At 63.0% G+C, this 44,030-nt stretch carries 50 protein-coding genes and 1 pseudogene; 21 read left to right on the top strand and 30 right to left on the bottom strand.

Translation table 11 applies throughout. The annotated features are described in order from the left end of the window. Positions 1–66: 66 nt before the first annotated feature. Together D6T64_RS04285 and D6T64_RS04280 are read right to left on the bottom strand one after the other, a co-directional pair. Positions 67–780, bottom strand: a complete 714-nt coding sequence (locus tag D6T64_RS04285; RefSeq protein ID WP_158594801.1) for an alpha/beta fold hydrolase — start codon at positions 778–780, stop codon at positions 67–69. A gap of 124 nt (positions 781–904) precedes the next feature. Beyond that, positions 905–1,396 (bottom strand): GNAT family N-acetyltransferase, encoded by a 492-nt coding sequence (locus D6T64_RS04280; RefSeq protein ID WP_158594800.1) that lies wholly within the window; start codon positions 1,394–1,396, stop codon positions 905–907. A 42-nt stretch (positions 1,397–1,438) separates the two neighbouring features. Between D6T64_RS04280 and D6T64_RS04275 the strand changes: the two genes are divergently transcribed. Beyond that, complete coding sequence (locus D6T64_RS04275; protein ID WP_233550826.1) at positions 1,439–1,918, top strand: AAA family ATPase; 480 nt, start codon at positions 1,439–1,441, stop codon at positions 1,916–1,918. 59 nt (positions 1,919–1,977) lie between these two features. Here D6T64_RS04275 and D6T64_RS04270 read toward each other — a convergent pair whose 3' ends face one another. Continuing rightward, positions 1,978–2,754 carry a nucleotidyltransferase family protein gene (locus tag D6T64_RS04270; RefSeq protein ID WP_233550825.1) on the bottom strand — a complete coding sequence of 259 codons (777 nt, stop codon included), beginning with the start codon at positions 2,752–2,754 and terminating at the stop codon, positions 1,978–1,980. A gap of 980 nt (positions 2,755–3,734) precedes the next feature. Between D6T64_RS04270 and D6T64_RS04265 the strand changes: the two genes are divergently transcribed. Both D6T64_RS04265 and D6T64_RS04260 read left to right on the top strand, forming a co-directional pair. Continuing rightward, complete coding sequence (locus D6T64_RS04265; protein WP_233550824.1) at positions 3,735–4,283, top strand: RNA polymerase sigma factor; 549 nt, start codon at positions 3,735–3,737, stop codon at positions 4,281–4,283. Next, positions 4,280–5,050 carry a hypothetical protein gene (locus D6T64_RS04260; protein ID WP_119972109.1) on the top strand — a complete coding sequence of 257 codons (771 nt, stop codon included), beginning with the start codon at positions 4,280–4,282 and terminating at the stop codon, positions 5,048–5,050. Before D6T64_RS04265 ends, D6T64_RS04260 begins: the two co-directional genes overlap by 4 nt. A 167-nt stretch (positions 5,051–5,217) precedes the next feature. On the opposite strand, the gene D6T64_RS04255 is transcribed toward D6T64_RS04260, so the two are convergent. Then, positions 5,218–6,162, bottom strand: coding sequence for a zinc-dependent alcohol dehydrogenase family protein (locus D6T64_RS04255; RefSeq protein WP_158594798.1), 945 nt, complete (start codon positions 6,160–6,162; stop codon positions 5,218–5,220). A gap of 418 nt (positions 6,163–6,580) precedes the next feature. Here D6T64_RS04255 and D6T64_RS04250 point away from each other — a divergent pair, with 418 nt between their 5' ends. Together D6T64_RS04250 and D6T64_RS04245 are read left to right on the top strand one after the other, a co-directional pair. After that, positions 6,581–7,528 (top strand): hypothetical protein, encoded by a 948-nt coding sequence (locus D6T64_RS04250; RefSeq protein WP_119972103.1) that lies wholly within the window; start codon positions 6,581–6,583, stop codon positions 7,526–7,528. Then, entirely contained in the window at positions 7,528–7,935 is a 408-nt protein-coding gene (locus tag D6T64_RS04245; RefSeq protein ID WP_199719051.1) for a GntR family transcriptional regulator, read from the top strand. Before D6T64_RS04250 ends, D6T64_RS04245 begins: the two co-directional genes overlap by 1 nt. A 181-nt stretch (positions 7,936–8,116) precedes the next feature. Here D6T64_RS04245 and D6T64_RS22835 read toward each other — a convergent pair. Then, positions 8,117–8,227: pseudogene (locus D6T64_RS22835) on the bottom strand (IS21-like element helper ATPase IstB); the annotation flags it as partial. A gap of 380 nt (positions 8,228–8,607) precedes the next feature. After that, complete coding sequence (locus D6T64_RS04235; RefSeq protein ID WP_119972100.1) at positions 8,608–9,306, bottom strand: hypothetical protein; 699 nt, start codon at positions 9,304–9,306, stop codon at positions 8,608–8,610. Positions 9,307–9,530: 224 nt separating this feature from the next. Between D6T64_RS04235 and D6T64_RS04230 the strand changes: the two genes are divergently transcribed. Beyond that, entirely contained in the window at positions 9,531–9,878 is a 348-nt protein-coding gene (locus D6T64_RS04230; protein ID WP_147364456.1) for a Pycsar system effector family protein, read from the top strand. Between the two features lie 115 nt (positions 9,879–9,993). Continuing rightward, positions 9,994–11,385, top strand: a complete 1,392-nt coding sequence (locus D6T64_RS04225) for an IS1380 family transposase (RefSeq protein WP_119972094.1) — start codon at positions 9,994–9,996, stop codon at positions 11,383–11,385. A gap of 141 nt (positions 11,386–11,526) precedes the next feature. Here the strand turns inward: D6T64_RS04225 and D6T64_RS04220 are convergent, their stop codons facing one another. Then, complete coding sequence (locus tag D6T64_RS04220) at positions 11,527–12,243, bottom strand: helix-turn-helix domain-containing protein (RefSeq protein WP_325049766.1); 717 nt, start codon at positions 12,241–12,243, stop codon at positions 11,527–11,529. 7 nt (positions 12,244–12,250) lie between these two features. Further along, on the bottom strand, positions 12,251–12,847 hold the full coding sequence (locus D6T64_RS04215) for a recombinase family protein (RefSeq protein ID WP_119972091.1): 597 nt from the start codon (positions 12,845–12,847) through the stop codon (positions 12,251–12,253). 500 nt (positions 12,848–13,347) lie between these two features. Here D6T64_RS04215 and D6T64_RS04210 point away from each other — a divergent pair, with 500 nt between their 5' ends. Next, a complete protein-coding gene (locus tag D6T64_RS04210) occupies positions 13,348–13,932 on the top strand; it encodes a type IV toxin-antitoxin system AbiEi family antitoxin domain-containing protein (protein WP_119972148.1) in 585 nt (194 codons plus the stop codon). After that, entirely contained in the window at positions 13,929–14,831 is a 903-nt protein-coding gene (locus tag D6T64_RS04205) for a nucleotidyl transferase AbiEii/AbiGii toxin family protein (protein ID WP_158594797.1), read from the top strand. The genes D6T64_RS04210 and D6T64_RS04205 overlap by 4 nt, the downstream gene beginning before the upstream one ends. Before the next feature lie 564 nt (positions 14,832–15,395). On the opposite strand, the gene D6T64_RS04195 is transcribed toward D6T64_RS04205, so the two are convergent. The 3 genes from D6T64_RS04195 to D6T64_RS04185 form a co-directional block, all read right to left on the bottom strand. Further along, on the bottom strand, positions 15,396–15,677 hold the full coding sequence (locus D6T64_RS04195) for a hypothetical protein (protein ID WP_119972085.1): 282 nt from the start codon (positions 15,675–15,677) through the stop codon (positions 15,396–15,398). 125 nt (positions 15,678–15,802) lie between these two features. After that, entirely contained in the window at positions 15,803–16,822 is a 1,020-nt protein-coding gene (locus tag D6T64_RS04190; RefSeq protein WP_119972081.1) for a hypothetical protein, read from the bottom strand. Then, positions 16,815–18,479, bottom strand: coding sequence for an HsdM family class I SAM-dependent methyltransferase (locus D6T64_RS04185; protein WP_119972078.1), 1,665 nt, complete (start codon positions 18,477–18,479; stop codon positions 16,815–16,817). Before D6T64_RS04185 ends, D6T64_RS04190 begins: the two co-directional genes overlap by 8 nt. 277 nt (positions 18,480–18,756) lie before the next feature. Between D6T64_RS04185 and D6T64_RS04180 the strand changes: the two genes are divergently transcribed. After that, positions 18,757–19,536, top strand: coding sequence for a GIY-YIG nuclease family protein (locus tag D6T64_RS04180; protein ID WP_199719050.1), 780 nt, complete (start codon positions 18,757–18,759; stop codon positions 19,534–19,536). 46 nt (positions 19,537–19,582) lie between these two features. Here the strand turns inward: D6T64_RS04180 and D6T64_RS04175 are convergent, their stop codons facing one another. Continuing rightward, complete coding sequence (locus D6T64_RS04175; RefSeq protein WP_119972072.1) at positions 19,583–20,440, bottom strand: RCC1 domain-containing protein; 858 nt, start codon at positions 20,438–20,440, stop codon at positions 19,583–19,585. A gap of 85 nt (positions 20,441–20,525) precedes the next feature. On the opposite strand from D6T64_RS04175, the gene D6T64_RS04170 reads away from it, so the two are divergent. Beyond that, positions 20,526–20,894 carry a hypothetical protein gene (locus D6T64_RS04170; protein WP_119972068.1) on the top strand — a complete coding sequence of 123 codons (369 nt, stop codon included), beginning with the start codon at positions 20,526–20,528 and terminating at the stop codon, positions 20,892–20,894. Here the strand turns inward: D6T64_RS04170 and D6T64_RS04165 are convergent. The 18 genes from D6T64_RS04165 to D6T64_RS23390 form a co-directional block, all read right to left on the bottom strand. Continuing rightward, positions 20,891–21,100, bottom strand: coding sequence for a hypothetical protein (locus D6T64_RS04165; RefSeq protein WP_119972065.1), 210 nt, complete (start codon positions 21,098–21,100; stop codon positions 20,891–20,893). The two genes, D6T64_RS04170 and D6T64_RS04165, sit on opposite strands and share 4 nt — an antisense overlap. Positions 21,101–21,201: 101 nt before the next feature. Next, the gene (locus D6T64_RS04160; RefSeq protein ID WP_119972061.1) at positions 21,202–21,564 is read right to left on the bottom strand and encodes a hypothetical protein; all 363 of its coding nucleotides are present in this window, start codon (positions 21,562–21,564) and stop codon (positions 21,202–21,204) included. After that, positions 21,561–22,007: a DUF192 domain-containing protein gene (locus D6T64_RS04155; RefSeq protein ID WP_119972058.1), complete on the bottom strand. Its 447-nt coding sequence runs from the start codon at positions 22,005–22,007 to the stop codon at positions 21,561–21,563. Before D6T64_RS04155 ends, D6T64_RS04160 begins: the two co-directional genes overlap by 4 nt. Positions 22,008–22,011: 4 nt before the next feature. Continuing rightward, entirely contained in the window at positions 22,012–22,419 is a 408-nt protein-coding gene (locus D6T64_RS04150) for a ParB family protein (protein ID WP_119972055.1), read from the bottom strand. After that, positions 22,416–23,213, bottom strand: a complete 798-nt coding sequence (locus D6T64_RS04145) for a ParA family protein (protein WP_119972051.1) — start codon at positions 23,211–23,213, stop codon at positions 22,416–22,418. Before D6T64_RS04145 ends, D6T64_RS04150 begins: the two co-directional genes overlap by 4 nt. Before the next feature lie 80 nt (positions 23,214–23,293). Then, on the bottom strand, positions 23,294–23,674 hold the full coding sequence (locus D6T64_RS04140) for a single-stranded DNA-binding protein (RefSeq protein WP_119972048.1): 381 nt from the start codon (positions 23,672–23,674) through the stop codon (positions 23,294–23,296). A gap of 343 nt (positions 23,675–24,017) precedes the next feature. Beyond that, entirely contained in the window at positions 24,018–24,290 is a 273-nt protein-coding gene (locus D6T64_RS04135; protein ID WP_119972045.1) for a hypothetical protein, read from the bottom strand. 60 nt (positions 24,291–24,350) lie between these two features. After that, on the bottom strand, positions 24,351–24,665 hold the full coding sequence (locus D6T64_RS04130; RefSeq protein WP_233550823.1) for a glutaredoxin family protein: 315 nt from the start codon (positions 24,663–24,665) through the stop codon (positions 24,351–24,353). 372 nt (positions 24,666–25,037) lie between these two features. Next, positions 25,038–25,175, bottom strand: coding sequence for a hypothetical protein (locus D6T64_RS22505; protein ID WP_158594796.1), 138 nt, complete (start codon positions 25,173–25,175; stop codon positions 25,038–25,040). A gap of 53 nt (positions 25,176–25,228) precedes the next feature. Then, a complete protein-coding gene (locus D6T64_RS04125) occupies positions 25,229–25,456 on the bottom strand; it encodes a hypothetical protein (RefSeq protein WP_119972041.1) in 228 nt (75 codons plus the stop codon). A 62-nt stretch (positions 25,457–25,518) separates the two neighbouring features. After that, positions 25,519–25,707, bottom strand: coding sequence for a hypothetical protein (locus D6T64_RS04120; RefSeq protein WP_147364455.1), 189 nt, complete (start codon positions 25,705–25,707; stop codon positions 25,519–25,521). Between the two features lie 98 nt (positions 25,708–25,805). Beyond that, complete coding sequence (locus D6T64_RS04115) at positions 25,806–26,684, bottom strand: ArdC-like ssDNA-binding domain-containing protein (protein ID WP_119972032.1); 879 nt, start codon at positions 26,682–26,684, stop codon at positions 25,806–25,808. A gap of 531 nt (positions 26,685–27,215) precedes the next feature. Continuing rightward, positions 27,216–29,144, bottom strand: a complete 1,929-nt coding sequence (locus D6T64_RS04110; protein ID WP_233550822.1) for a hypothetical protein — start codon at positions 29,142–29,144, stop codon at positions 27,216–27,218. 512 nt (positions 29,145–29,656) lie between these two features. Beyond that, positions 29,657–30,529, bottom strand: coding sequence for an FHA domain-containing protein (locus D6T64_RS04105; RefSeq protein ID WP_147364454.1), 873 nt, complete (start codon positions 30,527–30,529; stop codon positions 29,657–29,659). After that, positions 30,526–31,920, bottom strand: a complete 1,395-nt coding sequence (locus tag D6T64_RS04100) for an AAA family ATPase (RefSeq protein ID WP_119972026.1) — start codon at positions 31,918–31,920, stop codon at positions 30,526–30,528. Before D6T64_RS04100 ends, D6T64_RS04105 begins: the two co-directional genes overlap by 4 nt. Before the next feature lie 15 nt (positions 31,921–31,935). After that, a complete protein-coding gene (locus D6T64_RS04095) occupies positions 31,936–33,018 on the bottom strand; it encodes a M23 family metallopeptidase (protein WP_233550821.1) in 1,083 nt (360 codons plus the stop codon). 2 nt (positions 33,019–33,020) lie between these two features. Then, positions 33,021–33,566, bottom strand: a complete 546-nt coding sequence (locus D6T64_RS04090; RefSeq protein ID WP_119972021.1) for a hypothetical protein — start codon at positions 33,564–33,566, stop codon at positions 33,021–33,023. Between the two features lie 2 nt (positions 33,567–33,568). Further along, positions 33,569–33,865 carry a helix-turn-helix domain-containing protein gene (locus tag D6T64_RS23390; RefSeq protein WP_119972018.1) on the bottom strand — a complete coding sequence of 99 codons (297 nt, stop codon included), beginning with the start codon at positions 33,863–33,865 and terminating at the stop codon, positions 33,569–33,571. Between the two features lie 147 nt (positions 33,866–34,012). Here D6T64_RS23390 and D6T64_RS23500 point away from each other — a divergent pair, with 147 nt between their 5' ends. The 10 genes from D6T64_RS23500 (at position 34,013) to D6T64_RS04040 (ending at position 43,888) form a co-directional block, all read left to right on the top strand. Next, entirely contained in the window at positions 34,013–34,645 is a 633-nt protein-coding gene (locus D6T64_RS23500) for a DUF6668 family protein (protein ID WP_325049765.1), read from the top strand. Continuing rightward, positions 34,642–34,944, top strand: a complete 303-nt coding sequence (locus tag D6T64_RS04075; RefSeq protein WP_119972015.1) for a hypothetical protein — start codon at positions 34,642–34,644, stop codon at positions 34,942–34,944. The genes D6T64_RS23500 and D6T64_RS04075 overlap by 4 nt, the downstream gene beginning before the upstream one ends. An 11-nt stretch (positions 34,945–34,955) precedes the next feature. After that, a complete protein-coding gene (locus D6T64_RS04070) occupies positions 34,956–35,693 on the top strand; it encodes a hypothetical protein (protein WP_119972012.1) in 738 nt (245 codons plus the stop codon). A 2-nt stretch (positions 35,694–35,695) separates the two neighbouring features. Further along, entirely contained in the window at positions 35,696–37,345 is a 1,650-nt protein-coding gene (locus D6T64_RS04065) for a hypothetical protein (RefSeq protein ID WP_199719048.1), read from the top strand. Continuing rightward, entirely contained in the window at positions 37,345–38,859 is a 1,515-nt protein-coding gene (locus tag D6T64_RS04060) for an SCO6880 family protein (RefSeq protein ID WP_199719047.1), read from the top strand. Before D6T64_RS04065 ends, D6T64_RS04060 begins: the two co-directional genes overlap by 1 nt. Further along, positions 38,859–40,541, top strand: coding sequence for an ATP/GTP-binding protein (locus D6T64_RS04055; protein ID WP_119972009.1), 1,683 nt, complete (start codon positions 38,859–38,861; stop codon positions 40,539–40,541). Before D6T64_RS04060 ends, D6T64_RS04055 begins: the two co-directional genes overlap by 1 nt. Continuing rightward, positions 40,538–42,331 carry a TraM recognition domain-containing protein gene (locus D6T64_RS04050; protein ID WP_119972006.1) on the top strand — a complete coding sequence of 598 codons (1,794 nt, stop codon included), beginning with the start codon at positions 40,538–40,540 and terminating at the stop codon, positions 42,329–42,331. Before D6T64_RS04055 ends, D6T64_RS04050 begins: the two co-directional genes overlap by 4 nt. Then, positions 42,331–43,038 carry a DUF4913 domain-containing protein gene (locus D6T64_RS04045; RefSeq protein WP_119972003.1) on the top strand — a complete coding sequence of 236 codons (708 nt, stop codon included), beginning with the start codon at positions 42,331–42,333 and terminating at the stop codon, positions 43,036–43,038. Before D6T64_RS04050 ends, D6T64_RS04045 begins: the two co-directional genes overlap by 1 nt. A 239-nt stretch (positions 43,039–43,277) precedes the next feature. Beyond that, positions 43,278–43,415 (top strand): hypothetical protein, encoded by a 138-nt coding sequence (locus D6T64_RS22500; RefSeq protein ID WP_158594795.1) that lies wholly within the window; start codon positions 43,278–43,280, stop codon positions 43,413–43,415. A 59-nt stretch (positions 43,416–43,474) separates the two neighbouring features. Continuing rightward, entirely contained in the window at positions 43,475–43,888 is a 414-nt protein-coding gene (locus tag D6T64_RS04040) for a hypothetical protein (RefSeq protein ID WP_119971999.1), read from the top strand. The last annotated feature ends 142 nt before the right edge of the window (positions 43,889–44,030 follow it).

Below are 44,030 nucleotides of genomic sequence, written 5' to 3'. Positions count from 1 at the left end.
GGCAGCAAGGCCGACAGCTTCGCCGCGCCCACCACCACAACACCGCTCAGAAATCAGCGAGCACGCTCACTCAAGCCGGACCGGTGGATCGAGGCTAAGCGTGCGATGAGACCCAGCCGGTAATCGTGGAGTTCGCATCAGGGTGGTCCTGAACGCGGTGACCGAAGCCGGCGAGCTGAGCATGGCGCCCCCTGCATAGGCCATCGTCTGGCCGATTTCTTCGTACTCTTCGTTCCAAGCACCGGTGAGAACCAGAGTCGGCACCGCCGACAGTACGTCGGTCGGCAGGTCGAACGACCAAGGAGCGGCGAGCAATCGGTTTCTCTCAGCCGCGATGAGCTCGGAGTCATGTTGCGGCTGCGGCGGTCCAGAACCCGTAAGAGCCGAGATGAAGCTGAGGTGGTACTCGATGGTGCTCATGATGGGGGCCTTATCGACGATCGGCGTCATCCGGTCGATCATCGCCTCCGCGTTCAGCCGCCCACGGGCATAGGAATAGGCGGCGGGCTCAAACAGAGTCAGCGACCGCACACGCTCAGGCGCTCGCGCAGCCGAGAAGATCGCCGGCAATCCTCCATAAGAATGAGCCACTACGTCCATCTCACCGTCCAGGTCTAGGACTCGGCTCACCCATTCGTCCATGTTCGTGGCAGCGGGGCTCTCGTCTCCATAACCGGGCATCGTCAGGAAAACCGCATCAGCGAAGAGCTCAACCTGGTTCGGCCAATTAGCGGCACCTACTCGCCCAGAACCGTGGACGAAGACCAGCTTGCGACTCACGGCTCTCCTAACGTCGCTGCGGTTGCACTCGTTCACCAACGCTAAACGGGACGCTCAGCCTGTGCTCTTGGCGTGGGGCGTCCGGAGAGTCAATTCAGCGGTATTCGATTGCTTAGGTCGAGAGCTACATTAGAAGTTTCTCGAAGACGATGTTGACTGGCGTAAAGCCTTCGGTCTCGAAGAATCCATGAGCTTGGGTGTTGAAGTGCCATGAGTCGAGACGGAGCGTCGACACTCCCAGTTCGCTGGCGAGTGTCACTGCGCCCTTCATGAGCTCACGACCGACACCTCCGGATTGAGCACTCGATTCAACCGCAATATGGTGAATGTACAGGACCGAGGAAGCCGTCTTGAACGGGTTGGCGTCGCGCGTCGCGTGTTCAGCTAGCAAATATCCGATTGGGCTGTTCGAGTTCGATTCGGCTATCAGCATGTGGCTGCCGTCAGAGAATCGTGCGCGGAAAAAATCTTGAAGCGCTTCACTGGAAGGTTCAACGAACAGATCCGGGCGACCATCGGCATGCAGACGTTGAATGCCGAGTCCCAGCCGAACCAGTGCGTCCAAATCACTAAAATACGCGGGACGAACTCTAATTGGTGCTCCGGAAAGGTCCATCATTACAACGTAGGGCCTGACCGTGCCCATTACTGTCGAATGATGCTAATCGTTCTTCGCGGGAACTCCGGCTCCGGGAAGAGCACCATCGCGGCCCGACTTCAGTCGGAGCTCCCGGGATCAGCCGCCGTCCTCAGCCAGGACTATTTTCGTCGAACGATTTATGACGACCAAGAGCAGGACAGTCACGCTCACGCGGATCTCCTCGAAGCTGCGGCAAAACACTGCCTCGCCAAGGGGCAGCACGTGATCCTTGACGGAATTTTCAACGCTGGCCGCTACTCGCCGATGCTCAACCGCATCAGATCGTCCGTGAACGACTCCCGCTTTTATGCTTTCGACCTCAGTCTTGAAGAAACAGTACTTCGCCACCAAACTCGCTCAAAGTCAGTGGACTTCACCGCACAGGACATGGTCAGCTGGTATCACGGCTGGCAGCCACTCAGCTTTGTCCAGGAACGCCGCATCGGACCTCACGAAACCGTCGCCGAAATTGTCAGTCGCGTCCTCGAAAGCCGATGAGTGCAGATCAGATGTCCGTATGCCGAACGGCTATCGGGCGCTTTGGTCGAAGGCTTGCATTAGCGACCGTCGACGCCGGTGATTTCCACGCATTGGTCTAGCAGGTCCAATGCTTGCCGCGCATCCGCGACAGTAAAGGGGATGTCCTCCCCTGTTCGGGACGCGACTGCTCGTAAAAGAAACTCGGCGTGCGCTGGCCAGCGCTCTGCCGCGAATGCGCCGCTTGCAGACTTCGATATGACATCACCGGTTTCGATCGTCGCCACCAGGCGAGCTGGACCGAGCGCGATCCATCGCACAGTCACAGGATCAACGGGATCACTGTCACAACGTGAAAAGAGTTGAGCCCGAGCTCGAATTCCGAGGGGTTGCCAGTAGTCGCGGAGGTTGTGTCGTGAGAACGCACGCGCGCCTTCCTCCGCCCCGGGGAAACGCCTCGCGGAAGGCATCCAGGTTATTGCGCCGACCGCGTCGACGACACCCTCAACACCAGACTCAACCTCACGCCATGTCACCCAGGTCAACTGTGTGCCGCGCGCCTGTGTATCAAGCGCGCCCTCGACGACTTGGGGCGCCGCCCCGACAGTATCTGGCCCCTCAGCAAGCTGCTGCTCGGTCAGGTAGACGCCGTCGACTGGACCTTCCGAAATCGTGGATCGATGCAGCTCTCCGAGCGCGACCAATTCATCCTGACTCGGTGCACGTCGGATGACCAGTACGAGATCGATGTCGCTAGTGCCCTCCCACCAGTCGCCGGCGGTCGCGGACCCCGTGACGACGACACGGTCGAGAAATCCCGGGGCTAACCGCCGATGTTCACTGATGAACGCGGTCAACCGAGTTCGCAGCACAGTCGGGAGAAGAGCACTAGTCGTCATGTCTGCCACAATGCCAGACCAGACTCGGCTTGTGCGACCCGGTCCAGCTTCCGTCACCGTCAGGCGCGCCCGCACGCCGAACCCCTTACGGGAATTGAAAGTTTGAGTTCGCTTGAATGGCCGTGGGCCGCGTGGATGTGCGATTTTCGGATTGCAGCCATGCCGCTCCGATGCAAAGAGCTGTCGGCCGGGGCTAACTGGCGGATAGTCGTACTGGGTACTGGTAGTCCACGTTGTTGGTACTGCCATTCCGGGGAGGTGGAACTGGCCGCGGCTGGCGACCTGGCGATCCCAGTCAGACCCTCACGACGAAGCCTCGGCAGTTCCTGGAGTTCTCCTTCATGGTCTTCGCTTCGTGGCTGCGTCGGTGCTGACGGCACGATCGCGTTTGCGCGCTTCCGCGCCGACGAATTCGAACCACTAAAGCCCTAGCCAGCGCGTCGGGACATCTCGCTCGTGAAGAAGACCGCCGCGATGACGACCGCCTGTCGACCTCGCCGTGGTCGAGCGTTCGTGCTTGGCTCGCGAGCCGGTTGACGTTAGAGCTCGCGGCTATCTGGTCGGATAGGGGCTCGAACCCATCAGACGTGCCCAGATTGGCTAACGATGATGGCCAGCCATCGGTGGTCACGGTTGGCCAGGATTGAGAAGAGGTCGCTGGCTGGAGGGGCATCCTGCGAAATCGTCGTAGCTGCTTCCCTCGAATACCAAAGCTGCACTGACTTTGCATCTCGCTATCAACGCCCCCTCCGTTGGGAATCGGCAACACCGCATCGCGCTGCCGTCCTCCCCAAGGGATCAGTCTTGATAGCGGCAGTTTCAACTCTGTGGAACATCGGTACCAACAACGTGGACTACCCGTACCAACTCGAACTACTCGCCACTAACTGTAACGTTTTGAAGATGGGCGGACATTACAGGGTATGGATACTGGTGTGGTGAACGAAGTCGAGGTCTGGACGCGTGCGTGCGCCAATGATGGCCGTGCGTTCACGTCGCTGTTCGACACTCATCGTGACCGGGTCTTTCGCCACGTTCTCCGTCTGGTCGACAACGCCCATGATGCTGAAGAAGTCACGTCGGCGTCATTCTTTGAATTGTGGCGCCGTCGCGCCAGCGTCATCCTCGTCAGCGATTCGGTCCTTCCCTGGCTGTTGGTAACGGCCGGCAACATCGCGCGCAATGTCAGCCGCGGAACTCGACGGTACCGCGCACTTTTTGATTCGCTGCAGCGCGCGGATGCCACTGCTGACGCCGAGCAGATTGCTGTCGATCACTTCGAGGACGACGAATCGCTCGGCTATCTGAAAGCCGCGATGAAGATGCTCAAGCCCGTGGATGCTTCCCTCGTCATCTTGGTTGTCCTGGAGGACTATGCGGTCACCGAGGCTGCAACTCTTCTGGGACTCTCCGCCGGGGCAGCCCGCACCCGCCTGCATCGGGCCAAAGGAAAAATGCGACAACAACTGACGGAGGCGCGGACATGAAACAGATCGATTTCGACCCGGTATTTTCGGCTGCAATTCGAAGCGAACTGGACGCACGCGTCACCGCGCCGACGGCGCGCATCTCGTTACGGCGCCGACACCTTCGTCTCGGAGCGGGCATCTTTGCCGGAGCGAGCATCCTGATTGGAGGCGCAGCTGCTGCCGCTGGCCTCTTGACCATGCCCGGTGCACAAGAGGTCACTGAACTCGGTGTATCCGTGGTGGAAACCGCTACCGGAACGGCCGCTGTCCAGCTGGGTGCTGTCCCCGACGGGGCAACAGGCATCCTTGTCTCACTGACCTGTTTGACTCCCGGAACGTTTTCCTTTGACGACGGCGCGAGCATCGGCTGCGACATGGACGACGTCGGTCAACCCACTGGCGGTGGCAGCTACACGCTGAATTTCTCGCCGGAACAGCAGTTCATCACCATCACAACCGCACCCGAATCCAGCTGGACCATCGCAGCGACGTACGTGAGCGAGCGGACCACGGAGTGGGCCATCAACGCCAACGGCGAAACGTATGGAGCGCTCAACGAAAGCGGTGAGCCTAACCTGATTGCGGTTACCGCTACCAATGGAAACGGAGGCTTTGTCCACGCTGGGGAACTTGCCCACGCCAACGGCAGCGAACAAGCAGCGACCTTCACGTCCCCGGAGCAAGCGCTCGCGTGGCAAGACTCAATGGCGGGGAAAACCGTTTCGGTCCCCGTCTATCAAAACGATGGCGAAACTCGCGTTGGAGAGTTCACAATCCAATACTGAAATGAGGAAAGGGTCCACTAGCCATCGATGGCTACTCCAGTCACAGAACTGGGCCCGCAAGGGAACGGCGGATTCAACCGAACGTCGTACGAAATGTACCTGGCCCCCGAAAACAGGTCGGGCGATGGGGCTGATCAGATTTCGGTGGAACGTCAGCTGCACTCTATTCAGCCCATTTCGAGCATCACTTTACCGGGGTGATTTGCATTCCACTCGAGAGCCTTTCTAATGTCGCGAAAGGGGAACCTTTTGGCGACGTGCGTCGTGAGCACGCCAGCTTGTACCAGGTCGAACACGCGTTCAAATCGGCCTTCTAAGGTACTTTTTGAATTGGAGTGTACGTCGGCCCTCAAATGAAAATAGTTGAGGAGTGTGGCGGATGGGAGGAGCTTGCTCTGTATAGGCCATCCGGAGAGCAACCCGTAACTCACCAAATTGGGAGCCACGACTACGTTGGCAATTGCCACTGCAGCCGGACCGCCGATGGCATCGAAAATGATGTCACAGTCCTTTGTTGCTAACTGCAATTCGTTCCGCCACGCCGTTTGGCCTGTGTCGATGACAGCGTTCCATAAGTGAGGTCGTCTTACGGGTCGTGGACCGCGCACGACTCCGATAACAGGAACTCCTCGACTGTGAAGCACAGCCGCTATGTGGTCGGCAATCGCCGACGCTGCCGCTGTGACTACCACGGGGCGCGAGTTTCGGATGTGCCTCTCGATGAGTCCGAGTGCAGTCATCGGATTGATAAAGGCGAAACACGCTTGTTCTGGTGAGAGCGAATCCGGCACTATTACACAATCATTTTCGGCAATGTCCCGGAGTTCTGCCCAGCAGCCGGCTGAGCGGAGCGGAATGACTTGGCTTCCTAACTTGACCGCCGCACCGTGGTCTGCGTCAATCACTTCCCCGACGCCCTCAAAGCCGGCGATAAAGGGAAATGTCGTTCGCGACGGGTAAGCACCTGCAACGGTCACAACATCGGAGGGATTGATCGTAGAGGCAAGCATGCGCAGCCGAACGGTTCCAGGAGCCCGCGCCACCAGAATGGATTCTCGGAGTTCAACAACATCCTGGATTTTGCCAGCACGAACCGCAACTGCCTCACGCATGCGACCTCCAAGTCTTTTACGTAGCATTGCCGACGCTAAGAACACGCCAGATACGAGACTCTGAGCATTGACGATACGTCCAATTCGATCAGTGACGCTGGCGCCAGACAAGGGTGTCTAGTATCGCTGACCTTTGGCGTTGGTTCCGCGGTGTTCCGTAGCCTGCGGTGAGACTGAGCGACAATGTTACCCAATCAGGGTATTGCTGTCGTCTTCCGTACTCGTTTACACATCTCATCCATGCCGACGTGGACCGTCGCTGTCGTTCCGCTTGGGGAACCCTCTACGGGGCTCTCCGCTGGTTGTGTCAACTAGACGTGGCTCACGATGACGGCTTGATTGACTCCACCCGATTGCGGGCCGCAAGCACCTTCGTGCTAACGTACCTATGTCTTGATACATAGGTACGGAGGGTTTTATGCAGATACTCGTCTTTGTCGCCGCGCTAGCGGTGCTCCTCGCAGCGGTTCCCCTGATCGCCACACCGCCCACAACGCGCGTTGCCTCGTGGCTTCGAGCTCGAGATCCGGCCGTACCCGAGTCGGCCGTCATCGCGTCGCGAGCCGCCCTGCAACACATCAACGTCACCAGCGGTGCCGTGATCGTCGTGCTGGCGATCGCATGGGTGATCAGTGATGTCGACTTCTACCTGTCCATAGTGGGTTATGCGGTCGCAGTCATCGTCGGGACGGCCACACGCCTGGGGGGAAGCGAGCAACGCCGCGCCAGTCTCACCCCCGCCAACACCAGCCCAGGACTGTGGACAAGACGGGTCTTCCGGCTGTCCCTCGGCCTGGCGTCTACCACCCTGGTCCTATCGCTGGCGATGCTCGCCGTGTTCACGGATCGTGCCGGGAACACGGCAACGTATCTGACTCTCATGAACCCCTTCGAGCTCCCCGACATCAGTACGCGCTCTCTCATCATCACGGCAAGCGTGTCCGCCCTTCTCACCCTCCTCGCGGTGGCCGGCTGGGCAGTGGTCGGGCGGAGGCAGTCCGCAGCGGGTACCTCACCGGAGATCGACGGCATGATCCGCGCCCTCTGCTTCCGCCGCATAGCCTTGGCATCTGTCGGTGCCCAAGCAGTGCTTCTCGGCACTCTCCTGCCCGCTGTTCAGATCACAACTCTCGAGGTAGCGCGGCTCTCCTCCTACTCAGTCAACGAAGACCTCGCCGCCGTCACGTCCATCTCGGGGCTCGCACTCATCGTCATCGGGATCGCAGCGTGCGCGCACGCCGTGCTGCAGCCCGTCTGGATACAGCCAAAGCGAACAACCAGATATTGGCGGACTGAGAACTCAGACGCCGAAACCACTCACCCAGAGGTCCCGCTTCCCGCGGCGACCGGGAACAGCTCCCACTGATGATCGAGATCACTGTAGACACGCGAAGCCCCACCCCGCACTACGAACAGATCAGAAGCCAGATCACCGGCTTCGTCCTCACCGGTTCGCTGCCCCCCGGAACGCAACTGCCACCCATCCGGCAACTCGCCGGCCACCTCGGACTCTCCAACGGGTCCGTCGCCCGGGCCTACAAAGAACTCGAACGCGAAGGCACCGTCACCACCAACGGCAAACAGGGCACCACCATCGCCCCACAAGACAAACGAACCACTCCAGGCGGGACCAGTCCCGATCGCCTCGCCGTCCTGAGCGATGCTGCAAGAGAGTACGCGGCCCTCGCCCACTCACTGGGCTACGACCTCACCGCCGCAGCCGCAGCGCTGCACAGCGCCATGACCTCCCCCTTCACCAAGGCCCCCTCGTGACGCAGCAGCGTGAGAGCAGAACCGCGCGTGGACGATCCGACCTGACGCGCACGAGCAGCCCTTAACCGCTGATTCAGGCTCGCTGCCCGTCGTGCGCAGTCGCACGGCTCGAACTTCACTTGATCCGTCCGATCTCCGGCTGCTTTCTGGCGCGGGCGAGTCGGTACGAATCGGTGCCGGTCTAGTCGATCGTGCCACTGAAGGTGAGCCGGCCCACGATCGCCGCACACAGTCTGGGATCGATGTACGACTTCGTCCACCCGGAGAATGACTCATTCGACGCGATCGCGACGCCTCTCACGGCGACGGCGCACCCTGCATTAGAGGAACCTCTCACGGGACGGGCGATGGAAAGCCCATGAAGTGGCGGTCGTGAACGCCAGCAGCTACTTCGTTTGGTTGGGGTGTCTCGTGAAGACGTTGAGGATCTTTACTGTTTTGCCGTTGAAGACACTCTGATCAGCGACCGCGACGAGGACTTCGGCCTTTCTGTAGTGGGTGACATGGACAAGCGGCACAAAGCCAAGTCCATGTGCAATGGGCACGCCGACCTTCACTGGTCCCCACGAACTCCACTTGCGAGTTACGCAGGCGCATGGACGACCGTTTAGCCTGCCAGTCCACCCGACTTGGCGCAGAAAGTTTCAGTGAACCAGACCCCTGCCGTAACAACTAGAGGCCAGCGAGTTGCTTGATTATCACCGCTGTCGCCGCCGCTGACCAGTCCTTGACGGCCTCGACGGCCCCTGCTCCGGCAGAGGTTGCGATCTCGTCGACGACTCCGCGGAGCCCGAAGAGCGATCGCTTGATAGCATTCGGCTTCTTGCCAGAGGTAGCAGTCTCCTTTGTTGCCAAGAGCGCATCCTCGAGTGCCTCAACTTGGTCGGCGTCCAAATCTCCGAGAGGCACGGTCTGTCGAATCGCATCGAGGGCAGAGATCAATTCGGAGGCTTCAGCCGTTAGGTTCGTCTGCTGCATGTGATTAGAGCTGCCAACTGAGATTTGATTCGTGCCTCCGTGAACGATGATCCTCGGCTGCGCGAAAGTGCGCCTGGCATGTCCTTTCTCCGCCAGGGTGGCGTGCCAATGATCCATGTCGTCTCCAAAGGGATCCTTGTTAAACTCGTATCGAGAGATTACATATTCAATGACGCCGCCTCTCGGATCTGCGCGTTCAACAATGTCACCCTCGTGAACCACCACTTTGGGCGGAAAGATGGCCGTATTGCTGTCAAGCATGACTTCGATCCTGAATGGGTTGAGGTCGGAACTTGACGGTCGCACTACGACATCTTCACCGCCGAACTCGCTGTAGAAACTGCTCACGTCTCGTATGCCGGGCACGCGAAGGACTTCATTATTCTCGGTCATAGCTCGAATCATATGCGGAGCCCATATATCGGCTTTCCACATGGTTCTAATGTCACACAGCGTTACCTTTGGCTGTTTAGATCGGCTGACGCTGACACTCTCGCCGATGTCGACGAGCCTATGGTCGTGTCCGGCAGTGGTGATGCGACCGCTCCCGGCGTGCGAAACCACTCGCCGAGCAGCTTGGCCTAAGTCCATTCCGCTACGTTGGTCCGGGGGCGCAAATGACTAAGAAGACTCAGGACTCAGTACGGCAGATGCTAGCTGAGGCTCGCGACGACGCTTCGCGCGCCGACCAGAAAGCGTCTGTCATTCTTGCGGCGCTTGGCATTGGCTTCGGTGCGGTACTCGGCGGCCAGCTTGCAGGAAACTTTGACTCTGGCCAATTCTCGGACGCAGGTGAAGTGGTGTGGTGGGCCGGCGCTCTTCTGGCGACCGTCTCGGTTTCGCTTGCAGTCTTGGCTGTCTGGCCCCGCTATCGAGTGGATGACAGCCCGCAATATGGGATGACCTATTGGGGACACGTCGCCGCTTTCAAAGAGCTGAGCGACTTCGAAGATGCCTTAGCCTGAATCCACCGATCGACGCGAGATTCTCACGGCGCGTTAAACCGAGAATGCCCATCTGATCAGGTAAAATAGGACTTGTCTAGAGTTCACAATTACCGAGCAGAGGAGCATCTCGTAGATGCAAGTTTCCCACACCAACCGCGCCGTTTCTGCATCATTCTCCGATCCGAATCTTGTGTCGTCGGCGGGGTTGGTCCCGATCATGAAATTGGCCGCCCGTGCGGGGTTGGCGACCCTGACCGATCAGTGGCTGAGCGTCCCCACTGACACAGGCGCCAACGCCGGCCTGAAAGTCACCGCACTGGTCGGCGGCATGGTCGCGGGCGCGGACTCCATCGACGACCTCACGGTTCTTCGTCACGGCGGCATGCGGAAAATCTTCAGCAACTGCTACGCGCCGTCAACACTGGGGCCGTTTTTGCGCGCGTTCACGTTCGGTCACGTCCGGCAACTCGACGCCGTCGCTTCCCGCTTCGTGCGTGGCTTGGCAGCGGAAACCCCGTTGCTCGTGCACGACACCGACGGTTATGTGTTCCTCGACGTCGACGACACCATCATCGAAGTTCACGGCCACCAGAAGGAAGGCTCCGGCTACGGGTACTCCGGGGTTCGCGGCCTCAACGCGATCCTCGCCACCGTCAAGACAGACCTTTCAGCGCCGATCATCATCAGCCAGCGCCTCCGCCGCGGCGCTTGCGGATCGCCGCGCGGCGCCGCCCGTCTGATCCGTGACGCCCTCGCCACGATCAAACGGCTCCGCGGAGCCGACACAGCGCGCGTGCTCTTTCGTGCCGACTCCGCCTTCTACGGGCACGCCTCCATCAGCGCAGCCCTCACCGCCGGTGCCGATGTTTCGGTCACTGCCCGGATGGACCCGGCCATCAAACGAGCAATCGGAACGATCCCCGACGACGCCTGGACCGCAATTGAATACACCAACGCGATCTATGACGAAGGCAGCAAAACATGGATCAGTAACGCTGAAGTCGCCGAGATCCCGTTCACCGCGTTCACGTCTCGCAAGAAGGCCGAGCACATCACCGGGCGCTTGGCCGTGCGACGCATTCCGGAACTGAACAAGAAAAACATCGACCAGCCAACCCTGTTCGACACCCACCGATTCCATGCCTTCTTCACCACCAGCACCCTCAACACCGTCACCGCCGACAAAACCCACCGCGCCCACGCAGCGATAGAACTCGTGAATTCCGACCTCAAAAGCAGCGCCCTGGCGCACCTGCCCTCCGGGGTGTTCACCGCCAACGCGGCCTGGCTGGTCCTGGCCGTCATGGCGTTTAACCTCACCCGCGCCGCTGCGACAATCGCGGGCAACGATCTCGCCCGAGCGACCACCGCAACGATCCGCCGGAAACTCGTCAGCGTCCCCGCACGAATCTCATCCTCCGCACGGCGCGTCACCCTGCACCTGCCCGAAAACTGGCCCTGGGAGAAACCCTGGACGGCCCTGTTCAATCAGAACTTCCGGCCGAGACAACCCGCCCCCACCTGACCAACCAGCCAATGACGGCATCAACAGGAGCACCAGTGGAACACCCGGGCCGCGAGACCCGGACCACACCCACGCCCGAAATTCCGAAAGCTCGCCGAAGCGAAATCAGGATCCGCTCAGAGGTCGACCGATGGATTCAGGCTAAAGCGGTCCGCTCGAGGTGGTGGCTGATGAAGTCGGAGCCGTGGTCCACGTGCAGGATGTCGGGGATGCCGCACATTGCCCACGCCGGGTCCGTCTTCCGCCAGATCGCCTGCCGCAGAGCCAGGGCAGTGTTGATAGCTGAGGGGGCGCCGCTGAAGACCATATATCCGCAGATCGCACGGGAAAGTCGTCCATCACGGTCGTCAGCCACGGCCGGTCAGGCTTCCCGTCAGCGCCGACGATAAGGATGTCGAGTTCAGTGTGGTCGGACTGCCACATCTGGTTCGGGTACTCCGCGCGGCGCCGGAAAACGAGCTCGTGCTTGTCCCGGTACGAGACCGGCCCCTCCAGCGCCAGGGTGACAAGAGCCGGATCGAGGGCCTGGACGATCTGCCGCACGGTCGCATAGCTTGGAGCGGGCAGCTCACGAGCCTGAGCATCAGTGACGGCGAGACGATGCAGCGTGGCGAGACTCGGGCGCGGCCGAGTGAGCGCCAGTCGTTCGATGAACGCGACCGTCTGGACCGAAGTTCGGCGGATACCTTTGTCTATACGCGCATGGGGGTCAAGGGAGGCGACGCCGCCTGCCCGGTAGAGATGGTGCCAGCGCTGCAGAGTCCGAGCGGAGATCCCGGTCTCCCGGGCGAGGACGGCGAGCGGGATCTGGTCTTCGACATGCAGCCGAAGAACACGCCATCGCTCGGCCGCGTCCACGAGTCACCTACACGGTGGTGCTCTCGCGGGCCGCGAGGGCCTGCTGATGCCGGTACAGAGTGGCTCGGCTCCACCCGACGAGCTTTGCCGCATCCTCCGCAGTGCGGCCCTTCGCCCGGGCCTCGGAGACGAGTTTGAGTTTGTCGGCTACGACCACGGGATCGGACAGGGGCCGACCAAACTTGGTGCCGCCATTTCGGGCGGCTGTGATCCCTGCGTTCACTCTTTCTGTGATCAGCTCGCGTTCGTACTCGGCCAAGGTTGCGAGCATGTTCAGCATCAGCCGGCCCGAGGTCGTCGACGGGTCGATCCCATCCGAGATGCTCTTCACCTGTATGTCACGCTCTCGGAGCAGCTTTACCGTGTTCAACACATCGATGAGGGATCGTCCGAGGCGATCGACCCGCCACACCACGACGGTGTCGCCAGGCTCGGCGTACTCGAGGAGCTTCTTCATCCCAGGGCGTGAGATCGCGGTCCGACTGCCGGAGGTGACGTCGGTGAAAATGTCCCGCTCTTGCACGCCCGATTTAACCAGAGCGTCAACCTGCAATTTCGCGTCTTGGCTTCTAGTGCTGACCCGCGTATATCCAAGATGTCTCACGAATCCATTCTGCCTTGAAAATTGCTAAAAGCGTCGGAACAAAGACACTTTGCGGTGAGACACGTTTCCAAGACAAATCACGTCCCGGAATTCCGCCACTTCTTCCTGCGGCTCGAGGGAGGCTTCGCGCGTCTCGAAAAGCTTTAGCTTTCTAAGACACCAGGTTGTCTCCGGTTGCGGGCCCCGCACAGAACCGGCGACGCTAGCAGAACTCGCGAACTCCAACCCTCCAACTGCCGGCTACGTCTCCCCGACGACGTCATCGAAGCCGCAGCAAGCATCCTCGTGATCGGAAACTAGCGACACAGAGCGATCACAAAACACCGCCACCGACCGGCGAAGTCGACCGGCATGGCTCGCCATGGCCAACTTCGGCTCGGCTCAGTAACGATCGTTTACGGCGGAAGTCGCGCTTGGTAATTAGTCAGCGCATTTTTTCGCCTAGTACCGACTACAGATAAAGTTATCTGTATAGAATACTAGGCAAGGATGGTATGCCGATGCGACCGCTCGAAAAACTGCCCTTAAGGGCGTTCAGCCAAAGTGAAGCGGCCCAGGTCGGGGTCGACTCCCGCACGCTCTACCGCCTTCGCGACACTGGCCTTATAGAACAGGTAAGCCGAGGGCTCTACCAGCTCGCGACAGCGCCCGTTGCCGATCTCGACCTGCTTGAAATCGTGAAACGCAGACCTGAAGCCACCCTGTGTCTGGCCAGCGCACTCGCACACCACGGTCTCATCGACGCGATTCCGCCGCGCACCGACATCGCAGTTCCACGAGGGCAATCCGTGCCAACGACAACGGCAGCAGTTCAATGGCACAGCTTCGACCGCGACACATTCCCGATCGGACGCGAGGAGATGTCGATCACAGGTAGTGAAGAAATCATCGGTGTGTACTCAGCGGAGCGCTCCTTAGTCGATGTCTTCCGGCTGCGAGGCACCGAAGGGTACGAGACGGGGATTGAGGCGTTGAAGGAATGGCTGAAACGAAAAGGCGTGCGACCGGCCGCACTCCTCGAGATGGCGCGCACCATCCCCCGCGCGCTTGGACCGGTGAAAAACGCATTGGAGTATCTGACATGACCGACGCTGTTCACATCTATCACTCGTTGCAGACACTCGCTCGCCGCCAAGGCCGGGCAACGAGCGAACTGCACACACTGTACGTGCTCGAACGGTTCCTCGAACGGCTCACCCGCACACCCTACCGAGATGACCTCGTCCTCAAAGGCGGTGTGCTGCTCGCGGCATTCGCCTTGCGCCGGCCCACGAGAGACATCGACATGCAAGCCCTCGACGTCACGCTCGACGAGGCCTATCTACGCAGAGTCGTTGAGGCCGTCGCTGCCATCGACGCAGACGACGGCGTTGACTTCGACGCCGAGACTGCTCGCGTGACCCCGATTAGAGATGAGGATGAGTACTCTGGTCTGCGCATTCGTCTCACCGCACATTTGCATACGGCAAGACTGTTCGTGCACATGGATGTGAGCACGGGCGACCCAATCTGGCCGGAACCGCAACTCGTCGAGCTGCCGGGACTGCTCGGCGACGACTTCATGATCGTTGGCTACCCGGTCGCAACGGTGATTGCAGAGAAAACAATCACGATGCTGCAGCGCGGTGCCAGCAATACCCGGTGGCGGGACTACGTCGACCTTCGCAACCTCGCCAGACGCTACCCGTACCGAGCAGGCGATGTCGCATCTGCGATCGCCGCAGTCGCAACCCACCGCGAAGTGCCACTCACTTCCATCAGTGACGCAGTGCGCGGTTACGACGCAGACGCTGAACGAAAATGGGCTGCCTGGCGAAGCAAGACGGACATCGAAGAACAGTCGCTTCCGCAACTTAACGACCAGCTCCGCGAAATCATCGCGTTCCTCGAACCAATCATGCTCGGACAGCTCGCGTCCGAGATGCACTGGAACCCCGAAGGCCAGAAATGGGAACCTGGGGCTGAAGATCCCCTGTGCGAGTAAATTTCCGCCCGTTCCAGCTCGCGCCGGTTCAGGTCTTGCCCGATGCCTTACCTCGAATACCCGATCGACGTCGACGCCGTCAAGTTGACGGACCGTGTTCTGATCGAGGATGCTCACGCTCACGTAGCCGCATCACTGACTCGTCATGTGGTCCGACCGCCTGCTCTGTCAGGTTGAACTCCATGAGTCCGCGACAAGCGATGTCAACAAAACTAAAGTTGATCCTAGCTAGGCGGATTCAGCGCCCGGATCTGATGTCAGGCTGGGATACACCCCACATGGGCATGACAATCGAACGACCTCATGAAATACGGACAAATTGCGCTGCGGAACCACCATCTTTTACTGTTGCGATTCACAGCCTGAATTTGTCACATATTTAGTCATTCATTCTTCATATTGCAAACGATAGGCACTCGGCTAATGTGACGATGGTCTGGGATATCTTTGGCGGCCTCACGATGCGGGCCGCAAGCTTGCGCCGACAATGCACGATGTCGCTAAGCAGAGGTCACACGTATCTACCCGCGCTACGGGCAAGTCGCGTTAGCACTGGGAATTTTGTCACGAGGACGGTCCGACGAACTTCCGAAGCCACTCCCAGGCTTCTTCGGTCAGCCACCCCGAATATTCCCTACCGCTGATGTCAATGACAATTGCTCGGTCTGTCCCGTCAATGTGAGCATTGAGGGCGGAGAACACTTCCCGCGGCGTCCGACTCGTAACCACGATCCAGGTGGATTCCATGTGGTGCCACCAGCTGCCTTGGGATTTGATCGCCTCGTGGAGCGCTTCGTATTTTTGGCCTGGGCTGTTCAGATCGTAGGTGATCAACAGTGTGGACATGGGGATGCACTCCTAGCAGTTCAGTAATCTATTCGAATCGAATCTCGCTGGCGCCCTGGCGTACGTCCGCTGATGGCTTGGGTTCTCATTCTGCGATTGCCGGCCCGATCGTGATTGCGTAGTCGTTACCCTGCTGCGTTCTTTCGCAGCAGGCGGGCCTTTCTGTGCAGGGTAATCGGGGTTGCGTCGAGGGCTCGGTTGACGATGTTCGCAATGAACGCGGCTGATCGTAGATGTGGCTCTACGAGTTCTTCCTGAATCGTCACGCGGGGAAGCTCCTGCAGCGCTCTGTCGATTTCGTCGGATGGAACGTCCTCGATGTCTTCGTTTTCGTCGGGCTCTGGCTCCGGTCCTGCAGGCGTCAGCGGGTTCTCTGGTTCTTCGTCGTCGTCCTCATCGTCGATCGCCAGGTCGTCCCCGTAGTCCATGAGCAGCAGCGAAGTGGCGTGATAAGCGTCGTCTTCTTGGCCGAGCTTGCCGACGAGGTCGGTGAGCCAGTCGAAGATCAGCGGTTCTTTGACCAGGATGTCCGAGCGCAGTGCGATGAGGAATCCAAGAGCAGCCATGGGGTGGCGAAGCCTCAGGTTCTTGGCATCTCCGTACGACTCTTCAATGCGATTCGCCGCGTTCTTCCCGTAGGAAGAGTCCATACGCTTCGTAGAGACCAGGATCTCCGGGCCGGTTGCCCAGTCCGTCATGATCACGTCCACTTGCTTGAGGTAGTTTTTTCCCAAGATCGACGCGCTGGATGAGGTCACTCCGCTGATCGACGTCTTCTTGGTCAATCGCTGGATGAGGATCGCTTTTTCCGCTTTCGGCAGGGCTTCCAGCAGTTTTGTGATCGGCACGGGAAGGATGCGTGGGTGACTCGGCCGGGGCCAGACGGCATCGGGTTCGAATCCGGCTCGGCGTAGTTCGTATGCGAGCCAAACGTCTAGTGCGAGGGCGCGCACACCCGAACGCACGGTTGCCTTCAGATACAGCGGGACGCCAAGGAGCCGTTCAAGCGTGGTGATATCCGGCACATATTGCCGCTTGTCATCCACCAGGCGCCACGGGTTGGTGTGGATGCCCAGCGGTGAGGCGTCAGCAATGATGCGATCGAAGATGACCCAGGCTTTGTCCTTGGCGGTGGGCTCAGCCACGTTTACCTCTCGTTGTGCGTCGACGAGTCAGTTCGGCGTGGGCGGCACGAACGTGCTCGATCTCCTCAACTGCCAAGTGTCCGGCCTCGAGTAAAAGGGCTTGGTCGACAAGGCGCACTGCCGCGAGAAGTTGGCCGGCTTGAAGCTTCCTGGCGACCCTGTCCCGAATAGCGCGGAGCGCGGCGGCGCGGGTCCTGACCAGCTCGGGTGCCGGCATCATCCACTGGTCAGCTTCCTTGGGTTCGAGTTTAAGAATCCCGCCCCCGTAGGCGCGCCCGACCATCTCTGCGTTGAGCAGAGTGATCGAGTTCAGCGAGGCCAGCGGCAGGAGTTCCCGGCCAAGGTCCCGAAGATCCTTTTTGAGATAGACCCCGTGGATGGAGTTCAGGTGGCGAACGCCGGCCAGGTTCGTCGTCAGACGCGGGGTGTCTGCATTCATGCAGGTCAACAACAGGTCAGCCGGCGCGACGAGCGGCACACGGTACCAGGTCTTACGCACCTGACATTTATACGCCTGGTCAACCCCGGCAGCGTGCCCGGCGTCGATGTAGGACTGCGCCGCTGCTGACGGCATCGCAGCGGGATAGAACAGACGGGTCGCTTTTCCGTCCCGTCCAAGCCTGGTGAGCATGTCATCGGAGAGAACGAGGCCGCGCAGATGTGAGCTACCTGGCGGGGAAAGTCGCAGCAGCTCGTTGCGGTGGATGCCCAGCTCTTTGATCCGTGCGGGAGATAACGCGAAATACCGGTTGTTGCCGGTAACCATCCCGAGAGTCGTATCTCCCCAGGACTCCAAATCGACAAACGACTCCCCGTCAACCAACCGTGCCAAGGGCATCGTCGCCGCGGGCGGCACAAGTCCTGCACCAGTCCACTTTCCGGCAGGGTCAATGGGGGCCCATTGCATTCCGTTTTCGAGGACGGTGAGGCCAGCTGCGTTCTTGGCTTGGCGGATGGTTGCATGATCCGTGGGGCCTTGGTTGTATCCGTCCGCAAGCAGTAAGACCACGTCAGCTTCGGCCTCTGGAAAAACCTGCTCCTCGAAGAGGACGATCTCAAGGCTGCGGAAGTGATCGAAAAGGAACTGCCGGACCGGAGCGGCATAGTTCACCGACAGGAGTTCGGCGGGCAAGACCAGGCCAAGCCGGCCACCGTCGCGGAGGATCGACGAGCCTTGAATGACGAATGCGGCCCAGCTGGAAGCGAGCCCGGTGAGGGAAACCCCGGCCCGGAGCGCCGCCTCGCGGGAGCGTAGACGGGATACGCCTGACCAGTCCTGGTAGCGAACAAAGGGCGGGTTACCGATCACGGCTGCATACTTCTTCTCGGAATTGACCATGAAGAAGTCGTTCACTTGGATCCGCGGGCGGCCACCGGCTTCGCGGACTCGGCTGCGGCCAACCTGTGCACTGTGTTTATGGATCTCGACGCCGTGAACGGTCGGTTTAAACGTCGGATTGTCGCTGAGTTCGCGAAGCCGGCGGACGGCTTCAACCAGGAATTCTGCGTCACCAGCGGACGGCTCAAAGACTGCGTCTGCGGCGTCTCGAAGTGCCCAGTCGGCGATGAACCGGACGATGGGCTGGGGGGTGAAGAAGGCACCGCGCGCTTTGCGGAGTTCTGGCGTATCGGCGGGGTGGAGCGGGGCCAGAGTCACAACTTCATTCTGCCTTACGCCGGAGACACTGGACTGTCAGCCACCAGCTACTGGGCCTCGCCGAAGCTCCAGTAAGGAGTGTCCTAAACTGCGATGAAATAGCGAAGGGGGAAGTTTTATGGCCGCGTCGGGTAAATCTGTCCGGTTGTTCTTAGTCGACGGCACGCCGGGCGGCCTGGTGACGGCAGAGATTATGAACTGGACTGGTCATCTCCTTGCTGGCCCGAGGTCAGATCTCCTAGCGCTACTCCGGAGGGAAGAGGCCCGCCGGACAGGCGTGTACCTGCTCCTCGGTGACGCCCCCGATAGCGTCGGCGGTATTCAGGTGTATGTCGGCGAGGGCGACGACATCAGCGCCAGGTTAACCAGTCATGCCCGTGAGAAAGACTTCTGGGAACGCGCAGTTCTTCTCACCAGCAAGGATGCCAACCTCACTAAAGCTCATGCCCGTTACCTTGAATCTCGCTTCCTTCAGATTGCTCGGGACGCGCAACGCTCAGAGCTTGTTAACGGCACCGCTCCACCTTTGATTGCACTACCGGAAGCCGACGTGTCTGACATGGAATACTTCATTGCGCAGGCACTGATCGCTCTACCCGTCCTTGGCGTCAATGTCCTTCGAGTGACAACTATCGCCGCAAGCAATGTAGTGCCGGCGAGCCAAGCGCGGGTCGCCGTGTCCGCACCGCGGTTCACCATGGAGCAGCCTCGTGAAGGACTCACGGCGTCCGCCACTGAGGTGGATGGAGAGTTCACCATCCTCAGCGGCTCCCACGCACGACGCACACAAGTCGGCGGAGGATCCTACGTGGCCCTTCGGGAGCGTCTCGAAAAAGACGGCACTATAGACACCACTACGGATCCGGCGCTCTTCACGAAGAACCAGGTGTTCGCTAGCCCATCTGCAGCAGCCGCCGTCGTTGCTGGCCGCTCCGCCAACGGACGCACTTCTTGGGTAGAAGACAGCACCGGGCTCACTTATGGGGCTTGGCAAAACCGTGACCTCGATGACACCACCGTCGGAGCGCAGATTCCCACAGCAGTTCTGACACTTTAGTGAGCCGCCCTTAAGTGTTGAGTGTGCTGCAGCTCAGAAACGATCGTTATTCGATCAGAGCTAGCTTCCATTTCGTCGTGTCGCACTGGCCGTCATTATCGTTACCTGTCGCGAGAACGGTTCCATTGGAGCAGAGGCCGAGCGTGTGGGTAGAGCCGGCGGCCACTTCCACCACATCGCGCCAGGCTGCGACCTCACACTGCCCGCGACTATTGTCGCCGGCTGCGAGTACTCGTCCTCCGTCGAGCGCCGCAACGATGTGATAGCTGCCTGCCGATACCCTCGCGACGTCACGCCATCCTGATACGTCCTCGATCCCAGCAGTCCGGTCCCCGGTCGCGAGCACCCGCCCGCTGCGGGTGAGGCCGACCGTGTGTAGATAGCCCGCTGCGACCGCGCGCAGATCACGCCATTCGGTTACGGCGCACTGCCCCCTACGGTTGTTCCCCACCGCAACAGCCGTACCGTCAGATCGGAGCCCGATGGAGTGCCAGTCTCCCGCCGCAGCGGCCACCAGCCCACTCCATTCTTCAACGTTGTTTGCTCCCTCGTTCCGTCGTCCAGCCGCAAGAGCTGTCCCATCTAAGCGGATGGCGAGGGTCCGACGCCAGCCGGCCGCGATGCTAACGACGTCGGACCAGTCGTCGACATCGCATTGGCCTTCGTTGTTCCATCCAGTCGCGAGCATCGTGCCGTCTCTGCGCAGCCCGACGGTGTGGGAACGCCCGGTGTTCGAAGCGGTATGCACGCTGCCGACCGCCACGCTTACGACGTCGAACCAATCGTCGACAAGGCACTCCTCTGAGTTCAGCCGACCCGCGGTGAGTACTGAACCATCAGCCGTGACACCAACGGAGTGACGACGGCCGGCGGCGAGATGGGCGTGGGAGCTTAGCGAGGCCATCTGTTGATCGTCTCAGAATTCGCGACCTTAGTCATAGCTCGGTGAGCGGCCGCCCACTAACGATCGATTGTGGGAAACTGGCGGCATGGATACCGTAACTGTCCCACGTTCGTATTACGTCACCCTTGCGGAGGTTGCAGCGCAGCACCAAGGGATGCTTTCGGGACTCCGCGTGACCGGCGGAAAGTCGTATGACCGGCCAGGGGACCTTCTCGGCACGGTCTTGTGTGAAACGTGGCTGATTGACCACTCTCTGGTTGGTCTAGTCGGCGCAGCCTATGTGAGCGCTTTGCGCGCTGAGTGCGCGGAGCGCAGTGTGGCCCCGCCGACTCTCGATGAAACACTTAAGGCGATCCCATTTGCCATGAATGAGGCTCGGTATCCATCCGTCGACGTCGAGGCACTGATGCGAGTATTGGCTGCCGACATACCGGGAATGGTAGGCCAGCTCTAACCGCGTTCGGCCTCTGCGGCGATCAGGTGCGGCAAAAGACGCAGCAGCACGACGCGGGCGTGGTACAGCTCGCCCAACGTGTAATCGGCCAAGGTGTCGTGATCGTACTCATCGAGCTCGGACACAGGGTCAGCGATGAACAGCAGCGCCGCGCGGGTGGTCTCGACGCGCTCCGCAGCCGTGAGGTTCCCCCAGTCCTCGCGCATGGCGTCTAGGTACTCGTTGACAGGCTGTGTCGTCGGCAGAGGGCCGCGCAATATCCGATCGCCTTTCCGCGCTGCTGACGACGGACCGTGGCTTGCGTAGGTCATACCTGGTCGAACCATCGAACGACGCCGTTCGCAGAGTGTGCACCTCGGAGAGCTGCGGACGCGGCTGAGAGGGCCACCGCCGCCCGTTCGAGTTCGGCAGCCGCCGTTACGGTCCCAGTCGCACCGTCCCCTCGGTTGTCCTCGCCCGCGTAATGCTGCCCGTCGATGACGGCTGAGTGCCAGACACCGAGCTGTCGGCAGACCTGTTCAAAGTCGTCGACCGTGCCAACTAATTCTCCAAGAAGCGTGTACGAGTCAGATGGGGCGGGCACGTCTCTGGTCGAGTGAGCGAGCGTGCGGGCCTGGGCTGAGAGGTCGCGTGCGACTTCGACTTGGCGGTGCTGTTCGTTGACGGTCATGGTGTGTCCTCTCGGATAGTGACAGCGGTTCCCGGCTCGATCCCATCGAGGGCTCGGGCGGGTACTTCTAGAAGCGTGTCCGCATCGCCTGGTGACGTCCAGCGCGGGCACTCATCTTCAGTTTCGTTAGTGCAGGGGTTGAGTGTCTCGACGGCGAGAACCTTGCCGTCGATGATCCACGCGACATCGAGCGAGATATCCATCCTGGCCATCCACACCTGACGCTCCGCGGGGCCGTCGAACGTGAACAGCATCCCAGTACCCTCCGACAGCTCGTGGCGGCCGCTGAGGCCGTCGCGCTGCTGGTCGGGAGTGCTCGCGAGGTGCACCCGGAACTCGAGGCCGGTTCCGACGTCGACGATGGCGGACGAGGGCGCCGGGGTGGCCGCACATCCCGCCATAACGGCCACCAGAGCCCCCACAGCCGTGATGCGCGTCTTCATGGGATTACTCCCCCATCGGTCGCCCCTGGGGCAACTCGCGCGCTCCAATGGCCGGGAACGGCTCGCCGCCGTTGTACTTCGCTTCGAGGGCTGCGACCTTCTCCATCACGGCATGGTCGATGAATTGGGAAAGCGATCGCGATCCCTCACTGACCTGGGTGTGCAGGATCGCACCGCGGATGCGAGCGGTGTCGGCAGCGTCCTGGTAGAAGCTCACTTTGTGCGGGTATTTCTTGCCTGAACCCGTGGTCGCCGGCTCCGCGGCCGGGCTGCTCTTGGCCTTCGGCGCGGGTGTCGGGTGCTCGACCTCGGCCACCGCGGGTGCGGTCGGCTCTGCCGCTGCGGGGGGCGGCGGTGCGATGGGGCTCGATCCAGTCAGGCTGGACTTGCGGGGTGCGGGGCGGGTGCTCATGACGGCTCTCCTTCGATGCTGGCGAGGTGGCCGGCGTAGATGACTCCGAGCGCGGCCGCCTCGGCGCTCCCCCACTCGTCGAGGCCTCGTGAGGCCTCGGTGGCGTCGGAAATAACGACGCGCTTCGGAATGGGCGGGATAAGCAATGGCAGGCCGCGGGTCTCGGCCACGCCTTCGAGGTCGGCAAGCCACTGCTGAGCGCCCACGGTGCGTTCTTCGTACTGGTTGACGACGATCCCGGCGACGCGCAATGCCTGGTTGTAGTAGCTCTTCACGCTGTCGATGGTGTCGAGGAGTTGTGACAGCCCGTCAAGACTCCACTTCTTCGCGTGAGTGACCACGACGACTCCCTGAGCGGCCGTCAGGGCGTTGATCGTGAGCTGGTCGAGTGATGGGGCGCAGTCGATCAGGATCAGGTCATAGTCGTCCGCCACGGCGGCCAGCGCCTCGCGCAAACGGACCTCTCGGCCCGCCCCGGCGATCGTTAGCTCGTCGCGTACAGCGCCGAGCGTGACGCCACTCGTGGGTACGACGTCGAGGCCAGGCCAGACGCCCGGCACGATGACATCGCGGATGGTCTCGGTTGCTCGGGAGCTGAGAGCGTCGGCGAGGCCTGCCTGATCGTCCTCGACGGGCTCTGCTGTTGCGTTGCTGGTGAGATTGCCTTGCGGGTCAAGATCAACGGCGAGCACACGGCGTCCGGCGAGCACTGCGGATCGTGCGAACTGGAACGCGGTTGTGCTCTTGCCTACGCCGCCCTTCTGGTTGCAGAGGGCGAAAATTTGAGCTGTCACGGGTGTTACCTCCAATAGAACTAATAGTACTGTTGCCGGTAAGAGGAGGGCGCTCGAATGGCCGCCCGTCCTCCACCTGGTCAAAACGGGGTGTCGTCGCTCTCGCTGCGGGCGTTGCGCTCGACGGTGACGGCCTGGCCGCGGAGACTCACGGCGACGTCATCGGCGCGGACCTCGTGCTGTAGGCGCGTTCCCTGCTCTCCCTTGTACTCGGTGACGCGGTAGGTGCCGGTGAACGTGATGCGGATGTTTCCGCTGCGCTCAGCGGCCTCGACGAGGTTCGTTGCCTGCGATCCGCTCAAGGACACGTCGTAGGCCACGGTGGGGCCATCGGTGTACGTATCGTCATCCTGGCGGATGCTGTCGCTGACGAGGACGCGGGCGTAGGTGTACGGGCCACGCTCCCCCTGTCGCAGCTCGGGCTTTGCGGCGAAGTTGCCGGTGCGGGTGATGTAGCTCATGATTCCCTCCCTGGGATTCGGTTGGTAACTCTAATAGTACTGTTAGCGGTAATAGATGACAAAAGGTTTCTAGCGCTCGACCTCCAATGTGTGGCCGTCGACCTGGGACGGGTAGAAAACCCACTCCACGTCGCTGTTCGGGTTGGGGTTCACGACGCGGACGCCCTGCACGGGCGATCCCTCCCGCGATCGGCCCCAGTGGATCACTGACCCACAGCGGGGTCTTGTACGGGCAACCGTCGAGGCTTAGCAGGCTATCGCCTGCCTGCAAGTCGGCCAGTCGCTTCACGATGATGGTTGCCATGATTCTTCCTCTCGGTCAGTACTAATAGTACTATCGGGGTTAGTTGGCGTGAGGGGTGATGTACTCACCATCGACGGCGATTGAGATTCCTTCGGTGTGCGCGGTGATGTGCAGCACGTACCCGCCCAGTCCGTCCGGCTCCATCCAGACAGTGGCGGCGGTCGTGTCGAACTCGTCGAAGTCCACGCGCCCGTAGTCGTCGGCGGTGGCCGGGCGGCGGGTCTCTTCCCCGGAGACTCCCTCGGCGTCGACCCACGTCTTGGGTTCGAAGCGTGCTCCAGTGTCGCACGGGGTCAGTTCGTAGTTCGTCATGGTTGATTCCTCTCAACTCTGTTAGTACTAATAGTACTATTACCGGTGCACGGTGTCAACTTACTGGCAGCTTTCGCAACCCAGCTCGTCCATCGGGTCGACAGGGACCGCGTAGGCCTCTGCCTGGTTGGCCTTGGCGACGCGCTCGATCTGGTCGGGCCGGAACTCGCACCAGTGATCCTCGCCTGTGCCGTCCTCGACCACGACGACGGGGGCCGCGGTGTATCCAAGCTCCTCGGTGACGTACTCGTGCGCTGCGGGGTTGTCTCGGATATCGACCTCGACGAACTCGACGCCCTTCTTGGTCAGCACGTCCTTGGTCATCTTGCAGCGGATGCAGCTCGGGCCGGTTGTGTACACGGTGACTGTCAACATTCTGAAATCCTCCCATCCCCACGTTTTTTGCCGTGAAGGCGTTTTTCCGCCTTAGCGACCGGAGGGCGTAGTGCAACCCGCAGGGCGGTGGAGGAGAGAATTTCGGCCCGAAATAAGGGAGCTTGCGACCGCGTGCCGAAAATCTCGGGGGAGCCGGTGACGAAGCCACTTGAACGAAGACCCGTAGGTGGCTACGAGAGAGCGCAGCGAACGAGCCGCCGAAGGCTTCACGGCAAAAAAACGAGCGCCGCAGGCGCGACAAAGGCCGGCCGCGGAGCGGCTGTCGATCAGTTCGGGCGCGCTCCGTCGCGCCTGAGCCTGGGGGGAGGGCGAGGGGGTCGCCCCCTCGCGGCCGCGCGCAGCTCGGCCCGATCACCAGTCGTCTCCCAGCAGGGCGAGGAGGTCGCCGGAATCTAAACGCGCCTGGTGGGCCTCCGCGGCCTGGGTGGAGTCTTTGAGGCCGATCCCGGCGGCGATGACGGGTTCACTGTGCCAGTAGGCGCACGACACGGCGGCCTCACTGGGGCATCCCTCGATCCACTTCCCGACCCAGCGGCCGGAGGCTAGCGGCCGGAGGCTAGCTGCACGTCGACCCATGCCCGGCCAGGGCGGCGCAGCGCGCCGATGACTCCGAGACATCCCTCGATGTGCTCGTGCAGCTCGCCTAGCCACTTGTCGGATTCTTTCGAGGGCATTTCGGAGAGTGAGCGGGCCGGGAGCGGGTGCAGCTCGCGGACGCGCTCGGCGGCCCAGTTGGTGGACTCAATGCCGATGCAGTCGAGGTCGATCATGGTCGGGGCTCCTGCTCTATTGGTACTATCAGTACTATTAGCTGCGCCTCGGTCGGTGTCGGTCATCCGAACGCCTCGACCCAGCAGCTCGGGTGCGTGCCGGAAATCAGTAACTCGCGCGTGGCCGGCTCGACGTCGGGCAGCACGTCCTGAATCAGCGTGCGGGCGGCGATAGCGTCGGCCTGGTCGCGCGTGAGTTCGACGGCGCTCGTCTTGCCACAGAATATGCAAGCGCGGGTGGTGATGGTCACGGTTCCAGCGGTGCGGATCGTCAATGTTCTTCCTCGATTCCCTACCCCTAATAGTACTATTACCACTGCGGGATTGCAACGGTAATAGTACTATTGGCCTAGGCGGCTTCTTCGGTCTCGGTGAGAGCGTCGGCCAGGGCGTACGCGGCGCGCAGCACGTTGGCCGCGGTGGCCTTGATGGTCGCGGCCTCGCAGTTGCTCCACCCGGCGACGTAGCCCACGCTGTAATCGCTGGTGTCGAGTCCGAGAGTCCCCGCGACGATGTAGGCGACGCTCTCGGCTTCGGTCTCTTTGATGCCGCGGTGCTCGACGTACTCGCCGGGCTCGTCGTCTGCGTGCAGCAGGACGTGGGCGGCTTCGTGCAGTGCGGTCTTGGCTGCCTGGGCGGGGGAGAGGTCGGCGTCGATCACGACGCGCTGCGTTCCGTCCATCGTCATGTAGCCGTTGGCGGCTCCGGCGATCTTCTCGCGCTCGACGGTCCAGCCCTTGCCGGTGAGGTAGTCGGTTACGGCGTCGAGGATGCCCGCGGGGTCCTCTCCGGTGAGCTGTTGGGCGAGCTCGGCCGGGTCGCCTTCCTCCTCGTCGATGACGTCGGTCTGTCCCAGCTCGAACACGGAGACCGGGAAGAATCGGACGCGGCGCTGTTCTTCCTCCTCGCCGGTCTTTTCGTTCTCGACGGTCTCGCACACGTCGCGGCCGCTGAAGATGCGGATGCCGGTCTCTCCCTTGCGGACCTGGCGGTTGAGCTTCTGCCAGGTCCGGTAACCGGCGACGTGGGACGCTTCGGGGCACTGGGAGAAGATCAGCAGCAGGTTTCCCAGGCTGTAGCGGTGGAACGACTGCGCGAACGTCAGGAATCGCGCCCACGTCTCGGACTCGCGCAGCTCCTCGACCTGTTCCGCGATCGTCGCTTGCAGCGCCTCAGCCTCGGCTCGACGCTCTTCGGGGCTCTTGGTGTTCTTGACTTTGCGGACCATCTCGCTACCTCCAACGGTATTAGTACTGTTAGGGCCACTATCCCGACCCTCCTCCACGTTTTTTTGCCGTGAAGGCGGTTTACCGCCGCTAGAGAGGGCGGCCGGCTCGCAACCCCGAAGGGGCGGTGGAGGAGAGAATTTCGGCGCGAGATAAGGGAGCGCAGCGACCGCGTGCCGAAAATCTCGGGGGAGACGTCGGCGCAGCCGATTGCGCGACGGTTGACCGAACGTATGCTGCCGAAGGCTTCACGGTAAAAGAACGAGCGCCGCAGGCGCGGCAGAGGTCGGCTGCGCAGCGGACGTCAAGCACGGCCCGCAGGGCCGCAGGGTTCGCCGGTCGATGGCCGGCCGCGAGCTTTTTCTAGTGCAGCTCGTCCGTCCCCACTGTGTGCAGGCCAGCCTTGCAATAGCGGGGCTGTGCACTTTGGGGGTGGGGAATGCTCTTGGCTATGCTGAATCTCGACAGGTCCCCCCTTGTCGATGGCTCCCGGTCAATGCCCCCGTGCTGACCGGGAGCATCTTCCGACTCGTTCAGGCGATCCGGTCGGCTCTGAGCGTGTCGTACAGCATTCGGTCGTCGGCGTCGACGGATTCACCGGCCCAATGACGGCGGGCCACGCCGCCGCGTTCATCTTCAACTTCGCGGCGAGCTGCGCGCCAGTCCAGCCGTCCATCGTCCCGGCGGGGGTGTCGGCCGTAGGCGTGTGTGCCGTCGTCAGGGACGAGGGCGAGCTGTCCGCGGCCGGGTCGACCATTCGAGCTGGTGCGGCGAGGGGCACGCATCCACGCCTCTTCGGCTCGCCACCACGCCCATAGCTCGCGCTCGATACCGTAGCGCTCGGTGCGCTCGACCAGGCAGCCGTCGATGCCGGCACGCACCGCCGCGGCTCGACGGCGGTCGACGGCGGTTCGACGCCATCCGTCGCGGCTGCGCACGAGTACTCCCGCCGACGTGAGGCGGTCGAGGGTGAGGGCGGTTCGTGCCGTGCTGGCTCCGGTGGCGCGGGAGAGGTCGTCGATGGTCTGAGGTTCTGATCTGGTGCGTGCGTAGGTGTTGCCGGCGTGGTGTCCAAGTGCGGGGCGTCCCAGCGTGAAGAGGTCGTGGGCGGCGTCAGTTATCCGGGTGGTAAGAGTTCTGAGGAGGGTGGATCGTTCTGCGGCCCCGGCCCCTGCGGGGCGCGGGTCCGCTTGTGACCGACTTTTACCCTTGGTGCTGTGGAGAACTGCCTGGGGGTCGATTGTCCAGTGGGCTCCGTGCGGGCCATCGGCTGCGCGGGTGTGGGCGATCCATCCGTCCTCGGAGAGGCGCAGGAGCGCCGTGCGTGCTGTCTCCCGGCCAATGCCAGCCAACAGGGCCAGCCGGCGGGTGTCGGCCTCTACGGAGCCGCTGAGGGCCTGTAGGGCGACGACGCACAGGACGTCGAGGATGCGGCGGTCTGCGGGGCCGCCTCCGCGAGTCCAGCGGCCGGCGGCCGCGTCGGCGTGGGCCTGCAGCTCGCGTACGTGGGCGGCGATCGCGTCGGCGCGAGGGTCGAACGTGGGATCGTCGCCAATCTGGCGATCGGTCGTGGCCACGAACGTCACGGCCTTGTCCCACTGCCGGCGCAGCGTCCGGGCGGCCTCTGTGCGGCCGCGTGTGCGCCGGGCGGCGCGGACGCGTTCACTGCGGACGTGTTCGAGGCCTGGCGCGGTGTCGACGAGGGCGGCGACGTCGGCGTGCCGCCACCTGGCGGCCGCGGCTCCGATCAGCACCCGCCAGAGGACCGCGGAGGCATCGCCAGAGGCGGCATCTTCGCGCAGCGCAGCGGCGCTCACGGCCGCAAGCTCGCGGCGGGCGCCGGGCAAGTATAGTCGGGAGTGATCGTCGAGCGGGAGCGGCTTGTGCGGGTCGGTCGTGTGGGCGGGCTCGGCGTCGTCGACGAGGCGCGCCAGGCGCTCGGTCAGGGCGCGAACGAGCGCTGCGGTGCCCGTGGGCTCGGTGAGGGCGCGCAGTTCACCGGTGAGGACCGTGGAGTGGCCTCCGGCTCGGTGGGGCGCTCCTGGGGGGCGTACGCAGCCGGTGGCGGCGTTGCTAAGCGGCGACAGGTCGAGGGTGGGGCATAGGTGCTTGGCGAGGCGAGCCAGGGTAGCGACGGTCTCGGCGTCGACGCCCTCGGCCAGGGCAGTCCAGACGTGACGGCCGCCAGAGGGACCGGAGGCGCAGACGACGGGCTCTAAGCCGACGTCGACGAGGAGGCCGGCGATCACGTCGGCGTCGCGGGCGGCCGCGCCGGCCGCGCCAGGGCTCTTGGAATCGAGGTCGAAGCAGAGTAGCCGGAACAGGCCATCGGGTCCGGCGAGGTAGACCGCCCACGGGCGGTCGGGCTCGGCCCCGGTGATACGACGGTGCCCGGTGTACTCGTTCAGGATGTCGCCGTAAGCGTCGACAGCGGCGACGCGCACGGTCGGCCGCGGACTCATTTGCTGGGTGATGCCCCAAAAATATGGGCGCGGCAGATGCGTAGTACTTGAACTAGGGGTTACGATAGGGTCACCTCCTCGGTTCGCCTGGTAGGTACAACAAGGCCCCGGCCCTCGGCCGGTTTCTTGCTCCGCTTGATCTGTTTCGGTCGCCAAACTTTCTTCAGATCAGGCCTTAGCTTTGAACCCCTCGCCCATACAGGGCGGGGGGTTCGCTCGTTCTATGCGCTCCTTCTCAGGGGCTCACCTCCGGCGTCGATGTCTAGCTGAGGTTGCTCCGGGAGTTTCCAACCCTCCGGAACACCTGTTGAGCCGGGTTGGCCGGCGCGGATCGCGGCCTCGACAATGGCCCAGAGGGGCGCGTTCGCCTGGCTGGCATAGGTGTCTATCAGTTCCTTAACGTCAGGAGCCACGAAGAGGTTGAGTGCAACCTTCGGAGTCCCCCGTGGTCGCCGGTACTGATTTGACATGGCTCAACCATACTGCGTTTATCTACATCTACAGTGGCATTCTCAGGTGGGCGTGTCGCACACAACTTCGGGTGTGCATTCAACGTCTCCCATGCGCAGCGTCGTGCCTGACTGAATCACGTACGGCTGGAAGGGAATGAGCCACATCGGCGGATCGGTCAGTGTCTCGACGCCGTTCCCAGAGTGGTGGTCGGTGACGACAATATGGCCGGCTTCGTCGAGGTCGAGGAGGGCGTGCGTGCGTGCGTGCGTGCGCGAGAGCATCCGGCCGGGACTTGCGACGGAGACCGGGTGCCGGCCGTCTATCGATGAGGGGTTGCGGCCAATGGCCGCGTTCCCTGTGACGTCGACGGTCTCCTGAGTGTTGAAATGCAGGCGAAGTGTCGGACGGTCCGGCACGGGCGGGCACAGCCGTGTCAAGGCCAGATCGTCGACGGCCGGCGGGCTCTGCTCCGGTTCCGAGTCAATGCCTAACGGTGCGGGCCCGGCGCAGGTCAGGGGAGCGAGTTCCACGCGGTGGGGCTCTGCGATTCCGCATTGGGCGCAGCGCGTCTCTGTGACGGACTGGAGTCGCCGGCAGTGCCGGCATCGGCCCTCGTCGACGGTGAGGCCGTCTGCCGGCGGGATCATGCCGGCGTCGTCGAGCAGCTGCACGACGCCCTCGGGGCGGACGGCGAGCTGCCATGTTCCGGAGGGCTCGGTGACGGTCAGGCGAACGGGCCGGCGTATACCGGTGGCGATCGCGACGCATCGGGCGGTGATGCCAGTGCGCAGCTCTTCGACGGATGCTGCGGCACAGGGCCGTTCGGAGCCGTTGACGGTGATGGTGCCGGAGCCGTCGAGGTTGAGCTTCGCGGTTATCTTCGGCCAGTCCGCGACCCGTTGGGGACCGGGTACTGGCCGGGTTTCGTTCACAGGCCGCTTGCGACGGCCGCGCCGGCTGCGAGCCATGCTCGCTGTGTCGCCGGGCGGAGGGAGCCGTACCGGAGAATGCCGTCGACCATCGCGGGGTCGTGCGGCACGGTAGCGGCTGCAAGGGCAAGGCCGCTGTAGCCGTCTGCAACCCTCGCGAGGTCGGAGGACACCGCTTTGGGGTCGGCCTGGTTGACGACGACAACGGCTCGCTTGGCGAGCTGGGCGGACTTCTCGTCGCGTTCGGCCAGTGCTTCCAGGAGGAGCGCGCCGGCTTCGGCGTGGTCGTCGCGGGTGGTTGTGGCGACCACGAGCTGGTCGGTCTGGTCGATCATGCGCAGCCACATCGGGTCGGACTCGTCGTTGCCGGAGTCGATGAAGATCAGCCGGTAGTACTTCGCGGCGACGGCATGGATGGCATCGACGTCGCTGGGTTCCACGCGCTGTTCGTGCGCGAGGGCCATCGGCTTGCTGCGCAAGACGTCGAACCGGTCACGGGTCTGGTGGTGCACGTAGTGGGCGAGGTCGGCCGACTGCGCGCCCGTGCTCAGAAGGCGGTCGACCTGGGGGAGCAGCTCGAGCAGGGTTGCCTCGTGTGGCCCTTGTTCGGTGCGCCAGCCGAGCGTGCCGCGCGTCTGGTTGTTGTCCCAGGTGAGGACGCCGGCACCGCCGTAGCGGGCGAACACGGCCGCGAGAAGGACGGTCGTGGGGGTCTTGCCCGCGCCGCCCTTGCCGTTGACGATCGCGATCGTGCGAGGTCCAGGCCAGTGCTGGCTAACGGCCTGCACATCACGGCGCTCGGCGCGCTCGTCCTCGCTGGGCGTCATGCGGATTCCGGTACGGGTGAGCAGGCCGCGCCAGCCCTGCGTCGCGGGCTCCTCGGTCTGTTCCTGGGTGAGGAACGACTGTCGAGCGGCCCTGCGGGGCTGTGGCTGGTCGTCTGGGGCGTGGACGGGCGCTGAGCGCACCCACTCGTTGCCGGGCTGAGTCGGGCCGTTGTAGACCGGCGCGGAGGGCGCCGGTGGCGTTTCTGCAGGAAGGGTCGGCACCTGGTCAATGACCCGCGCAGCGGGAGCCTCCACGGGCTCCTCAGGGGCCGCCTCACCGGCCTCGGGTGCAGGCGTCGGGTCGGTCTCGGGGTCGGGCTCCACGGTTCCGTCCGGGTGGACGATCAGGGGCCACGCCCCATCGGGGCCGGTCGTGGTGACGCGCACGGGCCGCTGCATCTTCGCGGCCGTGTCGGTGACGCGGGCGAGGATCGCGCTGCGCGCCTCGTCGACGTTGCTGGTCTCGATGGGGTGCAAGGTTCCGTTAATGGTGACCTCACCGCTGCCGTCCTCACGGGTGAGGGCGTCGATCTTCGGCCAAGTGGGTACGGTCTCTGTGTTCGTCATGTTGTTCTCCCTCTGCTATCCGAGTGTGATTCCGACTTCGGCCATGTAGGCGGCCGGGTCGACGGTCTCGCCGTTGACGATGACCATGAAGTGCAAGTGGCAGCCGGTGGATTGGCCGCTCGATCCGGTCTTGGCGATCTGCTGTCCGGCGGTGACTTTGTCTCCGACGTTGACGAGCATCCCGGAGTCGAACATGTGCAGGTATTTGGTTTGCACTCCGCCGCCGTGGTCGACGGTGATGGTGCCGTTTCCGGCGCTGTCGAATCCGCGTGAGCTGACGACGCCGGCCTGAGCGGCCCAGGTCGGGCCGTCGCAGCCGCCGGCTGCAAGGTCGGTCCCGGTGTGCATTTTGTACTCGCCCGTGATCGGGTGCTGGCGCATCCCGTAGGGGTCGGTGATTGGTCCCGCGCCGGGGGCGGCCCAGCCGTTCGGGTTGACCTGGCCGGGCACGAGAGTGTCGCAGCCTGCACCGGGTGCGCCGCTGCCGGGGTTGAGCCCGGTATCGGCGCCGGCCAGGCCTTCGATGATCTGAACGGCCGGCTCCCAGAACGGGGTGTAGTGATACGGATCGGCGTTGGCTTGCGTGCGGTGAGCGACGATGGTCGGCTCTAAGTTCTCACGCTCGGGCACCTTGGCCGTCATCGCCTGAAAGAACTTCATCGACGTGCTGTGGAGGTTCAGCCGGTCCTCGCGGGTACCCCATCCGTCCTGCTGCTGAAAGAGACCGATTGAGGTCGTAGCCGACCCGTCCGGGTTGGTGATGCCGCCGGTCTCCCAGTCGCCATAGTCGATGTTGCGCAGGCTGGACTCGCCCATCGCCGTCATGATGCCGATGGTCTGGTCTCGGACGTTGAGTCCGAGGTCTTTTCCGGCTTGCATGACGTTCGCAGCGTTCACAAGCTGCTCGTGGTCGTAACCGGCAATCGTCGTGTCCGGCACCTTCGATGGGTCGATGGAAACACCCGACCCACCCGCCACGGTTCCGCACGCAGCGCTACTGCTGCTGCCTACAAGGATGATGCTGAACACCATCCCGATAACGATCAGGGGCACCGCGGCGGTGACGAGAATGCCCCCCTTGGGCTTGTCGTCGGCCACGGTTAGTTCACCCCCTCCGGCAGCGTGAAGCGGCTGACGAGCCAGGGTGCCTTGCCGTCGACGCGGCTCAGGATGAGGCTGTAGGTGCCGGCGTTCGTCGGCACCTCGACGGTTGCGACGTAGGCGCTGGTGTCGTCGACGATGACGCCCTTGCCGGTGAGCTGCGTTGCGACGATGCGGGCTGGGTCCATGTAGGCGTAATCCTGCGATGCCTTTTGATCGAGGAGGGGCTGCACGGCGGCCCACCACTGATCGAACGGCAGATCGGGGCGCGCGTACGCGGTCATCGCGGTCTCGACGGCTGCGATGACGCCGGCCCGTGATTCGTCGTCCCACACGGCCACGATCTGCGGGGCGTAGAGCTCCCCGGTGTCTGCGTCGACAACGCCGGTAGGCGGGGGGTTGAGGGTGCTCGGGTCGACCGATGGGAAGATCGGGCCGCTGGTGCTGACGGGCGTGGGAGTCGCCTCGTCGTCACTGCTGGGTGTGCAGGCGCTCAGTGTTGCTAGGGCGACGATGACTAGTGCCGCGGTCCCGATCTTCCTCATGGTCACTCTCCGGCGCTTGTACTGGTCTCTACGCCCGTTCCGTGGATGACAGTCGGCCCGTGCGAGTGGCCGGTGTTGGCTCCCGCTTCCAAGGTCTGCTTCAGCTCATCGCGGAGGATGAACCAGGTGGAGCCGACCTTGTATCCGGGTATGACGCCGTCTTTCAGCCACTTGTAGACGCCAGGCTTGGTCATTCCCAGCAGCTCGGCTACGTCTGGAACGGTGAGAGTCGGACTTCGCCCCTCAAAGAGAGCGTCAAGTCCTGAGGTCACTGGATGTACCCGTAGTCTCGTACGCATGGTGCCAGTGTAGGCGATATAGAGGCATGTTGATATATATATATCTTTGTTACGTTCTGATGCATGCTATTGCTCCCTATTGGGTTTACGACCTACAATGGAGGTGCAGGTGACTACACACTCAATTATTGAGGGAGAAGGCGCATAGTGACAGAGCAGAACAACCCGTGGTTGTCTCGGCCTACGACACCCCCGCCAAGCATCGCAGCTACCACTGACATCTCACTGCCGCGGCTGACCGGCCCCACAAGCCCGCAGCGCGGCGTTCCCGTGCCAGATCAGGTCGACCAACTCCGCGTAGTCGAGCAGGCAAGGCCGGCGGAACTATGGTGGCTCGGTGTGCACGGAGGCTCGGGCGAGTCGAGCTTGGCCGGGTTGGTCCCGGAGTGGCCGGAGGCCGACCACGGGTGGCCGCGCACCGCCGCACCGGGGTCTGATCGGGTGGTGATTGTTGCGCGATCCAACGCACGAGGGCTGAAAGCAGCGCAGGCCGCGATCATGCAGTGGGCCTCTGGCCAGGTGCCCTCGGTCGATGTTCTTGGTCTGGTCGTCGTCGCTGACGCTCCGGGCCGTTTGCCTCGCCCCATCCGCGACCTGGCGCAGGTCGTGAGCGGGGGAGTACCCCGGACGTGGAACGTCCCGTGGGTAGAACCGTGGCGATTGGGGGAGCCGTTGGTTCTCGCTGACGCCCCGCGCGAGGTTCGTCGACTCGTCGACGAGCTGCGCGTGATTCTCGGACTTGGTGCTGCCGGCACCAACAATTGGAAGGAAGCACGATGAGCGCTCTGGAAATCCTGCACGCGGCGAACGACTTCGCGGCGTCACTGCCCCTACAGATTCCCGACCCTGACCCGGTCCAGCCTCCCGGTACGGAAGGCGTTACCACGATCCTCTCCTGGTTGAAGTGGATCGGTTACGTCGTCGTCGGCGGCGCGATCATCATCGGTGGAACGCTCATCGCGATCAGCTTCCGCCGCGGCGAGGGCCAGGACGCCCTGCCGAAAATCCTATGGCCGATGGGCGGCGCGATCGTCATCGGCGCCGGAGCTGCGTGGATTACGACACTCGCCGGGGCGTAAGGAGCTAGATCATGGCTGACGAAGAGAACGAGCAGAGCCCTTTCTCCCGCCCGAACTTCATCGTCGCGGCGGTCGTCGTGGCAGCCCTCGTCGTTGCCGGCGTCATCGTGGGCGTGAACGTCGCCACGAGGGACGGCGGCGACGCGCAGCCCAATCCGACCAGTAGTTCTACCGCCGCCCCGTCCGCCGAACCTACGGCAGACTCGGGCGGTGCGAGTGCATGTGGACTCGACGGCGAGGAATTGACCGGCACCGTCACGACGGCCCCACAAGCGGAGTGGCAGTACCAAGACGTGTACTCCTACCCTGTGTCCTCAACAGCCGGGCCAGCAGCGACAGCCCCGGAGGGCTATCGTTTCTGCTTTCAGCACTCACCCACGGGGGCTCTATTCGCTGCCGCAAACGGCATGGTTACTGCCCTCGCACCTGATCTGCGCGCAGTCTGGCTCGACTATTCACTATCGGAGGGAACTTATCGAAATGATCTCCTCGCGTCGGCCGGCAACGAAACGGACTCAGAAATTCGAGCTTCGGTAGCCGGGTTCCGTGTCCTGGCGTACGAAGGCGACACCGCACGGATCGACATTGCATTCGCAGGAACTACTGCCGGTCAGGTGGTGACGGGCTCGGTCGTCTTCGAGCTGATTTGGATTGCAGGCGATTGGAAGCTCGACGGCAACAACCCTGAGCCCGCGCGCATCGCGCAAATCCCCAATCTGGCGGGCTACACGCCTTGGGGCGCTGAGTAGCAATGGACGAGGCAGACTGCGGATTCTTGGAGCTGGACTGCGCAGTCGATGAATGGGTGAACAGCGCCGTAGGTGACGCGATCGAGAACATGGCTAATGCCGTTCTCGAGGCCTTCGGTACGGCGGTGGGATCGCTCGGAACCCTTTGGGTGAACGTTGGCACCCCGAATCTCACGGGTTCGGGAGGCGAAACCTCGACGATCAGCGCCGGCAGCTCCGCTCCGGGGTCTGAGGGCATTGTGACGATCCTCGGTTATGTCACCTGGATATCGTTCACGATTGCGGCGTTGTCGATCGTGATCTTGGGGGCAATGATCGCGACGCGCATCCGGAATGGCGAGGGTGTCGCAGCGGTCGGCCGTATCGGCCTGATCTTGGGCGCGGTGATCCTCATGGGCGGCGCGACGGGCTTTGTATCCGGTCTTCTGCCCTCCGGCCCACAGGGCGCGGGCGGCGCGGTGTTCTTTTTGCAGTCCTCGCTCTGGTGGTACATGGGAGCGGCTGCGGTGGTCTCGATCGTGATCGGCGGGGCCAAGATGGTGTGGGAACAGCGGGCCGAGCCTGGCCGGGAGACGATCAAGAGTCTGTTGACGCTGATCGTCGTGGCAGGGTCTGGTGTGACAATCGTGGGGCTGCTTGTCTCCGCGTTCGATCAATTCTCGATCTGGATCATCAACGGGTCGCTGGACTGTGACGTCGCTGGTGATGGGGCGTGCTTCGGCGGCAACATCGCTGCACTACTGGCTCTCACGACGAATCCGCAAGCTGGCGGCCTCGGTGCCTTGCTCATCATTATTCTGGGCCTGATCGCGATACTCGCGGCGGCGTTCCAGATCGTGCTGATGGTCGCCCGCGGCGGGATGCTCGTCATCCTGACGGGCATTCTCCCTCTGTCGGCGGCGGCCACGAACACCGAAATGGGAAAAAGCTGGTTCAACAAGAACGTCGGATGGCTCATCGCTTTCATCCTCTACAAGCCGGCCGCCGCGATCGTCTACGCAACCGCGTTCCAACTCACCGGCACCGACGTTTTCAAAGATGACGGAACCGGTCTCCTGGCCGTACTCACCGGCCTCATGCTGATGGTGCTGGCGTTGTTCGCGATGCCGGCGCTCATGAGATTCGTGACGCCGCTCGTAGGTAGCATGGCGGCCGGCGCGGGCGGTGCTCTCGCGCTGGGAGCGCTGGCTGCTCTGCCGTCCGGCGCAGCGGCCCTTGGTCGCCTGTCCTCCGGGTCAGGCGGCGGAGGTGGTGGAGGTGATGGTGACGACAGCGGCGGCGGCAGCGGTAGTCCCTCGGGTAGCACTGGCGCGCAGCAGTCGTCCACGCCTTCGGCTGATGCCAGCGGATCATCTGGTGCTGCAAGCAGCTCCGGCGCGACTTCGGCTGGGACGGGAGCGGGAGCTGCGGCGGCCGGTGGCGGTGCCGGAGGCGGTGCGTCCGCGGGTGGTGGAGCTGCTGCGGGTGGCGCGGCGGCCGGCGGTGGAGCTGCTGCTGCGGCCGGTGGTGGATCTGCTGCAGGTGCAGCGGGCGGGCCGATCGGAATAGCTGCGGGTGCAGCGATCGGAGCGGCTAAGACCGCTGGCGATGCAGCAAAGGGGGCCGCACAAGACGTCGGCAACCAAGCAACTGGAGAAGGGAGCGATAACTAATGAGCGCTGCAAATACATCATTGCGGGGTCTGCGCACCTACGGCAATTGGCGACGTCCAACGTCGCCCGGCCTACTGGGCCTCGGCACGGTCGGAACGGTGGGTCTGTTCGTCGGCCTATTCCTCGTTCTGATCGTGCTGATGAGCCCGGCGGGCCTGCTCGGCGCGTTCTTCACTGGTTTGGGTATGGCGGTAGTGATCGCGCTGATGGTCACCCGCGACGGCGATGGGCGGAGCGTACTTAGCCGCGCATCGACCCGTGCGGGCTGGTTCGTCTCGAAGTCGCGGGGGTCAAACTTGTATCGCTCGGGGCCGCTGGGCCGCACGGAGTGGGGTACATATCAGCTCCCCGGAATCGCAGCTCCCACGCGCCTCACGGAGCACCTGGACTCGTACGCGCGTCCGTTCGCGCTGCTCTACACGCCTCAGACCAAGACGTATTCGGTCGTTATCGGGACCGAGCCGGATGGTGCGGCCCTGGTCGATCAGGAGCAGATCGACATGTGGGTGGCCGACTGGGGGCACTGGCTGGCTAACCTGGCCGATGAGCCCAACTTGGAAGCCGCATCAGTCACGGTCGAGACTGCGCCCGACTCGGGCCATCGTCTGCGCCGTGAGGTCGAGTCCAACATCGATCCGAATGCCCCGGAGTTTGCCAAGGCGATGCTTGGGGAAACCGTCGTCACGTATCCGGCGGGCTCCTCGACGGTGAAGGCATATGTCGTACTCACGTTCACGGCCGCGCCCCGAAAGGGTGCGAAGGGTCGCGAGGCCGACGAAATGGCGCACGAGCTCGCATCACGTTTGGCCGGTTTGACGGCCACCTTGCAGGCGACCGGAGCGGGCGCTGCGCACCCGTTGTCGGCGCAAGAGCTGTGCGAAGTGATCCGCGTGGCCTACGACCCGGCGGCCGCGACGCTGATCGACGATGCACACGCTGACGGCGAAGTGCCCGAGCTACTGTGGACCGACGTCGGCCCAACGGCCGCTCAGGCGTCGTGGGATGGCTACAAGCACGACTCGGCCCGTTCGATCACCTGGGCGATGACACAAGCGCCGCGTGGCAACGTGCAGTCGGGCGTCCTCGCTCGGCTGCTCGCCCCACACCGGGACATTGCGCGCAAGCGCGTCACCCTGCTCTACAAGCCCGTCGACGCGGCCCGTGCTGCGGCGATGGTCGAAACCGACCTGCGAGCGGCTGAGTTCCGCGCATCGTCCACGCGCAAGCCTCAGGCACGCGACACGCTCGCTGTCCGGGCGGCCGCGGCGACGGCCTCAGAAGAGGCCAGCGGGGCCGGCCTGGTGAACTTCGCCATCCTGGTCACCGCGACGGTGATCGACCCCCACAAGGAACAGGACGCCCGCGCGGCAGTCGACAACCTCTCGGCCACGGCCCGGCTCCGACTGCGGCCCGTATACGGGTCGCAGGATTCCGCGTTCGCTGCGGCACTGCCACTCGGTCTCGTGTTGACCAAGCACATGCAAGTTCCCTCGACTCTCAGAGAGAAGCTGTAATGACCCCCGATCAGATCGCCCTATTAGGCCTCGGCGGCCTGGTCGTCCTGATGGCTATCATCATCGCTGTCATCATCCTCAGCGGCCGCAAGCAACCGCGCCAGCCCGCTCGTAGCCGGCGCGATGCGAACGTCTCGGCCGACGAACCGCCAGAGCTTTCCGTGCGACCGAAGCGCCCTACGGCGCGCGGCTGGATCGGCCGCGGGGGCGGTTCTTCAACGCTTGTGCACGCTCCTACAGAATGGCGTGGCACCACCGTTCAAGTCTGCGGCCTGTGGCCGTACTCGATCGGTGCCGGCACGCCGATGGTGGGCGTTCCCCTCGGGCGTCACATCCACACGGGAGCGACCGTCTGCGGGGACCCGATTTCGTGGTTTCAGCGCGCCAAACTGATCAACAACCCCAGCGTGTTCATAATGGGTCTCCCGGCACTCGGGAAATCGACCCTCGTCCGCCGAATGGCTACTGGGCTCTCCGGCTTCGGGTCGATCCCGTTCGTTCTCGGAGACCTCAAACCCGACTATGTTGACCTGATCAAGGCCTTGGGGGGCCAAGTCATTCGGCTGGGCCGTGGCCGCGGGAATCTGAACGTGCTCGATCCCGGAGAATCAACTGAGGCGGCCGCCAAGCTGCGCGCCGCCGGGTTCGATCAGGAGGCCAAGGAAATTGAGGCGGACGCCCACGGTCGGCGGCTGACTATGGTCTCGGCGCTGCTGTCTATCCTGCGCAAGGAACCGCCGACAGACGTCGAAGAGTCGATCATCGACCAAGGCTTGCGTGTGCTCGACCGCACGATTACGGACCGGGTGCCCATCCTGGCTGACCTCCTCGAAGTAGTGCAGCAAGGACCAACTGAGCTGCGTGAAGTCGCCGTGGACCGCGGGGACTTCACGCAGTATCAGCGAATCACCCGCGCGCTGGAAGCCTCGCTCATCAGCCTTGCGCGTGGCGGACGTCTCGGAGAGACGTTCTCTCGACCCACCACCAACCCGATGCAGCGTGACCGTCCAGTGGTCTACGACATCTCAGGGCTGAAAGAGACCGACGTCGACCTGCGCGCCGCAACCCTGTTGGCTTGCTGGTCAAACGGGTTCGCGACCGTCAACGTCGCAAACACTCTGGCGGCCGCGGGTCTAGAACCACAACGGCACTACTTCGTCGTCATGGACGAGCTGTGGCAGGCACTCCGCTCGGGTCCAGGCATGGTCGACCGCGTCGACTCTCTCACCCGTCTAAACCGTTCGTACGGCGTCGGCCAGGCGATGATTACACACACGATGCGCGACCTGGACTCCCTGCCAACGGAAGAGGAGCGAATGAAGGCGCGAGGTTTTGTAGAGCGCGCCGGGATGGTCATCATTGGTGGTCTTCCGCAAGCCGAAATACCTCTGTTGTCGGCGGCGGTGCCGGTCTCCAAAGCAGAACAAGACCTGTTGATGGGGTGGTCTGCCCCGCCGTCGTGGGACCCCGCCACAAGCCAGGAGACCGAACCTCCGGGACGAGGAAAGTTCCTCATCAAAGTGGGCGGGCGGCCCGGCATTCCGCTCTCCGTGAAACTCACCGAGACCGAGAAATCGACCAACGACACCAACAAGCTGTGGCACGCCCAGTCGCGGGTCGGTCAGCGTGCCCTCGAAGTGGTCGATGAGATTATCGAAGAGCGAGAGGAGAGGGTGTCATGAGCCAGCCCAACAACCGGCGGCGCGATCCCGGCGGATTCACCACCGAGACCCTGCTTCTAATGCTCGCGATTGGCGGCGTGTTCATCGCCCTGATCGTCGTGAACGTGGCGCAGCACCTCGGCCACGCGATCGACGAGGACGGCGTTGCCGTGCCGGGAGACCCGTTCGTGGTCATCATGCAGACCTTCGGCGGCCAGCTCGCCTGGCCGGCGGCCGGGACGTTCATCGTCGCCGGGCTCGGCGCCCTCGTCCTCGCGCTGTTCGTGCTGATCCTCATCGCCTTCACCCGCTACCGGAAGCGCCGGACCCGGGTCGATCGTGCAGCGCCATACATGGGCCGTGGGAAAGACATCGAGGGAGTGAGCAAGCAAAACGCCATCAAACAGGCTGAACGCCTCGGCGTCCGTGACAGCTTCGGTGTGCCGATCGGTAAGACGCTCGGCAACGCCCCGTTGTTCGGGACGTGGGAGGACATGCACATCGATATTTGGGGGCCGCGCACGGGTAAGACGACCAGTCGTGCCGTGCCGGCTATCCTCACCGCACCCGGTAGCGTGCTCGTGACGTCGAACAAGCGCGACGTCGTAGACGCCACACGCGACGTCCGTGCCTCGGCCGGTCCGGTGTGGGTGTTCGACCCTCAGGGAATCTCGCTGGAAAACCCTACGTGGTGGTGGAACCCTCTGAGCTACGTGACCGATGAAGTGAAGGCCGCCAAGCTGGCCGATCACTTCGCGTCGGGCTCACGCGATCCGGGAGCCAAGACGGATGCCTACTTTGACCCGGCGGGGCAAGACCTCCTTGCGGGGCTCCTACTCGCCGCGGCCCTCGACCAGCGTCCGATCACCGACGTATACTCGTGGCTGACGCAGCCGACAGAGGATGAACCTGTCGGTATCCTGCGCTCGCACGGATACACGCTCACGGCCGATCAGGTACGCGGCGTGGTCAACGCTCCCGAGAAGCAGCGTGGCGGCATCTACGGCACGGCGCAGCAGATGGCGTCGTGCCTCACCAACCGCCAGGTGGCAGCCTGGGTGAACCCGACCTGGGAAACCTCCGCCGACGACCGCCGGCCCCACTTCGACCCGGTTGCGTTCGTGCGCGATGGCGGCACGCTCTACTCGCTCTCCAAGGAAGGTCGAGGCACCGCCGGCCCCCTGGTCACCGCCCTCACTGTCGCGGTGGTGGAGGCCGCGGAGGAGCTGGCCGCTGGCTCTGCCGGCGGTCGCCTTGCGGTGCCGCTCCTGGGCGTTCTCGACGAGGCTGCGAACGTCTGCCGGTGGCGCGAGCTGCCAAACCTCTACAGCCACTACGGGTCGCGTGGGATCGTGCTCATGACGATCTTGCAGTCCTGGTCACAGGGCGTCGATGTGTGGGGCGAGTCCGGGATGCGCAAGTTGTGGAGCGCGTCCAACATCAAGGTCTACGGAGGTGGCGTGTCGGAGGATGCATTCCTTGAACAGCTTTCCAAGCTGATCGGTGACTACGACCGACAGTCGTCGTCGGTGTCGTCCGGCCGCGGCGGGCGCAGCGTGAATCAGCAGCTCCACCGTGAACGTATTCTCGGCGTCGACGACCTTGCGGCCATGCCGAAGGGTCGCGCCGTGGTTCTGTCGTCGGGCAACCGCCCGACGCTGATCCGCACGCAGCCGTGGATGACGGGGCCGCACGCCGAACAAGTCAAGGCGTCGATCGCGGCGCACGATCCTCAGGCGCAGCAGACGATCCAGCAGGCAGAGACCGAGCTGGTGGCCGTGGAGCATGCCGAAGCGACGAGGGACGCCTGATGAGCGGCTGGGGAGACGACGAGCCGGGTATCGAGGCTGAACCGTTCGGCGCCGACGTCGACGGCGACGAGCCCGAGCGCCCGCGCGAGCGGCGCGAACCGGGCTCGGCGTTCGGCGTCGACCTGCGGGAGCTGACGGCTGATCTGGTGGCGGCGTCTTTCCAGAAGGCCATCCGCAAGCAGGTAACGGCCGTGGTCTCGCACGCTGTCGAGGAGGCCGTCGCCGACGCATTAGATGAAGACCTGTTGGACGATCTGCGCATCCGCGTCGAGACAGCCGCGACCGATGCAGTCAAGCAGCAACTCGCCGCGATCAACGACGACCCCGAACCGGATGAGACGGAGCCGCCGCTGTACTACGGCTCCGTCGATGAATTCGTGCGCGAATACCTGATCGGTGCATACCGCCGCCCGCTGTCACCCGGACAACGGGTGTGGGCTGCCAAGTGGTGGGAGTACGACGAAGCCGTGATCCGTCTCGATGCTCTGTGGCGCGCGTGGGAGAAGCTGCGGCAAGACCCGAGCACCGGCATGAGTGTCTGGTGGCGCGACCACGCCGACCATCACATGGGCGTGTTGTTCAGCCCTGACGGCCCGTTTGCTGGCGTCAAGATGGACCCGGCCAGCGCAGACAAGAAGGGCGTCCTGCTGCCCTACACCGCGCCCCCAGAAGGACTGTTCCCCGACGAACGCGAGGCCACGGTATGAGCGACAAAACGCTCTGGTTCCGCCACCCTCAAACACACTTGTGCAGGCCACGCCACCCCTCAACTCCGTATCTGCGGCCACCATTGCTACGCCCTCACTTACACTCCGCTGGCTTCTGGTTCGACGCAGCCGCAAGCCCTGTCGATGGTGCCGGATCCATGATTAGTTTCGATTGGTGGACTGGAGCCGAAGACCCCCTGAACAACGAAACAATGCGATTCACGGTCTATGGTTCCATCATGAACTCGAATCCTGCAGGGGTTCCGCAAGCGGCTTACCAGTTCGGCGCAAAGTCCAACTGGGGCCAATTCGTCGAGAATTACATCGGTACCGCCGGTGGATATCCCGGCGACGGCTCGTGGGCGTGGATCAACTGAGCTCACACCGCGTGGGAGGTCACAAAGTCGAAACTCCTCGGCTCGAGGTTGTAGGGCGGGTGATCCTCTGGGGCGCGTCCCGCGCGCTACAACTTGGCATCTACTATGGTGCTGGCTGGGCATTGGTAAGCCTCACCGGCCAGATGTTTCTCACAAACAGTGTGGGTACACAGCTCGGATTCGGGGTGATCCTCGTCATCCCCGCAAGCTGGACAATGTCGGTCTTAGCTTGGGCGACATTCGAGACCATAGCGAAGCGTCAAACGCGAACAGCGAATATGAATCGCAGGACCAAGCTCGCGGTCGTCGGCGCGGCAGCCCTAGAGGGCCTGAGTTATGCGTTAATATATTTGCTGCTCCTGCCCAACACAGCGCCAGTCGTCCTCATGGCCCTCATCTTCAGCCTGGGCGGCGCGTTTCTGCCTATATGGCTTTTTGGCTTCTGGAACAGGCTCCGTAAAAAGCCGTCCTGACAGCCATTTCCGACTCAGATCCTGAACGCCATCGCATGCAGGGTGGGGTCAGCTCACGAAACGGAATAAATAACACGCTAAGAGTTTCCGGGTCGGCGCAGGGGGCGGAGTTTTCCGGCTTTGGGTTGGCGGGGGTTGTTCC

Source organism: Cryobacterium melibiosiphilum, assembly GCF_003602235.1.
In the GTDB taxonomy this organism is placed as follows: domain Bacteria; phylum Actinomycetota; class Actinomycetes; order Actinomycetales; family Microbacteriaceae; genus Cryobacterium; species Cryobacterium melibiosiphilum.
Note: the sequence above shows the minus strand (reverse complement) of the source record. Positions and strands in the feature narration are given on the sequence as shown.

Excerpts from the sequence above, each read along its gene's own strand:
- D6T64_RS04280 (WP_158594800.1), bottom strand. The coding sequence starts at position 1,396 with ATGGACCTTTCCGGAGCACCAATTAGAGTTCGTCCCGCGTATTTTAGT.
- D6T64_RS04275 (WP_233550826.1), top strand. The coding sequence starts at position 1,439 with ATGCTAATCGTTCTTCGCGGGAACTCCGGCTCCGGGAAGAGCACCATC.
- D6T64_RS04260 (WP_119972109.1), top strand. The coding sequence starts at position 4,280 with ATGAAACAGATCGATTTCGACCCGGTATTTTCGGCTGCAATTCGAAGC.
- D6T64_RS04255 (WP_158594798.1), bottom strand. The coding sequence starts at position 6,162 with ATGCGTGAGGCAGTTGCGGTTCGTGCTGGCAAAATCCAGGATGTTGTT.
- D6T64_RS04250 (WP_119972103.1), top strand. The coding sequence starts at position 6,581 with ATGCAGATACTCGTCTTTGTCGCCGCGCTAGCGGTGCTCCTCGCAGCG.
- D6T64_RS04245 (WP_199719051.1), top strand. The coding sequence starts at position 7,528 with ATGATCGAGATCACTGTAGACACGCGAAGCCCCACCCCGCACTACGAA.
- D6T64_RS04235 (WP_119972100.1), bottom strand. The coding sequence starts at position 9,306 with ATGACCGAGAATAATGAAGTCCTTCGCGTGCCCGGCATACGAGACGTG.
- D6T64_RS04230 (WP_147364456.1), top strand. The coding sequence starts at position 9,531 with ATGACTAAGAAGACTCAGGACTCAGTACGGCAGATGCTAGCTGAGGCT.
- D6T64_RS04225 (WP_119972094.1), top strand. The coding sequence starts at position 9,994 with ATGCAAGTTTCCCACACCAACCGCGCCGTTTCTGCATCATTCTCCGAT.
- D6T64_RS04210 (WP_119972148.1), top strand. The coding sequence starts at position 13,348 with ATGCGACCGCTCGAAAAACTGCCCTTAAGGGCGTTCAGCCAAAGTGAA.
- D6T64_RS04205 (WP_158594797.1), top strand. The coding sequence starts at position 13,929 with ATGACCGACGCTGTTCACATCTATCACTCGTTGCAGACACTCGCTCGC.
- D6T64_RS04195 (WP_119972085.1), bottom strand. The coding sequence starts at position 15,677 with ATGTCCACACTGTTGATCACCTACGATCTGAACAGCCCAGGCCAAAAA.
- D6T64_RS04175 (WP_119972072.1), bottom strand. The coding sequence starts at position 20,440 with ATGGCCTCGCTAAGCTCCCACGCCCATCTCGCCGCCGGCCGTCGTCAC.
- D6T64_RS04170 (WP_119972068.1), top strand. The coding sequence starts at position 20,526 with ATGGATACCGTAACTGTCCCACGTTCGTATTACGTCACCCTTGCGGAG.
- D6T64_RS04165 (WP_119972065.1), bottom strand. The coding sequence starts at position 21,100 with ATGCGCGAGGACTGGGGGAACCTCACGGCTGCGGAGCGCGTCGAGACC.
- D6T64_RS04160 (WP_119972061.1), bottom strand. The coding sequence starts at position 21,564 with ATGACCGTCAACGAACAGCACCGCCAAGTCGAAGTCGCACGCGACCTC.
- D6T64_RS04155 (WP_119972058.1), bottom strand. The coding sequence starts at position 22,007 with ATGAAGACGCGCATCACGGCTGTGGGGGCTCTGGTGGCCGTTATGGCG.
- D6T64_RS04150 (WP_119972055.1), bottom strand. The coding sequence starts at position 22,419 with ATGAGCACCCGCCCCGCACCCCGCAAGTCCAGCCTGACTGGATCGAGC.
- D6T64_RS04140 (WP_119972048.1), bottom strand. The coding sequence starts at position 23,674 with ATGAGCTACATCACCCGCACCGGCAACTTCGCCGCAAAGCCCGAGCTG.
- D6T64_RS04135 (WP_119972045.1), bottom strand. The coding sequence starts at position 24,290 with ATGACGAACTACGAACTGACCCCGTGCGACACTGGAGCACGCTTCGAA.
- D6T64_RS04130 (WP_233550823.1), bottom strand. The coding sequence starts at position 24,665 with ATGTTGACAGTCACCGTGTACACAACCGGCCCGAGCTGCATCCGCTGC.
- D6T64_RS04125 (WP_119972041.1), bottom strand. The coding sequence starts at position 25,456 with ATGATCGACCTCGACTGCATCGGCATTGAGTCCACCAACTGGGCCGCC.
- D6T64_RS04115 (WP_119972032.1), bottom strand. The coding sequence starts at position 26,684 with ATGGTCCGCAAAGTCAAGAACACCAAGAGCCCCGAAGAGCGTCGAGCC.
- D6T64_RS04110 (WP_233550822.1), bottom strand. The coding sequence starts at position 29,144 with ATGAGTCCGCGGCCGACCGTGCGCGTCGCCGCTGTCGACGCTTACGGC.
- D6T64_RS04100 (WP_119972026.1), bottom strand. The coding sequence starts at position 31,920 with ATGACGAACACAGAGACCGTACCCACTTGGCCGAAGATCGACGCCCTC.
- D6T64_RS04090 (WP_119972021.1), bottom strand. The coding sequence starts at position 33,566 with ATGAGGAAGATCGGGACCGCGGCACTAGTCATCGTCGCCCTAGCAACA.
- D6T64_RS23390 (WP_119972018.1), bottom strand. The coding sequence starts at position 33,865 with ATGCGTACGAGACTACGGGTACATCCAGTGACCTCAGGACTTGACGCT.
- D6T64_RS04075 (WP_119972015.1), top strand. The coding sequence starts at position 34,642 with ATGAGCGCTCTGGAAATCCTGCACGCGGCGAACGACTTCGCGGCGTCA.
- D6T64_RS04070 (WP_119972012.1), top strand. The coding sequence starts at position 34,956 with ATGGCTGACGAAGAGAACGAGCAGAGCCCTTTCTCCCGCCCGAACTTC.
- D6T64_RS04065 (WP_199719048.1), top strand. The coding sequence starts at position 35,696 with ATGGACGAGGCAGACTGCGGATTCTTGGAGCTGGACTGCGCAGTCGAT.
- D6T64_RS04060 (WP_199719047.1), top strand. The coding sequence starts at position 37,345 with ATGAGCGCTGCAAATACATCATTGCGGGGTCTGCGCACCTACGGCAAT.
- D6T64_RS04055 (WP_119972009.1), top strand. The coding sequence starts at position 38,859 with ATGACCCCCGATCAGATCGCCCTATTAGGCCTCGGCGGCCTGGTCGTC.
- D6T64_RS04050 (WP_119972006.1), top strand. The coding sequence starts at position 40,538 with ATGAGCCAGCCCAACAACCGGCGGCGCGATCCCGGCGGATTCACCACC.
- D6T64_RS04045 (WP_119972003.1), top strand. The coding sequence starts at position 42,331 with ATGAGCGGCTGGGGAGACGACGAGCCGGGTATCGAGGCTGAACCGTTC.
- D6T64_RS22500 (WP_158594795.1), top strand. The coding sequence starts at position 43,278 with ATGAACTCGAATCCTGCAGGGGTTCCGCAAGCGGCTTACCAGTTCGGC.